General features: G+C 62.5%; 53 protein-coding genes, 1 tRNA gene and 1 other RNA gene (1 of these 55 running past the window's edge). 36 read left to right on the forward strand and 19 right to left on the reverse strand.

Translation table 11 applies throughout. The annotated features are described in order from the left end of the window. Positions 1-930: 930 nt before the first annotated feature. Positions 931-1,278 (forward strand): hypothetical protein, encoded by a 348-nt coding sequence (locus tag EEB12_RS26180; RefSeq protein WP_141488784.1) that lies wholly within the window; start codon positions 931-933, stop codon positions 1,276-1,278. 580 nt (positions 1,279-1,858) lie between these two features. Here the strand turns inward: EEB12_RS26180 and EEB12_RS26190 are convergent. Beyond that, the gene (locus tag EEB12_RS26190) at positions 1,859-2,149 is read right to left on the reverse strand and encodes a hypothetical protein (protein ID WP_084326287.1); all 291 of its coding nucleotides are present in this window, start codon (positions 2,147-2,149) and stop codon (positions 1,859-1,861) included. Between the two features lie 49 nt (positions 2,150-2,198). On the opposite strand from EEB12_RS26190, the gene EEB12_RS26195 reads away from it, so the two are divergent. Next, positions 2,199-2,717 carry a DinB family protein gene (locus tag EEB12_RS26195; protein ID WP_141488785.1) on the forward strand — a complete coding sequence of 173 codons (519 nt, stop codon included), beginning with the start codon at positions 2,199-2,201 and terminating at the stop codon, positions 2,715-2,717. On the opposite strand, the gene EEB12_RS26200 is transcribed toward EEB12_RS26195, so the two are convergent. Both EEB12_RS26200 and EEB12_RS26205 read right to left on the reverse strand, forming a co-directional pair. Next, entirely contained in the window at positions 2,718-4,190 is a 1,473-nt protein-coding gene (locus EEB12_RS26200) for a mannitol dehydrogenase family protein (protein ID WP_084326284.1), read from the reverse strand. Positions 4,191-4,197: 7 nt separating this feature from the next. Then, complete coding sequence (locus tag EEB12_RS26205; RefSeq protein ID WP_141488906.1) at positions 4,198-5,208, reverse strand: NAD(P)-dependent alcohol dehydrogenase; 1,011 nt, start codon at positions 5,206-5,208, stop codon at positions 4,198-4,200. A 139-nt stretch (positions 5,209-5,347) separates the two neighbouring features. On the opposite strand from EEB12_RS26205, the gene EEB12_RS26210 reads away from it, so the two are divergent. The 13 genes from EEB12_RS26210 to EEB12_RS26270 all read left to right on the forward strand — a co-directional run bounded on the left by EEB12_RS26210 (position 5,348) and on the right by EEB12_RS26270 (position 20,235). Further along, a complete protein-coding gene (locus tag EEB12_RS26210) occupies positions 5,348-6,346 on the forward strand; it encodes a sugar-binding transcriptional regulator (protein ID WP_021334180.1) in 999 nt (332 codons plus the stop codon). 63 nt (positions 6,347-6,409) lie between these two features. Next, on the forward strand, positions 6,410-7,762 hold the full coding sequence (locus tag EEB12_RS26215) for an ABC transporter substrate-binding protein (protein WP_019748979.1): 1,353 nt from the start codon (positions 6,410-6,412) through the stop codon (positions 7,760-7,762). After that, positions 7,759-8,709, forward strand: a complete 951-nt coding sequence (locus EEB12_RS26220; RefSeq protein WP_019748978.1) for a carbohydrate ABC transporter permease — start codon at positions 7,759-7,761, stop codon at positions 8,707-8,709. Before EEB12_RS26215 ends, EEB12_RS26220 begins: the two co-directional genes overlap by 4 nt. Next, the gene (locus EEB12_RS26225; protein WP_020969937.1) at positions 8,709-9,575 is read left to right on the forward strand and encodes a carbohydrate ABC transporter permease; all 867 of its coding nucleotides are present in this window, start codon (positions 8,709-8,711) and stop codon (positions 9,573-9,575) included. Before EEB12_RS26220 ends, EEB12_RS26225 begins: the two co-directional genes overlap by 1 nt. 27 nt (positions 9,576-9,602) lie before the next feature. Next, positions 9,603-10,697, forward strand: a complete 1,095-nt coding sequence (locus EEB12_RS26230; RefSeq protein WP_019748976.1) for an ABC transporter ATP-binding protein — start codon at positions 9,603-9,605, stop codon at positions 10,695-10,697. A gap of 95 nt (positions 10,698-10,792) precedes the next feature. Next, positions 10,793-11,710: a carbohydrate kinase family protein gene (locus EEB12_RS26235; protein ID WP_019748975.1), complete on the forward strand. Its 918-nt coding sequence runs from the start codon at positions 10,793-10,795 to the stop codon at positions 11,708-11,710. Between the two features lie 95 nt (positions 11,711-11,805). Continuing rightward, positions 11,806-14,022, forward strand: coding sequence for an MMPL family transporter (locus EEB12_RS26240; protein WP_060939198.1), 2,217 nt, complete (start codon positions 11,806-11,808; stop codon positions 14,020-14,022). 18 nt (positions 14,023-14,040) lie between these two features. Next, entirely contained in the window at positions 14,041-15,243 is a 1,203-nt protein-coding gene (locus EEB12_RS26245; RefSeq protein ID WP_019748973.1) for a sensor histidine kinase, read from the forward strand. Beyond that, positions 15,240-15,914 carry a response regulator gene (locus EEB12_RS26250; RefSeq protein WP_141488786.1) on the forward strand — a complete coding sequence of 225 codons (675 nt, stop codon included), beginning with the start codon at positions 15,240-15,242 and terminating at the stop codon, positions 15,912-15,914. Before EEB12_RS26245 ends, EEB12_RS26250 begins: the two co-directional genes overlap by 4 nt. A gap of 64 nt (positions 15,915-15,978) precedes the next feature. Continuing rightward, the gene (locus EEB12_RS26255) at positions 15,979-17,283 is read left to right on the forward strand and encodes an HNH endonuclease signature motif containing protein (protein ID WP_141488787.1); all 1,305 of its coding nucleotides are present in this window, start codon (positions 15,979-15,981) and stop codon (positions 17,281-17,283) included. 310 nt (positions 17,284-17,593) lie between these two features. After that, on the forward strand, positions 17,594-18,721 hold the full coding sequence (locus tag EEB12_RS26260) for an NDMA-dependent alcohol dehydrogenase (protein WP_019748970.1): 1,128 nt from the start codon (positions 17,594-17,596) through the stop codon (positions 18,719-18,721). A 36-nt stretch (positions 18,722-18,757) separates the two neighbouring features. Beyond that, positions 18,758-19,597 carry a serine hydrolase domain-containing protein gene (locus tag EEB12_RS26265; protein WP_141488788.1) on the forward strand — a complete coding sequence of 280 codons (840 nt, stop codon included), beginning with the start codon at positions 18,758-18,760 and terminating at the stop codon, positions 19,595-19,597. 128 nt (positions 19,598-19,725) lie between these two features. Beyond that, a complete protein-coding gene (locus tag EEB12_RS26270; RefSeq protein ID WP_003941617.1) occupies positions 19,726-20,235 on the forward strand; it encodes a DUF3145 domain-containing protein in 510 nt (169 codons plus the stop codon). Between the two features lie 110 nt (positions 20,236-20,345). On the opposite strand, the gene EEB12_RS26275 is transcribed toward EEB12_RS26270, so the two are convergent. From EEB12_RS26275 to aceE, 6 genes are all read right to left on the reverse strand, one after another. Beyond that, positions 20,346-21,779, reverse strand: a complete 1,434-nt coding sequence (locus EEB12_RS26275) for an acyl-CoA carboxylase subunit beta (protein WP_003941597.1) — start codon at positions 21,777-21,779, stop codon at positions 20,346-20,348. 108 nt (positions 21,780-21,887) lie between these two features. Continuing rightward, on the reverse strand, positions 21,888-23,138 hold the full coding sequence (locus EEB12_RS26280; RefSeq protein ID WP_141488789.1) for a KasA/KasB family beta-ketoacyl-ACP synthase: 1,251 nt from the start codon (positions 23,136-23,138) through the stop codon (positions 21,888-21,890). 7 nt (positions 23,139-23,145) lie between these two features. Further along, positions 23,146-23,421, reverse strand: a complete 276-nt coding sequence (gene acpM, locus EEB12_RS26285) for a meromycolate extension acyl carrier protein AcpM (RefSeq protein WP_003941649.1) — start codon at positions 23,419-23,421, stop codon at positions 23,146-23,148. A gap of 84 nt (positions 23,422-23,505) precedes the next feature. Beyond that, entirely contained in the window at positions 23,506-24,414 is a 909-nt protein-coding gene (locus tag EEB12_RS26290; protein ID WP_020908154.1) for an ACP S-malonyltransferase, read from the reverse strand. A gap of 127 nt (positions 24,415-24,541) precedes the next feature. Next, the gene (locus tag EEB12_RS26295; protein ID WP_019748966.1) at positions 24,542-25,870 is read right to left on the reverse strand and encodes a PucR family transcriptional regulator; all 1,329 of its coding nucleotides are present in this window, start codon (positions 25,868-25,870) and stop codon (positions 24,542-24,544) included. 99 nt (positions 25,871-25,969) lie between these two features. Beyond that, a complete protein-coding gene (aceE, locus tag EEB12_RS26300; protein WP_141488790.1) occupies positions 25,970-28,825 on the reverse strand; it encodes a pyruvate dehydrogenase (acetyl-transferring), homodimeric type in 2,856 nt (951 codons plus the stop codon). 380 nt (positions 28,826-29,205) lie between these two features. Here aceE and EEB12_RS26310 point away from each other — a divergent pair, with 380 nt between their 5' ends. The 6 genes from EEB12_RS26310 (at position 29,206) to EEB12_RS26335 (ending at position 32,229) form a co-directional block, all read left to right on the forward strand. Next, complete coding sequence (locus EEB12_RS26310) at positions 29,206-29,619, forward strand: hypothetical protein (protein ID WP_229756913.1); 414 nt, start codon at positions 29,206-29,208, stop codon at positions 29,617-29,619. Positions 29,620-29,796: 177 nt separating this feature from the next. Further along, complete coding sequence (locus EEB12_RS26315; RefSeq protein WP_003941575.1) at positions 29,797-30,222, forward strand: DUF3052 domain-containing protein; 426 nt, start codon at positions 29,797-29,799, stop codon at positions 30,220-30,222. A 35-nt stretch (positions 30,223-30,257) separates the two neighbouring features. After that, a complete protein-coding gene (locus EEB12_RS26320; RefSeq protein WP_019748962.1) occupies positions 30,258-30,722 on the forward strand; it encodes a peroxiredoxin in 465 nt (154 codons plus the stop codon). 32 nt (positions 30,723-30,754) lie between these two features. Next, a tRNA-Val gene (locus tag EEB12_RS26325) sits at positions 30,755-30,826 on the forward strand. A gap of 93 nt (positions 30,827-30,919) precedes the next feature. Beyond that, on the forward strand, positions 30,920-31,144 hold the full coding sequence (locus tag EEB12_RS26330) for a hypothetical protein (RefSeq protein WP_003941648.1): 225 nt from the start codon (positions 30,920-30,922) through the stop codon (positions 31,142-31,144). 65 nt (positions 31,145-31,209) lie between these two features. After that, a complete protein-coding gene (locus tag EEB12_RS26335; protein ID WP_141488791.1) occupies positions 31,210-32,229 on the forward strand; it encodes a cobalamin biosynthesis protein in 1,020 nt (339 codons plus the stop codon). On the opposite strand, the gene EEB12_RS26340 is transcribed toward EEB12_RS26335, so the two are convergent. From EEB12_RS26340 to EEB12_RS26350, 3 genes are read right to left on the reverse strand one after another with little or no spacing between them, the layout of a single operon-like run. Continuing rightward, entirely contained in the window at positions 32,170-33,108 is a 939-nt protein-coding gene (locus tag EEB12_RS26340; RefSeq protein ID WP_020969922.1) for an SURF1 family protein, read from the reverse strand. The genes EEB12_RS26335 and EEB12_RS26340 overlap by 60 nt on opposite strands. Before the next feature lie 48 nt (positions 33,109-33,156). Beyond that, a complete protein-coding gene (locus EEB12_RS26345) occupies positions 33,157-33,648 on the reverse strand; it encodes a low molecular weight protein-tyrosine-phosphatase (protein ID WP_042952191.1) in 492 nt (163 codons plus the stop codon). Then, positions 33,635-34,330, reverse strand: a complete 696-nt coding sequence (locus EEB12_RS26350) for an HAD hydrolase-like protein (RefSeq protein WP_019748958.1) — start codon at positions 34,328-34,330, stop codon at positions 33,635-33,637. The genes EEB12_RS26345 and EEB12_RS26350 overlap by 14 nt, the downstream gene beginning before the upstream one ends. Positions 34,331-34,386: 56 nt before the next feature. On the opposite strand from EEB12_RS26350, the gene cobC reads away from it, so the two are divergent. The 4 genes from cobC (at position 34,387) to EEB12_RS26370 (ending at position 38,518) form a co-directional block, all read left to right on the forward strand. Then, positions 34,387-35,421, forward strand: coding sequence for an Rv2231c family pyridoxal phosphate-dependent protein CobC (cobC, locus tag EEB12_RS26355; protein ID WP_141488792.1), 1,035 nt, complete (start codon positions 34,387-34,389; stop codon positions 35,419-35,421). Beyond that, the gene (locus EEB12_RS26360; RefSeq protein WP_069146828.1) at positions 35,418-36,551 is read left to right on the forward strand and encodes a Nif3-like dinuclear metal center hexameric protein; all 1,134 of its coding nucleotides are present in this window, start codon (positions 35,418-35,420) and stop codon (positions 36,549-36,551) included. The genes cobC and EEB12_RS26360 overlap by 4 nt, the downstream gene beginning before the upstream one ends. 108 nt (positions 36,552-36,659) lie before the next feature. Then, the gene (locus EEB12_RS26365; RefSeq protein ID WP_019748955.1) at positions 36,660-37,397 is read left to right on the forward strand and encodes a zinc ribbon domain-containing protein; all 738 of its coding nucleotides are present in this window, start codon (positions 36,660-36,662) and stop codon (positions 37,395-37,397) included. Beyond that, entirely contained in the window at positions 37,394-38,518 is a 1,125-nt protein-coding gene (locus tag EEB12_RS26370; RefSeq protein ID WP_141488793.1) for a bifunctional RNase H/acid phosphatase, read from the forward strand. Before EEB12_RS26365 ends, EEB12_RS26370 begins: the two co-directional genes overlap by 4 nt. A gap of 51 nt (positions 38,519-38,569) precedes the next feature. Here EEB12_RS26370 and EEB12_RS26375 read toward each other — a convergent pair whose 3' ends face one another. Then, positions 38,570-39,805 carry an SLC13 family permease gene (locus EEB12_RS26375; RefSeq protein ID WP_080910086.1) on the reverse strand — a complete coding sequence of 412 codons (1,236 nt, stop codon included), beginning with the start codon at positions 39,803-39,805 and terminating at the stop codon, positions 38,570-38,572. Between the two features lie 28 nt (positions 39,806-39,833). Next, entirely contained in the window at positions 39,834-40,361 is a 528-nt protein-coding gene (locus EEB12_RS26380; RefSeq protein ID WP_141488794.1) for a DUF1697 domain-containing protein, read from the reverse strand. 54 nt (positions 40,362-40,415) lie between these two features. Here EEB12_RS26380 and rnpB point away from each other — a divergent pair. The 3 genes from rnpB to EEB12_RS26395 all read left to right on the forward strand — a co-directional run bounded on the left by rnpB (position 40,416) and on the right by EEB12_RS26395 (position 42,854). Beyond that, an RNA gene (rnpB, locus tag EEB12_RS26385) (RNase P RNA component class A) lies at positions 40,416-40,830 on the forward strand. A gap of 320 nt (positions 40,831-41,150) precedes the next feature. Continuing rightward, the gene (locus tag EEB12_RS26390; RefSeq protein ID WP_007735457.1) at positions 41,151-41,336 is read left to right on the forward strand and encodes a hypothetical protein; all 186 of its coding nucleotides are present in this window, start codon (positions 41,151-41,153) and stop codon (positions 41,334-41,336) included. Positions 41,337-41,444: 108 nt separating this feature from the next. Further along, a complete protein-coding gene (locus EEB12_RS26395; protein ID WP_141488907.1) occupies positions 41,445-42,854 on the forward strand; it encodes an RNB domain-containing ribonuclease in 1,410 nt (469 codons plus the stop codon). Between the two features lie 4 nt (positions 42,855-42,858). Here EEB12_RS26395 and pip read toward each other — a convergent pair whose 3' ends face one another. From pip to panB, 3 genes are read right to left on the reverse strand one after another with little or no spacing between them, the layout of a single operon-like run. Further along, positions 42,859-43,842: a prolyl aminopeptidase gene (gene pip / locus EEB12_RS26400; protein ID WP_019748949.1), complete on the reverse strand. Its 984-nt coding sequence runs from the start codon at positions 43,840-43,842 to the stop codon at positions 42,859-42,861. Beyond that, entirely contained in the window at positions 43,842-44,282 is a 441-nt protein-coding gene (locus EEB12_RS26405; protein ID WP_020969914.1) for a hypothetical protein, read from the reverse strand. Before EEB12_RS26405 ends, pip begins: the two co-directional genes overlap by 1 nt. 51 nt (positions 44,283-44,333) lie before the next feature. Continuing rightward, entirely contained in the window at positions 44,334-45,185 is an 852-nt protein-coding gene (panB, locus tag EEB12_RS26410) for a 3-methyl-2-oxobutanoate hydroxymethyltransferase (protein WP_003941624.1), read from the reverse strand. Positions 45,186-45,392: 207 nt separating this feature from the next. Between panB and EEB12_RS26415 the strand changes: the two genes are divergently transcribed. The 3 genes from EEB12_RS26415 to EEB12_RS26425 all read left to right on the forward strand — a co-directional run bounded on the left by EEB12_RS26415 (position 45,393) and on the right by EEB12_RS26425 (position 51,423). After that, positions 45,393-46,964: an alpha/beta hydrolase gene (locus tag EEB12_RS26415; protein WP_030537557.1), complete on the forward strand. Its 1,572-nt coding sequence runs from the start codon at positions 45,393-45,395 to the stop codon at positions 46,962-46,964. A gap of 107 nt (positions 46,965-47,071) precedes the next feature. Next, positions 47,072-48,412 (forward strand): glutamine synthetase family protein, encoded by a 1,341-nt coding sequence (locus EEB12_RS26420; RefSeq protein WP_003941637.1) that lies wholly within the window; start codon positions 47,072-47,074, stop codon positions 48,410-48,412. Beyond that, on the forward strand, positions 48,409-51,423 hold the full coding sequence (locus EEB12_RS26425; protein ID WP_019748946.1) for a bifunctional [glutamine synthetase] adenylyltransferase/[glutamine synthetase]-adenylyl-L-tyrosine phosphorylase: 3,015 nt from the start codon (positions 48,409-48,411) through the stop codon (positions 51,421-51,423). The genes EEB12_RS26420 and EEB12_RS26425 overlap by 4 nt, the downstream gene beginning before the upstream one ends. A 9-nt stretch (positions 51,424-51,432) precedes the next feature. On the opposite strand, the gene EEB12_RS26430 is transcribed toward EEB12_RS26425, so the two are convergent. After that, on the reverse strand, positions 51,433-52,293 hold the full coding sequence (locus EEB12_RS26430; protein ID WP_029255610.1) for a spermidine synthase: 861 nt from the start codon (positions 52,291-52,293) through the stop codon (positions 51,433-51,435). Between the two features lie 166 nt (positions 52,294-52,459). On the opposite strand from EEB12_RS26430, the gene EEB12_RS26435 reads away from it, so the two are divergent. The 4 genes from EEB12_RS26435 (at position 52,460) to EEB12_RS26450 (ending at position 56,213) form a co-directional block, all read left to right on the forward strand. Next, positions 52,460-53,587 carry an NDMA-dependent alcohol dehydrogenase gene (locus EEB12_RS26435; protein WP_020908136.1) on the forward strand — a complete coding sequence of 376 codons (1,128 nt, stop codon included), beginning with the start codon at positions 52,460-52,462 and terminating at the stop codon, positions 53,585-53,587. A gap of 189 nt (positions 53,588-53,776) precedes the next feature. Next, positions 53,777-54,598: an alpha/beta fold hydrolase gene (locus EEB12_RS26440; protein ID WP_019748943.1), complete on the forward strand. Its 822-nt coding sequence runs from the start codon at positions 53,777-53,779 to the stop codon at positions 54,596-54,598. A 43-nt stretch (positions 54,599-54,641) separates the two neighbouring features. Continuing rightward, complete coding sequence (locus EEB12_RS26445) at positions 54,642-55,673, forward strand: cupin domain-containing protein (protein ID WP_019748942.1); 1,032 nt, start codon at positions 54,642-54,644, stop codon at positions 55,671-55,673. 18 nt (positions 55,674-55,691) lie between these two features. Further along, positions 55,692-56,213: a hypothetical protein gene (locus tag EEB12_RS26450; protein WP_133727518.1), complete on the forward strand. Its 522-nt coding sequence runs from the start codon at positions 55,692-55,694 to the stop codon at positions 56,211-56,213. Between the two features lie 47 nt (positions 56,214-56,260). Here EEB12_RS26450 and EEB12_RS26455 read toward each other — a convergent pair whose 3' ends face one another. Continuing rightward, positions 56,261-56,947, reverse strand: coding sequence for a GntR family transcriptional regulator (locus EEB12_RS26455; RefSeq protein ID WP_021344625.1), 687 nt, complete (start codon positions 56,945-56,947; stop codon positions 56,261-56,263). Between the two features lie 128 nt (positions 56,948-57,075). Here EEB12_RS26455 and EEB12_RS26460 point away from each other — a divergent pair, with 128 nt between their 5' ends. Beyond that, a protein-coding gene (locus tag EEB12_RS26460; protein ID WP_084326252.1) for a sulfurtransferase crosses the window boundary here: on the forward strand, positions 57,076-57,671 show its 5' portion. Its footprint extends 325 nt past the window's final position; 596 of the gene's 921 nt are visible here — the first part of the coding sequence; its start codon is at positions 57,076-57,078; the stop codon falls past the right edge of the window.

Here is a 57,671-nt window from a genome sequence, read left to right on the forward strand (position 1 = left end):
GGCGATCGAAGGTGATTTCGACGATCGAACTCAGGGGTCACTGAACAATTGTCTGTACCTGCCGGCGCGAGCCCGGCCCACAGGTGACGACGATGCGTTCCAGTGACCCTCTGAGCGTCGACGCACGCTGGTTTAGCAGATAGCTGGCACGAAACCATCTTCGTCTGGTGTAGGTGCAGGCAGTCGAGCTGACCCCCCGCGGCTCGGCTGCCCCCAACCAGGCGAGGTGGGGCCCGATTGGACGCGTTAGAACTGGCGACTGAAAGTTCCGTACCGATTCGGGGAGGAATGCGACTCGGGATCGTATGCGCAGCTACGAGATCGTGGCCAACGTGAACAGTCGAAATCCGTTCCACTGCTGAGCAATGCGCGCCGCCATTCGTTGACGCGCTGACCGGCAGCCGACTGTCGAAGAACGACGCTACTCGAGGACTGGAAACGGAAGTGGCCCCGCAACTGCGGGGCGCTTCCCTTGTCTGAAAGGCGCTGTCGGACTTGGGTCATCAGCGTCGAGGACTTCGCGCTCGATCACGTTTAGTTGTCTGATCAGGCGTGATGGGAAATATTGGGTACGAAAGCCGTCGAGGGCTGTCTCGCCGTCGTTGTCTGCTGCAGGTCCATTTGCCGTGCTTCGTGAATCGCAGAATCCGCAGCCCGCGAGAGCTCAGTAGTTGCCCTGATCGGACGCAAAACCGGGCAATCGGAACAAAACACTTGTCGAATCGTTACAACTATTGGTAAAGTGTAACGAAGAGCTGCAAGTTAACAGCAACTTCAAGGTCGCACTACCGGAAGCCGATGGGCGCCGGGGGAGATTGGTCTGCTGTCGATGGACGCGACGCCGTTGGGCGGCACAGATAAAGGCTCTGCGAGTTGCTCCCGGTCGCACCCCTGATCAACCTGACAGACCAACGTAACGGAGAACGTACTGTGACAATCAAGAACTCGATCGCGCCTGGTGTCATAGCCGATCATGGAAACAGGCTGTTCGGCAACACTATTCGATCAGCTGAAGGTGAGGAACTCGTCCAGCGGCTGAATGCCATGTTCGAGCGAGCGAACAGCACAGGTCAGGTGGTGAATCAACGAGAACTCTCGACCGTGCTTTCTGCGCGGAGACCCGAGGGTGCGCCGGGCGACCGGTCGATTCCGGCGTCTGACAGGCTGATGCGTGCGACCGAGGGACTCTCGTACGAATCCCTCTCCTTGTTGATTCGTGCGGCCGAGCATTTGCTGCGTTCGGAGGGGGTGCATGTCGACTCGACGCCTTTCACCTGAGGGACGACGAGACCAGTTGAAGTCTCGGCCAGAGTCGCGTCACAGGATCTTTGACGTTGAACTGAAAGCTCTGGGGAATTTCAAGTGACCGGCCGTCGCAGACGAACGAAAATTTGTCACCAACGGAATGGCGTTGATACGTCGCTGTCCGGAATTCCGTTGTGCGAGGGGCGAACCAGACGTCCAGTGTTGCTCAACCGCAGGATCCTGATTCTGCCTTCTCGAATGCTTCCTGGATGCGTTGGCGCCCCTCGGGGTCGATGCCCCTCCAATCTTTGTTCGGGCCAAGCATGTGATTGCGGACTCGGTTCAGTGGTGGCGTGGAGTCGTTCGGCGCGTATCCCAAGTCGTCGGCCAGTTCGAGTATCGACTGGCAGATTTTTTCGACGGAGTCGGGTACTTCAAGCCTTCGGACCCACGTTCCGCCCGTTTCGGTTGTTGTCGTTGCGGTGTCGGGTTGCTGCACTGTCTGCGACCCGCAGCCAGCAAGTATCAAACTGGCAGCGAGCGTGGCCAAGGTGAGCGAAGAGCGCATGTGTGAATCAAACCAGATGCCGGGAGACCAGCAGCGAGATGCAGATCAACATTCACCTCGGGAAGCCGCATGAAGTGAATTGACTATCGCAGTCTGCTGTTGCGGTGTGAACGCTGCCCAGGCGCTGGCGGAACCCACGAGTTCAGGGACATCGTTCCATCCAGGGCTCTGTAGCCGGGCCAACGCCGCCTCGACCGTCCCGAAAACTTCGAGGTACGCATGTGCGTCGTCGCATGTGAAGGCGAGTTCGTGGGGTTCGGCGTCGCCCCCGTCCCCGTCGCACGAAGTAAGCATCAGCACGAATGGAGTCGCAATAGCGATCATGATTCGCTTCATCGGCCGATCGAAGCAGACTGACCCCGCCCTGGCGGACTATTCTCGATCCATGCCGATCACCCCGGATACAAAGAACTGGACCTGGGTCCTCGAACGCCCATGCGGCGAGTGCGGGTTTGATTCGTCCGCTGTGGCGTTCGCGGATGTTCCAGATCTTGTGCGTAGCAATGCCATCTCGTGGGCCGAGGTACTGGAGCGCGAGAATGTGACGGAGCGACCGGACAGCGAAACATGGTCAGCGCTGGAGTATTCTGCCCACGTACGCGACGTGTTCAGGATCTTCAAGGTGAGGTTGGAACAGATGCTCGAATTCGACGATCCGCGATTCGAGAACTGGGATCAAGACGCAACAGCCGAGGCCGAGCGGTACAACGACCAAGATCCGGCAACGGTGGCATCGGAATTGTCCGACGCCGCGGCGGAAGTCGCGAACGCGTTCGAAACCGTGCCAGAGGGTAGCCGCCAACGACGGGGTCTCCGCAGTGACGGATCGGCGTTCACCGTCGAATCGTTGGCGGCCTACTTCATTCACGATCCGATCCATCACCTGCACGACGTCTCGGCGTAGTCAGAGCCCGCGCACCTCCTCGAGGGTTCTTCTGGCTCCGACGGAGTGCAACGAGTCGAGGGTCTTTCGGAAGCTTGCGACAAATCGGCGATCGTCCACGAGATCGCCGAACACTTGGCGGTACCCGATGAAGGCCAACGGGTCGCTCGATTGTTTCTGGGCGAGCGGCACCAGAGCGTCCGACAGCTGATCGACGACGGTGATGGGATCTCCGTTCTCGTCTGTGCCCTCGGCGTAGCGGGCCCAGCTGGCGACAATTGCGGTGGACAGGTTGATCGACCCACCGGTGTCGAGTTGGGTCCGGATGACGGGCAACAGCCACTTGGGAATTCGATCGGACGACTCGGCGCACAGACGCGCAATCGTGTCGCGGACCTGGGGGTTCGAGAATCGTTCGATGAGGGTCTTCTTGTACTGATCGAGGTCGACGCCGGGTACCGGATCAAGGGTCGGCGTCGCTTCCAGATTCATGTAGTCGAGCAGGAACCCTGACAAGAGTTCGTCCTGGCATGCCTCGTGGACCAGGCGGTATCCGGCAAGGTAGCCGAAGTACGCGATGCCTTGATGGCTGGCATTGAGAAGGCGCAGTTTCATCAGTTCGTACGGGCGAACATCCGGCACGAGATTGACGCCGGCATTCTCCAGAGGTGGCCTGCCTGAGGTGAACTCGTCCTCGAGGAACCACGCGGTGAACGGCTCAGCTGCGACCGGCCACTGATCGTCCACGCCAAACGTCTCGGCGATCTCGGTGGTCACCGCGGCTGTCGTGACGGGTGTGATCCGGTCGACCATGGAGTTGGGGAAGGCGCCGTTCTCGTCGATCCACTCCGCAAGTTCGGGATCCTTCAGGGCGGCGAACGCTCCGACTGCCGTCCTGGCGACCGATCCGTTGCCTTCGATGTTGTCGCAACTCATGATCGTGAAGGGGGCGAGGCCCCGGTCGCGACGGAGTGCGAGTGCCGCACAAATCAGACCGAAGGTGGTGCGGGGGAGTGTTCCCGGCTCGAGATCGTGCATCACATCGGGATGGGACGCGTCGAACTCGCCCGTAGTGTGCGAGATGTTGTATCCGCCCTCGGTGATGGTGAGAGATACGATTTTCGTCGATTCGGATGCCATCTTTTCGATCACCGCCTCCGGATCGTCGGGCGCGAACAAGTACTCGACGATCGACCCGATGACCCGGGCCTGGAGGGTTCCGTCAGCATGCTTGAGCGCCAGCGTGTAGAGGCCGTCCTGCGCGCGGAGTGCGTCTTTCATTCGCTTGTCCGACGGCATCACTCCCACTCCGCAGATTCCCCAGTCGAAGGCTTCACCTCGTCGCAGGAGGGTATCGATGTACATGGCCTGGTGTGCACGGTGAAAGCCTCCGACACCGAAATGCACTATGCCGGTAGTGACTTTGCTCCGGTCGTAGTTCGGCACTTCGAGTTCAGCATCGAAGTCGAGCAAGGTCTTCGTATTGAGTTCCATGAAAGTTCTAGTCTCCTTCGGCGACGATGACTACGGCTTTGATGCTGCCGGGAATGCGATCGGCCACCAGGGCCTCTTGCGATCGTTCGAGTGAAAAGCGTGCTGTGACCATCGAATCCAGATCGACGCGCCCGGCAGCGACCAGTGCGGCGGCGATCGGCCACGTGTTGGCGTACCGGAACACTCCGGTGAGCATCAGTTCGCGATTCTGAATGATCGGGACCGGCAACGGTATCTCGTCGGCACCCATTCCGACCAGAACGACGGTCCCAGCGGGCCGAACTGCGTGAATCCCGTCGATCACTGCGGCCGTGGCGCCCGAGGCGTCGATGAACGCATCGACGGCCAGCGAGCGTATGTCGTTTTCACGAGGATCAACGACGGTTGTTGCGCCGAATTTCAGTGCCACATCGCGCCGGGCCGCATCGATGTCCGAGACGATGACTTCCGTCGCGCCGAATGCCTTGGCCACCTGCGTCGTCACGATTCCTACCGGGCCGGCGCCGGCGATCAACACACGAGAGCCGGCAGTGATTCCCGCTTTCTGGGCTGAGGCGATCCCTACGGAGAGTGGCTCGAACAGCGCAGCTGCCTCGTAGGACACGGAATCTGCGATGGGATGGGCGAAGTCGGCACCGATCGTGACGTAGTCGGTCAGCGCACCGTCGATCGGCGGCGTCGCGAAGAATTCCATATGAGGGCAGAGGTTGTATCTGCCTGCCTTGGATTCGGGACTTGTCGGATCGGGCTTCTGAGGCTCGATGGAGACGCGCTGCCCGATGCGTCTTGGGTCGACGCCGTCACCGACTGCGGCGATGCGTCCAGATGCTTCGTGTCCGAGAACGAGCGGTGAGTTGACTACGTAAGGGCCGATGCGACCTTCGTGAAAGTAGTGCGCGTCCGACCCGCACACGCCCACTGCATGGATGCGAACGAGGACTTCACCCGTCTTCGGGGACGGTCGTGGTCTCTCGACCATCTGCATCTTTCCGGTCTCAACGAGGACATTTGCCCGAATTGTCGCAGGTAGATCGACGGATTCTCCGGAAACTGTTGTGTGGGTCACAACGTAGATGTTAGCTTAATGAGCATAAGAACATCTAGTGAGCATCTGCTCACGATCAAGAAACTTTGAACCTGATACACAAGGAGACCGTGTGAACCAGTCGGCTCAGCCCGCAGGACTCAAGTCGTCGAAGTTGCCGGCTTCCGAGGATGTGCGGCTCGCCTTGCGGGCAGCGACCATGTATCACCTCGAAGGCGCTACTCAGGCGGAGATTGCAGCGAAGTTGGGCGTCTCGCGGCCTACGGCCGGGCGGCTGTTGGCCAGGGCGCGGACGCAAGGTTTGGTCAGGGTCGAGATTATGGTGCCGCCGGAGCTCGAAGGTTCGGTGAACACGGAGTTGGAATCGAAACTGGAGAAGCACTTCGGGTTGGCCGAAGTTTTGATTGTGCCCGAAGCAAATTCGGACTCGGACGATCCGGACTTCGACGCGCTCGGCCGACGAGCAGCGGAAGTTCTGGTTCGTCGTCTGCAGCCGTCGAGCGTTCTCGGGTTTACCTGGGGTCCGGAAACCGTTGCGGTAGCAGGATCTTTGCCAGACAAGGCGGCGAAGTGCTCGGCTGTGGTACAACTTGACGGCTCCATGACGGTGACCGACTACCAAACCGGTGTCGACTTCACCATCGGCCGATGTGCACAACAGTTGCAGGCCAATCCTATTCGCCTCAATGCTCCGCTATATGCCGACCCGGCGACTGTGGAGTCGATGCGAAACGACTCGGTCATCTCGAAGGCGCTGCAAGCCGGAACTGATTCCGACATCATGGTTTTCGGAGTTGGTGCCGTCTCGACTGCCACGACCTTGTTTGCCGGTAGCTTCGTCGACTCGACCATGCTGGACGAGTTGGAAAGTCGAGGCGCTGTCGGTGAAATCGGCGGCCGTTTCTACACGATCGACGGCAATCCAGTGGAGGGGCCACTGCCTGAGCGAACGGTCTCCGTATCGCTCGACGCAGTGAAATCCTGCGATCAGACGATTCTGATTTCGGGGGGAACACACAAACGCCAGGCCGTTCTGGGCGCATTGCGCGGAGGTTTGGCAAACGTACTCGTCACCGACGTCGAGTGCGCCCAGTGGCTGCTCGAAGGCTAGCGATCTCACGAGTTTCGCTGTCCGAGCGCGCGACTGACACGCAAGTGTGAAGGAAGGTAATCCGTGAAAACAGGAAGACGAGTGTGGGGCGCTGCCGCGGCGGCGCTCTGCCTCCTGGTGTCGGGATGTGCGGGCGCTGGTGCGCTCGGTGGTTCCGGCGAACGAACAGTCACCATCGCGATGGTGTCGAACTCGCAGATGCAGGACGCCATCAAACTGGCGCCGGCTTTCGAAGCCGAGAACCCTGGCATCGACCTCAAATTCGTCAGCCTTTCCGAGAACCAGGCGCGTGCCAAGATCACAGCGTCGACGGCAACCGGCGGCGGTGAGTTCGACGTCGTGATGATCAGCAACTACGAGACACCTCAGTGGGCCGCCAACGGTTGGCTCACGAACCTGTCCGAGTATGCAGACAAGACGCCCGGTTATGACGAGGACGACTTCATACCGTCGATCAAGACTTCTCTGTCATACGAGGACAGTATGTACGCGGTCCCGTTCTACGGGGAGTCGTCGTTCCTGATGTACCGCAAGGATCTGTTCGATCAGGCGGGGATAACAGTTCCCGAAGACCCGACGTGGCAAGAAGTTGCAGGTTGGGCAGCGCAGTTCGACAACCCGGATGCCAAGATGGCGGGAATCTGTTTGCGTGGAAAGCCTGGCTGGGGTGAGGTACTCGCGCCGCTGAACACCGTGATCAACACCTTCGGTGGACGCTGGTACGACGAGAATTGGAATGCGCAGCTGACCAGTCCGCAGGTCGAGGATGCGGTTCAGTTCTACGTGGACACGGTCAAGGAGCACGGTCAGCCGGGCCCTGCCACAAGCGGATTCGGTGAATGTGCAACACAATTCGCGCAAGGCAACACGGCGATGTGGTACGACGCGACGTCGGCTGTGTCGGTTCTCGAGGACCCTGCGTCGTCGAAGGTAGTCGGCAACATCGGATATGCGAAGGCCCCGAAGGTCGAGAAGTCCGATCCTGGTTGGCTCTACACCTGGGCGCTCGGAATCCCGGAGTCGGCAAAGAACAAAGATGACGCCTGGAAGTTCATTTCCTGGATGACGAACAAGGACTACATCCAGAAGGTCGGAACCGAACTCGGCTGGTCGAGAGTTCCTCCGGGAAGTCGCCTATCGACCTACGAGATTCCGGAATATCAAGAGGCCGCACAGGCATTCGGTCCGATCACCCTCGAATCGATCAACAATGCAGATCCGAAGAACCCGACAGTGCAACCGGTTCCGTACACCGGCGTCCAGTTCCTCACCATCCCCGAGTTTCAGGACCTGGGCACTCGCGTCAGCCAGCAGATCAGTGCTGCCATCGCGGGTCAGAAGAGCGTGAAAGAAGCACTCGAACAATCCCAGCAGTATGCCGAGGTGGTCGGCAAGACCTATCAGGAGAACCGATGACTACGGTTGCCGAGCCCAGAACTACGGTGGACGACGCGCCACCGGTCCGTGTCGAAAAGAAGATCTCCCGCGCCGAGGGTTGGCGTCGTAGAGGTCCCCTGTTGCCGGCGTTGATCTTCTCGATCGTCGTCACCCAGATTCCGTTCCTGTTCACCCTCTACTACTCGACGCAGTCGTGGAACCTTGTCCGGCCGGGATCGCGGCACTTCAACGGGTTCGACAACTACATCGAGGTTTTCAAGGACAGTCAGTTTCGGGAAGTCGCGGTCAACACGGTCATCATGATCGTGGGTACGGTCATCGTTTCGGTGATCCTCGGACTCGCGTTGGCACTCCTACTCGACAGAGCCTTCCTCGGTCGCGGGATCGTGCGGACACTGCTGATCACGCCATTTCTCATCACCCCCGTCGCTGGCGCATTGCTCTGGAAGACAACAATGTTCGACCCGGTGTTCGGTATCGTGAACTTTGTCCTCCAGCCGTTCGGTGTCGGCCAGGTCGACTGGGTCAGCAAGTTTCCGCTCGCCGCCGTCATGATCAATCTGATCTGGCAGTGGACGCCTTTCATGATGCTGCTCATTCTGGCCGGCTTGCAGTCCATGCCCCGAGACATCCTCGAAGCCGCACGGGTGGACGGAGCCAAGCCGTTTGCGATGTTCCGCGAACTGACACTGCCGCACCTGCGCCGCTTCATCGAACTCGGTGCAGTTCTGGGTGCGATCTACCTCGTGAACACCTTTGACGCGGTGTACATGATGACGTCGGGCGGGCCCGGCGTGGCCAGTTCGAATCTGCCGTTCTACATCTACCAGCGCGCGTTCCTCGGCTTCGACGTAGGTCAAGCTGCGGCGATGGGTGTCGTGACAGTGATCGCGACCATCATCGTCTCGACACTCGCGCTCCGATTGATCTTCAAGAGCTTCACCGGCAACGAGGAGGCGGCGTGATGACTGCCGTAGAGACGACAAGCGCGACGACCGACAAACCCGTCGTCAAGAAAAAGAAGAGCAGTAAGTTCAGTCCGTGGTCGGTCGTGGCGTGGATCGCCGCTCTCGGATTCTTCTTCCCGGTCTTCTGGATGGTCCTGACCGCGTTCAAGACCGAGGCAGACGCCTACACGGACCCGCCGAAGCTGTTCTTCACTCCCACCCTCGAACAGTTCCGTGCCGTCCTCGATTCCGGTCTGGGTACAACGCTGGCGAACTCGGCATTTGCCACAGGAATGTCGACGATTCTTGTTCTGCTACTGGGTGTTCCGGCCGCGTTTGCATTGTCTCTTCGCCCGGTGAAGAAGACGCAGGATGTGCTGTTCTTCTTCATCAGTACCAAGATGCTCCCAGTCGTCGCCGCAATCGTGCCGCTGTACGTGATCGTCAACGACATCGGATTGCTCGACAACATCTGGGCGCTGGTCATCTTGTACACATCGATGAATCTGCCGATCGCAGTGTGGATGATGCGTTCGTTCTTTCTCGAAGTCCCCGGCGAGCTTCTCGAAGCCGCCAGCATGGACGGCGCGAGTTTGTGGACCTCGGTTCGAGAGGTGATCCTCCCGCTGATCTCGCCCGGAATTGCTGCGACTGCGCTGATCTGCGTGATCTTCTCGTGGAACGAATTCTTCTTCGCAGTCAACCTGACAGCTGTTCAAGCGCAGACGATTCCGGTCTTCCTGGTCGGGTTCATCACCGGCGAGGGCCTGTACTGGGCTCGGCTCTCCGCGGCAGCGACCATGGCGGCATTGCCCGTCATCCTGGCCGGTTGGTTCGCCCAGAACAAACTGGTGCGCGGCCTGTCCTTCGGTGCAATCAAATAATTCTCCTCACCCTCTCAGGAGTTCGTCATGGCTGAAATCTCGTACCAGAAAGCGTCTTGCATCTACGAAGGTGCCGGGACCCTCGCTGTAGATTCACTCGATCTTGACATCAAGGACGGGGAGTTCATCGTGCTCGTCGGTCCGTCAGGTTCCGGAAAGTCCACGGCCCTGCGCATGTTGGCAGGGCTCGAGGACATCGATTCCGGTGCGATCACCATCAACGGCAAGGACATGACCGATGTCCCGTCGAAGGATCGCGACATCGCAATGGTCTTCCAGAATTACGCGCTGTACCCCAATAAAACCGTCGGCGAAAACATGGGGTTCGCGTTGAAGATGCGCGGTGTGCCCGTCGAGGAGCGTAAGAAGAAAGTTGCCGAAGCGGCCAAACTGCTTGACCTGACGGAATACCTCGACCGCAAACCGGCCAAGCTTTCCGGTGGTCAACGGCAGCGAGTTGCCATGGGCCGAGCAATCGTTCGTGAACCGCAAGTGTTCTGCATGGACGAGCCGCTCTCCAACCTCGACGCAAAGCTACGCGTCCAGACCCGCACGCAGATCGCGGCGTTGCAGCGTCGTCTCGGAACCACCACCGTCTACGTCACGCACGATCAGGTGGAAGCGATGACGATGGGTGATCGCGTGGCAGTGCTCAAGGGCGGCAAGTTGCAACAATTCGCTTCTCCGACCGAACTTTACGATCGGCCGGCCAATGCGTTTGTTGCCGGCTTCATCGGATCTCCCGGTATGAACTTGGTAACGGCGCCGGTCAGTTCGGGTGGGGTGCGTTTCGGCGACGTCGAGGTTCCGCTGGACCGCGAGCAGATGGCGGCAATCGCCGCGGCCGGTCTGGCTTCGGTCACAGTAGGAATTCGGCCCGAGCAATTCCAGGTGGTTGCTGCCGGAGACGGAATCGCAGCTCAGATCGACCTGGTAGAGGAACTGGGCAACGAGTCGTACATCTACGCACACGTGCCTGGAACCGAAGCCGACCCGATCTCGCTCGTTGCACGCACCGGCGGGCGATCGAAGCTGCAGTACGGCCAGACGCTGGGCTTCGAGCGGGTGGACGGTCCTGTTCACCTCTTCGACCCGACTACGGGTGAGCGCGTGGGTAGCTGAATCCCACCACAATCGTGACCTGCTCGGCACCCGAACTCGTTCGTGCCGAGCAGGTCACATCCATCTTCGACTGGTGAGAAGGTTAGGGTCTACCGATGAGTGATACACGCGAACGATCCGTCGTGGTGTGTGGTGAGGGACTGGTTGATCTGGTTCCGGTGGGGGAGAACTTCTCACCCAAGTTGGGCGGTGGACCGTTCAACGTTGCGATCGCGGTGGGTCGACTCGGATCCGACGTGGGATTCGTCTCTCGCTTGTCCACCGACGCGTTCGGAGATCGGATGATCGACTCGCTGGCCGCGTCGAATGTCGACACGACCGGAGTCGAACGTGGGCCCGAGCCGACAACTCTGGCCGTCGTGAACCTTGCGGCGGACGGAGGTGCGCGGTATTCCTTCTACCTCGAGGGAACGGCGGATCGACAGTTCGCGCTGCCGAAACTTCCCTCTGCCCGGGCATTCTCGTTCGGAACGCTGTCGCTGGTGCTCGAGCCCGGGGCCTCCGCTTACGAAGCCATGCTGCACGAAGCACACGCCCGCGGTCGACTCACCATGGTGGACCCCAACATTCGTCCGGCGGTGATCTCGGACCCGGAAGCATATCGACGACGATTTCGTTCGTGGTTGCCCGCCATCGATATTCTCAAAGTGAGCGACGACGACGCGAAGTGGTTGGGTTCGGTTGACGGCGCCGAGTGGCTCGACGAAGGCGTCGGCGCCGTACTGCTCACCCGTGGCGGTGACGGGTTGCGGTTGATCACCAAGGAACTCGATGTTTCGGTGCCGGCGCCCGCAGTTGACGTCGCGGACACGATCGGTGCCGGAGATACCGTTCACGGAGCCCTGCTGGCCTACCTTGATCGTCACGATGCACTCGACGTCGCCGTTGTGCGCGGGTTCTCCGAGGCAGACTGGTCGGCCGCGTTGACCTTTGCCGCACGCGCGGCAGCCGTCACCGTGTCACGACCAGGGGCGGATCCGCCGTGGTCAAGGGAGTTGGGCCTGCCCGTCTAGCACTGGGGACCACCGCCCTACTGCGAGCGCAGTACGTCGAACTGCCTACCTGTGCACGATGTGCGACGGGGTCGTGTATCGGCACAGTGATACGCATGTCGATATTCCTGTACAAACTCTCACGACTCGCGTTTCGCCGCCGCTGGGCAATGGTGGGCTTCTGGGTCGTCCTGCTGGTGGCGGGCGGAGTAGGCGCAGCAACGCTGTCCGGTCCGACCGTCAATACATTGTCGATCCCGGGCACAGAATCGCAAGCGGCACAGGACCTTCTGGCTGAACGGTTCCCGGAATCGTCCACCGGCGGAGCCAGTGCTCGCATAGTCTTCGAATCTCCGGCGGGCACGACGCTCGCCGATCCGGCCATTCGACAATCCGTCAGTGAATTGGTCTCTGCGCTCGGGAAGGACCCCGAGGTTGCAGCGGTATCGGATCCGTATGCATCCGGCGGAGTGTCGCCGACTGGGACGATCGGATACATGCAGGTCTCCTATACCGCCGACTCGATGGACTTGCCGGACAGTTCGAAAGAACTGCTCGAGTCCGCCGTCCACGACGCCTCGGATTCAGGGCTGGCAGTCGATGTTGCCGGCAACGTGCTGATGGAAAGCAGCGCCGAATCCATGGGAGAGGTGATCGGAGTCGCGATCGCCGCGGTGGTGCTGACCGTCACCTTCGGTTCCTTGGTTGCGGCGGGGCTTCCTTTGATCAGCGCGCTCATCGGCATCGGCATCGCGATCTGCACGATCACCATCGCAACTGGTTTCATCGAATTGGGTTCGAGCACAACCGTCCTGGCAATGATGCTGGGGCTCGCCGTGGCGATCGACTATTCGCTGTTCATCGTCTCGCGCTACCGCTCCGAACTACGTGACGGACATGATCCGGAAATTGCTGCGGGCCGCGCAGCGGGGACTGCGGGTTCGGCCGTAGTGTTCGCGGGGTTGACCGTCCTCATCGCACTGGCCGGACTGTTCGTCGTGAACATCCCGTTCCTGACAAGCATGGGTCTGGCTGCAGCATTCGCAGTTGCTGTTGCAGTGGTGATTTCACTGACGCTGCTGCCCGCCACACTCGGATTTGCAGGGTCGCGCGTCCTGAGTCGGTCTGATCGTAGACTGCTTGCGTCCGGCGGTGAACTGACACACCGGAAACAGTCGGAGGGGGCGGGCTCGCGATGGGCCAAGTTCGTGATCCGGCGTCGAGTTCCGGTTTTGCTCGCGTCAGTCCTCGGGTTGGGATTGCTGGCGATCCCCACCTTCGGAATCAACCTGAGTTTGGCGAGCCCACCAGTGCCCGACACAACTGCCGCCAGGGCTACCGACCGACTATCCGAGGGGTTCGGTGCCGGGTTCAGCGGTCCGCTCATGGTGGTCGTCGACGTTGCCGACGCCACCGATCCGGCAGTGGCATTGAGCGGCGCCCAGGAAAAGCTCGGTGCTCTGCCTGACATAGCGGCAGTGACGCCGCCAGCACTCAATCAGGCCGGCGATACAGCAGTCATCACGGTGGTTCCCTCGAGTGGCCCGGAAACCGAGGCAACAAAGGCGCTCGTCGCAGATATACGTGAGGTCGCCGGATCACTGACCGACGAGACCGGGGCCACGATGTCGGTCACCGGTCAGACAGCGTTGACGATCGACGTCTCGGATCGCCTGGCTGATGCCCTCGTTCCCTACCTCGCATTGGTCGTCGGCCTCGCCTTCATTCTTTTGATGCTGGTGTTCCGCTCGATCTTGGTACCGCTCAAGGCAACTCTCGGATTTCTGCTCTCGATCGGTGCGACGTTCGGTGTGCTGGTCGCGATCTTCCAGTGGGGTTGGTTCGCCGGCATTCTCGGAATCGAAGGCCAAACCGGATCAGTTGTGGCGATGTTGCCCATCTTCATGATCGGCATCGTCTTCGGGTTGGCGATGGACTACCAGGTGTTCCTCGTGACCAGAATGCGTGAAGCGTTCGTCCACGGTGACGGACCGGACGAAGCAGTCGTGAAGGGCTTCGACCAGGGCGCCCGAGTCGTCACGGCCGCGGCGCTGATCATGATCGCCGTTTTCGCGGGCTTCATCTTCGGCGGCGACGCCTTCATCATGCAGATCGGACTCGGACTCTCGTTCGCGGTTCTGTTCGACGCCTTCGTGATTCGTATGACCGTCGTACCGGCCGTCATGTCCCTGTTGGGCTCGAAGGCATGGTGGTTCCCCTCATGGCTGGACCGGTTGGTCCCGAACGTCGATGTCGAGGGGGAGCAGTTGACTGCGCTGCTCGCAGATTCGAAGGAATCCAGTGAACCCACGAGCGACAAGTTGTCGGTATGACCCGGATACGGTAGATCGATGACTTCGACATCGACGTGGGGTCGATGGTGTGCGGAACACCCGCGCACCATCGACCTGGCACTGACGATCCTCGTGCTCCTTGCCACGTGGACGGCGCACCGCATCGCGCTCGATGGCAATGACACCCGCGAAGTAACAGTTGTGGGAGTCCTTGTAACAGCGATCGCAGCGGCAACCATCGTATTCCGGAGGCGCTACCCGTTCTCGGCGCTGGCGGTGGCAGTACTTCTCGGCGTATTGATGATTGCACTGTCAGCGCCGCCGAATGCCGGCACAGGTTCCGCGGCGATGGTGTGCCTCTACTACGTTGCCAGCACGAGTGACCGCCGGAGGACCTTCTTCGCAGCGGCGAGCACAGTCAGCTCGCTGATGCTCGTCACAATCTTCCTGGGAGTGGGGAACAATCTCCTGCAGGAGGCACTGGGGTTGTTGGCCTGGTTGCTGATGGCAAGTTTCGCCGGCGCCGAGGTCCGTTCTCGCCGAGCCTATCTGGAGTCCGTCGAGGCGCGCGCGGTGCAAGCGGAAAGAATGCGCGAGGACGAGGCCCGACACCGCGTCGTCGAAGAAAGGATGCGGATTGCGCGAGACCTGCACGACGTTGTCGCGCACCACATTGCCTTGGTCAACCTGCAAGTCGGGGTCGCGTCGCACTTGATCGGGAAAGACCCCGAGAAGGCGACGACTGCACTACGCGGAGTGGAGGAAACGTCCAAGGCGGCACTCGATGAAATTCGGGCCACGGTCGGAGTTCTCCGTGACGCTCAGGACGGTGATCGCTCGATGAAACCGGCACCGGGGCTTTCGGATCTACCGGCACTGGTGGATCAATTCGTCAGTGCGGGAATGGAAATCGAAGTGCGCGCAGTGGGTTCGCTGCGCCCTCTCGGGCCAGCAGTAGACCTCACGGCGTACCGAATTATCCAGGAAGCACTCGTGAATGCGAGCAAGCATGCGTTGCCAGGGGCCGTCACCGTGTCGTTGTCGTACGAAGCCGAGGTTCTGGTGCTGTCGGTCGAAAACTCCGGAACGGCAGTGCCTTCGACGTCACCGCCCGGGTACGGACTGCTGGGAATGAAGGAGAGGGCACAGGCAATGGGAGGCGAGGTCTCAGCAGGATTCCGCGCGGACGGGGGATTTCGTGTGGACGCCCAACTGCCGCTGGTCTCGGTCTCCAGCGGTTCGGAGCGTGAGGAGTCGTGAGTATTCGGGTGGTAGTGGCAGACGATCAGGCGCTCTTCCGTCAAACGCTTGCGCTGCTGATCGGTTCGGAAGACGACATGGAGGTGGTCGCCGAGGCGGCAGACGGAGAGCAGGCATTCCAGGCGGCGCTCGAGCACCGACCCGACGTTGTTCTGATGGACATTCGCATGCCGGGCACCAGCGGAGTCGAAGCGACCGCCATGATCGCCGATCATCCGGATTTGTCCGACGTACACGTACTGATCCTGACGACCTTCGAAGTGGATGAACATGTGGCACAGGCGATCCGGGCGGGAGCGAGCGGCTTCATCGGCAAAGGAATCCGAGCTGAGGATCTACTTGATGCTGTTCGGACGGTCGCAGGTGGGAACTCTTTGTTGTCGCCGATTGCGACCAGTGCGTTGATTTCTCGATTCCTTTCCACTCCTACGCGGGCCGACTCGACTTCTGGGATTTTCGGTCAATTGACACCACGCGAACTCGAAGTGGTCACCCTCGTTGCCCTCGGGATGTCCAACGACGAAATCGCCGCGGAATTGGTGATCAGCGCGGTCACGGCAAAAACCCATGTGAATCGGGCGATGACGAAACTGGATGTCCGCGACCGCGCGCAACTGGTGGTTCTCGCCTATCAATGCGGTGTGGTGATTCCGGGACGCTCGGTGGATTGACTCGAGAAACTCTTGACTCGAACTGATGTTCGAGTATTGTTGGGGGTGGGGATCGGGGGATTCAATGAGCGTTCTGTTGTCGGATGTGGTGTCGGGTTCTGCGGTGGGGTTGCGTGGACGTCTGTGGCGGTTGTCTGCTGCGGAGTTACGTACCGCTGCTATCGGGGCGAGTGCGGAGATTCTTCGTCTCGAGGCTGTTCGGGTGGCGGTGGTGGACGAGTTGTCGATGCGCCGGGATGATCAGGTGATTGCCAGCCGTGGGGTGGGTTGCTGGTTGGCGGCGAACACGATGCTGCAGGTTCGGGATGGGAAGAAGATCGCCGCGTTGGGTGCTGCGCTGCGGCCGTTTCCGGCGGTGGCGGCCCGGTTCGATGACGGGGATTGCTCGTTCGAGCACGCGGTGTTGATCGTGGCGTTCTGCGAGTCACCACCGAAGGGGATGCCGGAGGAAGCGCTCCCTCGCTGTGTCGATTTGTTGCTGGCTGCCGCTTCCGGTGTCGAGGCCACGACCACGAAGGTGCGGAATGTGATCGCGACTTTGGAGCGAGTGTTCGAATCGGATGAGATTCCGCCCGCCGAGGATGTGGATCGGAACGAGTTGCGGATCGCGTCGACGTTGAATGGTCGGGTGGTGGTGCGCGGTGATTTCGATGCTCTCACCGGTGAAATGTTGTTGTCGGCGTTGTCGAATCTGACGATGCCCACCCCCGCTGCGGATGGAACCCGGGATTCTCGGTCTGCGGCGAAGCGGACGGCGGATGGGTTCACCGAACTGATTCGGCGGTATCTGGATTGCGCGAAGACCGGTGTCGATGGTGGGCAGCGTCCGCATGTGAACGTGCACATCAACGGCCGCGACCTCGCGGAGCACCGGGACTGCGCCGCAACACCCGCTGCTTCTGGTGACGGAGTGGCTGTGTCGGATCTTGATGTCGGGCACATGCCGTGGCTCGGGCCACTCTCGGTCTCGCAGACCAGACTCCTTGGGTGCGATTGTTTCCTGTCCACGGTGCTGCTCGACGACCACGGGGCGCCGCTCGATGCGAAACCCGGAAAGCGATTAGTGTCCGCGGAGCAGCGAGTGGCGTTGATTGCGAGGGACAAGGGGTGCGCGTTCCCCGGGTGCACATGTGTTCCCGCGTGGACCGATGCACACCACATCCGGCACTGGGCCAACGGCGGCCCGACCGTGATGAGCAACCTTGTCCTGCTGTGCCGTTCGCATCACCGGCTGATGAACCGGAAATCCGGGTTCGTCGGGAAGTGGGAGATTCGGATCGGCGCCGACAACAAACCGTGGTTCATCCCGCCGCCCTCGATCGACCCGCAGCAGCACCCGCGGCCGGCGAACACCACATTCAAAACCTGAGGGGGCAAACCTCGCATGCACCAGAACATGGCCAGGCCTGTTTCAGACCCGCTGCTCTGTGTCCGACCGATTGGTGGGAGGTGGAGTCGAATGGGTGCGTGCTTTCGGGGCGGCTCTACTTTCGGGTGCCCGTGTGGCCTGTCCCACTCAGTGGGTCATTCTTTCGTCGTTGCCACGCAAGTTGTGCCAGGTCATTTGGACGTCTGACCTGCAGTGCAAAATCTTTCGTTAGAACACGTTCCAATTTCGCGGATTTGTGGCTATGGTCACAGAGATAGATGCGGGTGTGCGAATGAAAGGGTGAAGTGACGTGAAGACCAAGGGTGCAATCCTGTGGGGCCTCAATGAGAAGTGGTCCGTCGAGGAGATCGAGATCGGCGAGCCGGTAGCCGGCGAAGTTCAAATTCGCATGGAAGCGGCCGGAATGTGCCACTCCGATCACCACATCGTCACCGGCGCGACTCCGATGCCGTCGTTCCCGGTCATGGGCGGGCACGAGGGTTCGGGCGTCATCACCAAGCTCGGCCCGGAGGTCAAGGGACTGGAGGTCGGCGACCACGTCGTTCTGTCCTTCATTCCGGCTTGTGGAACCTGTCCGGCGTGTTCGGCCGGACATCAGAATCTTTGTGACCTCGGGATGGGTCTCCTCAGCGGCCAAGCCATCAGCGACGGCACGTACCGGATCCAGGCTCGCGGCGAAAACGTGATCCCGATGTGCCTGCTAGGGACGTTCTCGCCCTACATGGTCGTGAACCAGTCGTCAGTGGTGAAGATCGACAAGGACATTCCGTTCGAGGTTGCCGCACTCGTCGGTTGCGGCGTCCCGACCGGTTGGGGATCGGCAACCCACATCGCCGATGTGAAGCCCGGCGAAGACGTTGTGATCATGGGCGTCGGCGGCGTCGGTATCAGTGCGCTACAGGGTGCGGTTGCATCGGGCGCTCGGTACATCTTTGCCATCGACCCCGTGCCGTGGAAGCGTGAGCAGGCTCTGAAGTTCGGCGCAACGCACGCTTTCGAAAGCGCTGCCGCTGCCATTCAGCCGATCATCGACGCCACGTACGGACGCATGGCGCAGAAGACGATCATCACCGTCGGCGAAATGAAGGGTGAGTACGTCGAAGAAGCCATGATTCTGACGGCAAAGGCTGGTCGTTGTGTTGTCACTGCAATGGGGCACCTGACGGACATGGATGTGAAGCTGAACCTGTTCCTGATGTCGATGCTTCAGAAGGACCTTCAGGGCAACATTTTCGGCGGTGGCAACGCTCGCCAGGACGTGCCTAACCTCCTCGCGATGTACAAGGCAGGCAAGCTGAACCTCGACGACATGGTCACTCGGACCTACACGCTCGAAGGCGTGAACGACGGGTACCAGGACATGTTGGATGGCAAGAACATCCGCGGCGTCATCCGCTACACCGAAGCTGACTGGTGATCGAAAGCGCAACTCTTGTGCCAGTAGTCTGATCGGGTGCCCAGTACTCACAGTCTCGACGTAATCCAGCAGTGGCCGGTCGACAATGCGGCAGCGGTCGTCCTCTCCGGGAAGAATCCGGGTGAGGGCGACCGCATTCGTGGTTTCAGCGGCGACCAGTCCCATGTTTTCCCCCTGGCTTCGGTGACAAAACTGTTGTGCGCCTACGCGATTCTCGTGGCGGTGGAGGAAGGGGCGGTCGAGTTGGATGGGCCGGCCGGGCCTGAGGGGTCGACCGTTCGTCATCTCCTCGCACACGCTTCCGGGTTGGCATTCGCCGAACGTGTTGTTCAGGCGCCGGTGGCGTCGAAGCGGATCTACTCGAGTGCGGGATTCGAGGTGCTTGCCGAGTTGGTTTCCCGGGAGACCGAGATCGAGTTTGCCGACTATCTTGCCGAGGCGGTGTTCGCGCCGTTGGAGATGACCAGCGCGGCTCTTGTCGGTCCTGCCGGTCACGGTGCACAGGCATCGGCAGACGACTTGGCCAAGTTCGCGGCTGAACTGCTCTCGCCGACCCTGATCTCGACGCAGACGTTCGCAGAGGCGACAACCGTGCAGTTCCCGGGGCTCAACGGAATTCTTCCGGGTTACGGCTCTCAGCGCCCCAACGACTGGGGACTCGGATTCGAAATTCGCGGCGACAAGCGTCCGCATTGGACAGGTCTCGAGAACTCGGCCGCAACTTTCGGTCATTTCGGCCAGTCCGGGACGTTCCTGTGGGTCGATCCCACGATCGATACTGCGTGCGTCGTGCTTACCGATCGCGACTTCGGTGATTGGGCCAAGCCTTTGTGGACTGAATTGTCAGATGGCGTAGTCGGTGAAGTTTCGCGATAGAGCACAAATTTCTCTCCTTCCACTGGCGCAACACGGGTAACACAAGGCACACTGTTCAATCGAGCGTGCTGCACGAACTCGACAGAGGTCGTTGGGGAAGACGTCCCTCGTCGAAGCAGGAGGCTCGAGTGCGCGAAATGAATCAATTCGCGGACGTGACGACTGGTGTGGTTTACATCCACTCGTCGCCCGCGGCGCTGTGCCCGCACGTGGATTGGGCTTTGTCCGCCACGTTGGACAGCCCTGCCAAGCTCAGATGGACCTCACAGCCTGCCTACGACGGGCTTCTGCGTGCGACGACGGATTGGACAGGTCCCGTCGGAACCTGTGCCCGCCTGGTCGATTCGTTACGGGCGTGGCCGATGTTGCGGTTCGAGGTCACGGAGGACCCGAGCCATGGCGTCGACGGCGAACGGTACAGCCATGTGCCCGGTCTGGGCTTGTGGCGCGGATCCACCAGTGCGAACGGTGATGTCGTCGTTGGGGAGATGAAACTGCGGTCCATCATGAATTCCGGTGGAGACATCGCCGCGGAGATCGATCGGGCGATAGGCGCACCGTGGGACGAGGAACTCGAACCCTTCCGGAGTTCAGGCGAAGGTGCCGAAGTGACATGGCTGCGAAGGCGTGTCAGCTGACCGAGGTCCATCCTGAACCCTGAGTGCTCTCGCGGATTGAACGACAAAGACTTGAATGACAAAGGTGGGCCCCGCCGTATCGGCGAGGCCCACCTTGCTGTCCAGGGTTGTCAGAGCGGAATGTTCTTGTGGCGCGCACGGACAGATGGTGCAGACGCGAGCGCAGCGGTGACGATGCTGCGAGTCTTCGCCGGGTCGATTTCCTCGTCGACGACGCCGATTTCGACAGCGCGGTCGACGCCGCCTGCGATCGCCTCGTGTTCGGCAGCGAGACGGTCGTGCAATGCTTCACGCTCGTCGTCCGGTGCCGCAGCGAGAGCCCGCTTGTGCAGGATGCCGACAGCAGCCTTCGCGCCCATCACGGCCACTTCGGAGTTGGGCCAAGCGAAAACGGCCGTGGCTCCCAGTGCTCGCGAGTTCATTGCGATGTATGCGCCGCCGTAGATCTTTCGAGTGACGACGGTGACGCGGGGGACAGTCGCCTCGGCGAAGGCGTGAAGTAACTTCGCGCCGCGCCGAACCACGCCCTCCCACTCCATCGACACGCCAGGCAGATACCCGGGAACATCGACGACGACTACGAGCGGCACGCCGAATGCGTTGCACAGTCGCACGAATCGAGCGGCCTTCTCTGCACTTTCGGAGTTCAGGCACCCCCCGAGTCGCAATGGGTTGTTCGCGATGACGCCAACCGTGCGTCCGGCCATCCGGCCGAAACCAGTGACGATGCTCCGCGCGTAATTGCCTTGCAGTTCTTCGAAGCTCGACTCGCCTTCGACGTTGTCGAGCATTTCGTGAACGATGGGACGAACGTCGTATGCACGTTTTGCGGACGCAGGCATCATGGCGCGCAGATCGCTGTCGCCGAGTTCCGCTGCCCGCTGATCGAATTCGCCCTGCTCGCACATCATCGAGACCAGGCGTCGTGCGCGGTGCAATGCGTCGGCCTCGTCGTGTGCGGCGATGTGCGCGACACCCGACTTCTTGGTGTGTGTGTCCGGACCGCCGAGTGACACCATGTCGACCTGTTCACCGGTGACACTGCGAACTACGTCTGGGCCAGTGACGAACACTCGGCCTTCCGGCGCCATGATCACGACATCGGTGAGGGCTGGACCGTACGCGGCTCCACCAGCGGCAAAGCCGAGCACGACGGAAATTTGAGGTATGAGACCCGACGCACGGACCATGGCCTCGAAGACCAGTCCGACTGCGTGGAGTGCTTCGACGCCTTCAGCCAGACGCGCGCCACCGGAGTGCCAGAGACCCACGATGGGGGACTCTTCCTCGATGGCGGTATCGATGGCTTTGACGAGGTGTTTGCAACCGTCGACGCCCATTGCGCCGCCCATGACGGTGGCATCGGAGCAGTATGCGATGGTGCGGACGCCGTCGATGTTTCCGGACGCAGCGAGCACGCCGGACTTGTCACGGGCGTGGAGCGGCACTGTTGTGCCGGGGTCGAACAGATTTTCCAGGCGCGCAAGAGGATCGCGCGGGTCTGTCGATGATTCGGACTTTGTCACGGGGGCCAGGATGGTCATCGCGTCCTCCTTCAGTACGAGCCTTGGGTGGAACGAAAGGTCGGTGTTGTCCGCGGGTGACGTTGTGTTGCAACGACACCCGCGGACAGGTGCAAACCGCGGTTCGGGCTAGGCCCGACCGAAGGCGAGCGCGACATTGTGCCCACCGAAACCGAACGAGTTGTTCAGTGCGAAATCGAAAGAGCCGGTTCGGGGTTCACCCTTGACGACATCGAGATCGATTTCTGGATCCTGGCTGTCAACATTGAGCGTGGGCGGGATGATCCCGTCACGCACTGCCAGAACCGTGAGGACTGATTCGAGGGCGCCGACAGCGCCGATCGAGTGTCCCAGCGCGGATTTCGGGCCGTACACCGCAGCGTGATTGCCGACCGCTGCGTTGATTGCCTTTGCCTCTGCGATGTCACCGATCGGCGTCGCAGTGGCGTGGGCGTTGATGTGCTTGATGTCGGACTTCGTCAGTCCGGCCATCTCGATTGCTCGGGTCATGGCTCGCGCCGCGCCCAGGCCTTCCGGATGCGGTGCCACGATGTGGTACCCGTCCGAAGTGATTCCGGAACCGAGCAGGCGGGCATGAATGGTGGCCCCGCGTGCCTTTGCGTGTTCCTCGGTTTCGAGGATCATCAGTGCGCCGGCTTCGCCGAAGACGAATCCGTCACGGTCCTTGTCGAAAGGACGTGAAGCTGCGGTCGGATTGTCGTTGTTGGTGCTCATTGCACGCATCATGGCGAAGCTCGCGATCGGAACCGCGTCGATGAAGCTCTCGACTCCACCAGCCACAACCATGTCCGCGTCACCCATGACAAGTATGCGGTGAGCGTGAGCAATTGCCTCGGATCCCGACGAACATGCCGAGACCGGGGTGATGACGCCACCTCGGGCCCCGAGTTCGAGCCCGACCGTTGCGGCCGGTCCGTTGGGCATGACCATCTGCACCGAGAACGGGGACACCTTGCGGTATCCGCCGCCACGGAGTTTGTCGACGGCGTCGATGAGCGTGTCGCCGCCGCCGAGTCCGGTGCCGATGACAACCGCGAGGCGGTCCTGATCGACTTCGGGGCTGCCGGCGTTGCTCCAGACCGTGCGACTCAACGTGAGGGCAAGGCGTTCCACCCAGCTCATCCGTCGAATTTCGACGCGGGACAAGCCCTCGTCTGGTGAAACCTTCAGGTGCCCGCCGATGCGAATGGGAAGGTCGAACTCGTCGATGAACGGGTCATCGAGGATTCCGATGCCGCTTTCGCCGGCGAGTAGCGCCTTCCACGTGCCATCCACATCACCAGCCACCGAGGTCGACGTCGCGAGGCTCGTGACGACGATGTCGGGGAATTTCCCTTTGCGGGTAGAAGCGGAAGTCACGGTCGGCTCACTCTGCGTTCTTGGCTTCGGCGCCTTCGGCTTCGAGCTTCTGGATGTACGCGACGATGTCGCCGACGGTGCGCAGGCCTGCGAGATCCTCGTCGGGGACCTTCACGCCGTACTTGTCTTCGGTCTGAACAGCGATCTCGACCATGGACAGGGAGTCGATATCGAGGTCGTCCACGAAGGACTTGTCAACGGTGACCTCGGAAGGCTCGATACCGGTGACCTCCTCCACGATCTGGCCGAGTTCCGCGATGATTTCTTCCTGAGTGTGGGCCACTGGTGTGGCTCCCTTCTTGATCGATTGAGGTGGGGTGAAACGTCCGGCCGCCGTTCGGGCTGATCGGCCGGGTGGGCGTCCGAGCTAGGTCAGCTCGGACAGTGCGGAGATATCCTCCGGGTTCTTGAGGGCCACCGTCGGTGTGCCACGCATTTCGCGCTTGGCAATTCCGACGAGGGTTCCGGCCGGCGGGAGTTCCACGATCGCGCTGACTTCTGCTGTCCGCAACGACGCGGAGCAGAGGTCCCAACGAACGGGGCGGGTTACCTGCGCGGCAAGTTTGGTGAGGGCGTCGGCGCCCGAGGAGACGGGTGCGCCATCCGAGTTGGAAAGCAGCGTGCGCGTCGGATCGGACGGGGTGATCTTGGCGGCAGCAGCTGCGACGGCGTCCTGTGCAGGTGCCATGAAGCGGGTGTGGAAAGCGCCGGCGACGGGCAGTGCGCGTACTCGGGCCTTTTCGGGTGCGTTTGCTGCGAGTTCTTCGAGCGCGGTGAGCAGTCCGGCAGCCACGATCTGGCCGGCCGCATTGCGGTTGGCCGCTTCCAACCCGAGTTCTTCGAGTCGTGCGAGCACTTCGGCTTCGTCGCCACCGAGAACGGCTGACATGCCGGTGGGCTCGAGCGCGCAAGCCTTGGCCATCTCGGCGCCGCGGAGGGCGGCAAGCGCGACCGCGTCGTCAGCGGAAATAACACCGGCGACCGCAGCAGCGGCAAGTTCACCCACTGAATGGCCGGCAGCGATGACGTCGGCGCCGAGGAGCCCACGTGATTCGATTTCCTCGTACGCCAGCAGAGCAGCGGCAACGACGAGGGGCTGGGTTACCGAGGTGTCGGTGATTTCTTCTGCAGTCGCGGTCGTGCCGAGTCGGACGAGGTCAAGGCCAGCCGCCTTCGACCACACTTCGAGGCGGTCTTGCGCTCCGGGCAGTGCCAGCCATGGGCTGAGCATGCCGGGTGTCTGAGAGCCCTGTCCCGGGGCGAGCAACGAAATCACTTATTAAGAGAACACCGCCGCGAGTGACCTGCGAGATGTCGGTCGCGATGAACTCTGGCGAAGTGTTTTGTAGGGTTCCCACAAAATCCCACGTCGCGCCCGGCCATCGAAATTGGACGCTCGGGGGTTACAGGTTTGTTTGTCCGGATGTTAAAGATGTGACTGAAGTAACCGAATTGTTCGATTTGAGATCGATTTGTGTCAATCGGCCCACGGTAGCGGCGATCCGTAGTACGTATGCGTCGCGTGGATTCGTAGGATCCCGGCCGGTAACTTCCGCGATTCGCTTCAAGCGGTACCGAACGGTATTTGGATGAACAAACAGAAGACGTGCACAAGTCTCAACCGCACCTCCACAGTCGAGATAACTGTCTAAAGTATCGGTCAAGACTGTGCCGGATTCCGCTAAAGGTGCGACCAGGAAATCGCGAAGAGCCTTTACGGCAGCGTCGTCTCCCAGTAGTGCCCGTTCCGGGAGCAGTTCAGTCGCGAAAACGGGACGAGGTGCGCCGCGCCACCCGGCGACGGCCTTGATTCCCGCGAGAGCTTCGGACGCACTGAAGTGTGCTGCGCTCAACGAGGGCGTTGTCGGGCCGATCACCACCGGCTCGTCGGCGAAACTCATGAGCAGGTCTTGAAGGAATTGGCTGCCTTCCGTCTTACTGCTCAGCTCGCCGCTGACGATCATCACCAGTCGCGGACCCTGCACCACGGCGAGAACAGCGCGCCCGTGCGCGGCGGCAGTCGCGTGGACGGTGCCGGCAACCGAGACCCGCTCGTCCGGCGGGGGAGACCCGACGATGACGGTGGCCGGAGCGGTGGCGTCCCAGTTCAAGGTGGCTGCGCGGGAGAGCATGTCCGAGCCGGTGTCTCCCTGCACGACGGCGTCGACGACGAGCGCTTCCAGTCGCGTGTCCAGGGCACCCCGCGACTCGGCGGCGCTTGCGTACACCGTCGCTGCTGCGAAACCGAGTTCACGCCCGTAGCGCAGGACGGCTTCCGTCAGCGCGATCAGCTGCTGATCGTTGCGGGCGAGAGCGGGCAGCCATTTCTCGAAGAATTCCATCGCCACCCGGACCATGTCGACGGTCTGGCGCAGCGTGAGCTGTCGAGCAAGATCCTGAGGGATGACCGGAAACGACTCGTATCCGAAGCTGATCTCCGAGTCGAGTTGCCGCAGCCATTCCAGGAAATTCACCACCGACGTCTGCACCAAGAGTTGAACGTCGGCACGTTGCGACGCGTCGAGACTGTCGAAGAACGGAAGCTGCTCCTCCATCACGGTCACGGCCTCGGTGGAGAGCCGACCGGAGAACTGTTTGACGCGGCGGAGCAAGGCTTCTGGAAGTGGATCGCGAACCTGACGACGGCGGGCGAGTACAGCCTGCAACCCGGACGACTGTGGTCGAGTGCGGCGTACGCCCTCTTCGGGTTTCTCGGGATCAGGTTCGGGCATGAGAAAAACCTACGCCCATCGCCGCAGCGGATGTCGAGATGACACCCGCGGCGATGGGCGTAGGTCTGTTTTCGATCGCTGGGACTGTTGCCCTACGACTTAGGCGCTACCGGTGTCCCCGGTCTGCTCGGGAGCAGCATTCACGTCGTCGATGCGGTATCGGCTCGCTGCTTCGACGGCCTTCGACCGCTCGATCGATCCTTCCTTCGCCAAACCGATCAGCACGGCAACGACGACGGACTCGGCATCGACGTTGAAGTAGCGACGCGCTGCAGTGCGTGTGTCGGAGAACCCGAACCCGTCCGTGCCGAGCGTGGTGTAGTCGCCGGGAACCCACTGACGGATCTGATCCGAGACCGCCCGCATCCAGTCCGAAGCCGCGACGACAGGGCCTTGGGCCGAGGACAACGCCGTGGTGACGAACGGAACCGGAGCATCCTCGGACGGATTGAGCAGCGCCTGACGTTCGCATTCGACGCCTTCGCGGCGCAGCTCACCCCAGGACGTGACCGACCAGACGTCGGCCGAGACGCCCCATTCGTCGGCGAGCAGCTTCTGCGCACGCAGACCCTCAGGCATCGCGACACCGGAGACGAGGATCTGTGCCTTCGGGCCGGCTGCTTCGGACGTCTTGTAGAGGTAGATGCCCTTGAGCAAGCCCTCGACGTCGAGACCTTCGGGCTCGGCCGGCTGAACGTACGGCTCGTTGTAGATGGTCAGGTAGTAGAAGATGTTCTCGCCACCGAAACCGTCGACGCCCTCGGTGCCGCCGTACATGCGGCGCAAGCCGTCCTTGACGATGTGCGCCAACTCGTACGAGAACGCGGCGTCGTACGTGACAGCGGCCGGGTTGGTCGATGCCAGGAGCAGCGAGTGTCCGTCGGCGTGCTGGAGACCTTCACCGGTCAGAGTGGTACGACCGGCGGTCGCGCCGAGAACGAATCCGCGAGCCATCTGGTCGGCGGCCGCCCACAGGCCGTCGCCGGTGCGCTGGAAACCGAACATCGAGTAGAAGATGTACAGCGGAATCATCGGTTCACCGTGGGTGGCGTAGGACGTGCCGACTGCGGTGAACGATGCCGTCGAACCGGCCTCGTTGATGCCCTCGTGCAGGATCTGGCCGATCGGGCTCTCCTTGTAGGCGAGCATGAGTTCGGCGTCGACGGAGGTGTAGAGCTGTCCGTTGCGGTTGTAGATCTTCAGCGACGGGAACCACGAGTCCATACCGAACGTACGGGCCTCGTCCGGAATGATCGGCACGATCCGCTTGCCGATCTCCTTGTCGCGCAACAGTTCCTTGAGGATGCGCACGATCGCCATGGTGGTGGCGACTTCCTGCTTGCCCGAGCCCTTGCGGATGACGTCGTACGTCTTGTCCTCGGGGAGCTTGAGCGGAGCAGCGTCGGTGTTGCGGGAAGGCAGGAACCCTCCGAGTGCTTTGCGACGGTCGAGCATGTACTTGATCTCGGGAGCGTCCGCGCCCGGGTGGTAGTACGGAGGCAGGTACGGATCCTTCTCGAGCTCGGCATCCGAGATCGGGATGTGCTGCATGTCGCGGAACGCCTTGAGATCGTCCAGCGTCAGCTTCTTCATCTGGTGTGTGGCGTTGCGGCCCTCGAAGTGCTTGCCGAGGGTGTAGCCCTTGATGGTGTGCGCCAGGATGACCGTCGGCTGGCCCTTGTGCGCCATGGCCGCTGCGTAGGCGGCGTGGACCTTGCGGTAGTCGTGGCCACCGCGCTTGAGGTTCCAGATTTCCTGGTCTGTGAGGTCCTTGACCAGTTCCTTGGTGCGGGGGTCACGTCCGAAGAAGTGATCGCGTACGAACGCGCCGTCGTTGGCCTTGTAGGTCTGGTAGTCACCGTCCGGCGTCACGTTCATCAGGTTGACGAGTGCGCCGTCGCGATCGGCGTGCAGCAGCGCATCCCACTCGCGGCCCCAGACGACCTTGATGACGTTCCAGCCGGCACCGCGGAAGAACGATTCCAGTTCCTGGATGATCTTTCCGTTGCCGCGGACCGGGCCGTCGAGGCGCTGGAGGTTGCAGTTCACGACGAACGTGAGGTTGTCGAGGCCTTCGGTTGCCGCGACGTGAGCGAGGCCGCGTGATTCGGGCTCGTCCATTTCGCCGTCGCCGAGGAATGCCCACACGTGCTGATCGGTGGTGTCCTTGATGCCGCGGTCGTTGAGGTAGTGGTTGAACCGGGCCTGGTAGATGGCGTTCATCGGGCCGAGACCCATCGAGACCGTCGGGAACTCCCAGAAGTCGGGAAGCAGCCGCGGGTGCGGGTAGGACGGCAGTGCGCCGCCGAAGTCGGCGTGGGACTTCTCCTGGCGGAATCCGTCGAGCTGTTCCGCGGGGATGCGGCCCTCGAGGAAGGCGCGGGCGTAGATGCCGGGGGAGGCGTGACCCTGGATGAAGATGTGGTCGCCACCGCCCGGGTGGTCCTTGCCGCGGAAGAAGTGGTTGAAGCCGACTTCGTACAACGCTGCCGAGGATGCGTAGGTGGAGATGTGACCGCCGACGCCGACGCCCGGTCGCTGGGCGCGGTGGACCATGATCGCGGCGTTCCAACGGATCCAGGCGCGATAGCGGCGCTCGACCTCTTCGTCGCCGGGGAACCACGGCTCGTTTTCGGTCGGAATCGTGTTGACGTAGTCGGTCGAGGTGAGCGCGGGGAGTGCGACGTGCTTCTCACCGGCGCGTTCGAGCATGCGGAGCATGAGGTAGCGGGCACGCGTGGGTCCGGATCGATCCAGAAGTCCGTCGAATGATTCGAGCCATTCGGTGGTCTCGTCCGGATCGATGTCCGGCAGGTACGACGCAACACCTTCGCGAATGACGCGAACGCGACCGTCGGTTCCCCCCGGCGTGTTCGACGCGGGCGAACCCGACTCGCCGGCGGCGCCGGAATCGGCGTTCTGCCCGGACGCGGGACCCTGGATCAGGTCAGACAACGTGTGCTCCTCATTGGTTTGGGGACGCGTGGTGGGGCGTCCTTACATAGGTGATCGAGGCCTTGTTAGGTCCGACGCACTTCCATCGTGAATATGGCGCGTACCTCATCTTTCACCATCCCGGTCGGTCCGGCACACCTCGCCTCTGGTTACTCTCGGGTAGCGTTTTTCGGCGTGACGCAGGGGTGTGATGGTTCCCCGTAGTCACAGGCTTGGGGGATCGATCGGAACGTATGAAGGGGTGGGAAAAAATAAACAAAGAAATCAATTACGGCAGGGTCGGGGCGTGGGTCTCGGTCGGATCGATCGCAGTGGGACTGTCGGTGATCGTGGGATGTTCGGCGGCGGTGACCGGATCGGCAGTACCCAATGAAGCGCACGTGGCTGCATACCAATCCGAGGTGAGTGTTTCGATGGCCGCCGCGTCCTCGTCGAAAGCGGCGGCAGATGCGGCAGAGGCAGCTTTCGCGATCTGTGAGGAAGCGGTCTCTCGATCGAAAAACGACGTGGTCGCGTTCAATGCCTACGTCGACGCCGGAAATCATGGTGAGACCGACCTGAGAGCCGAAGCAAGCGCTGCTGCTTCGTCGGCCAGGGACACCGCCTCGTGGTTCGACTCGGTCGCGAGTGAACTTCCGGCGCAACTTTCCGGACTGTTCGACGAATTGGCCGCGAACCTACGTTCATCTGCAGTCGTGATCGAGAGTGATCATTCGGCGGATGAAATCAATTCGATCAGCGATACGAGCAATTCGATTCGCAAGTCGATCTTCGATGAATGTGGATCCCTGTGACCTGCGGTAATCCGCAGGCGTAAGGTTCGCCGTGTGTCAGAAGACGATCTTTGGTGAAAGTTTTCGGCGTGGTCGGCTTGCGCTAACGCCTCAGACCATGTTCGCTTTCCCTAATTGATCGTCAAACGGTAGGTGTGCGGGGTCGCCACACACCATCAACAAAAGGAGGACCCCACCGTGGTCGCCGCGGCGGATGCCCAGAACTACGCTCAGAAACTCGGGATTACCACTGACATGGTGGTGCAGGAACTGGGCTGGGATGAGGATACCGACGACGGCATTCGTGCCGCGGTTGAGGAAACCATCGGCGGGGAAATGCTCGACGAGGATTCCGACGAGGTCATCGACGTCGTGCTGCTGTGGTGGCGCGACGAGGACGGTGACCTGGTGGACGCCTTGATGGATGCCATCGGGCCCCTCGCCGACGAAGGCTTCGTGTGGGTTCTCACTCCCAAGACCGGTCTCGACGGACATGTCGAGCCCAGCGAGATCGCCGAATCGGCGCCGACTGCCGGCTTGACGCAGACATCGGCAGCCAACCTCGGTGACTGGTCGGGAAGTCGACTGGTTCAGCCGAAGGCTCGTCCGGCCAACAAGCGCTGACCCGGCCCTTTCCGCACTTTCCCAAGGAATTGCACATGCCTCTCGAAGTTGGTGCCCAGGCACCGGATTTCACCTTGAAGGACCAGAACAACCAGGAAGTCTCGCTAGCAGATTTCCGCGGTAAGAAGAACGTTCTGCTGGTTTTCTATCCGTTGGCCTTCACCGGGACTTGTCAGGGGGAACTCTGCAAGGTCCGTGACGAGCTTCCGAAGTTCGAGAACGACGACACTGCCATTCTCGCGATTTCTGTCGGTGCTTCGCCGACTCACAAGATCTGGTCAGCTGAGCAGGGATACACATTTCCCTTGCTGTCGGACTTCTGGCCGCACGGTGAAGTCGCTCAGAAGTACGAGGTGTTCAACGACAAGTTGGGCTTCGCGAATCGTGGCACCTTTGTCATCGACAAAGACGGAGTCATTCGTTTTGCCGAGATGAACGGCCCCGGAGAAGCCCGTGACCACGGACTTTGGGCAAACGCGCTTGCCGCGCTAGAGTCTTAGAGCACTCCCGGTGAGGGTCTCACCGGGAGTTCGGGCGTGTAGCTCAGTGGTAGAGCTCTGGTTTTACACACCAGCGGTCGGGGGTTCGAAACCCTCCGCGCCCACCGAAGAATTCAAACCCCGATCTGCATGTCGACGCAGATCGGGGTTTTTTCATTTTCGGCAACGAATTGTCCGCAATACGCCATTCTGGACGCATGTCCAGTTCTGTGATCGAAGTAGCCGTCGACCCGACGCGCGTGCATCCCACCCGTCCGCACATACACATCGCCGAGATGCCCAGTCTCAGTGTTGCGTTGTTCCCGGGGCAGACGATCCGGGTTCGTTCCCAAAGCGACGCACTGGCGACCGGGATTGCCCGAGTCTGGGAAATCAACCGAATGCACCGCTTGATCTACCTGACGATCGACTGGGACGGATAGAGCTCAGCTCGGGCAGACACGTGACGGTTGGCCAGAGAACGAGCGTCGCTGCTACAACTACGCTCGTGCAGATTTCGGTTCGTTCGTCCCAATCTCGATTCAATGCGCGAGCTGCCGGGCTTCTCCTCGGCTTCGTTGCGGATCGGGCATTCGCCGATCCGGGGCGGTTCCATCCGGTCGCCGGCTTCGGAACCGCAGCTATCGCGCTGCAGAAGATGTCCTACCGGGACTCGCGCGCGGCCGGAACACTTCATGTTGCCGTGCTCTTGGCCGGCACCGCAGGACTTGGCCTCACAGCCGAAGCAGCGTCGCGCCGGGCCGGTTGGGTGGCCGTCACGGGTACGACGGCGATAGCTACCTGGGCCGTGCTCGGCGGGACGTCGCTTGCACGCACCGGCATCGACATGGCCGCTCGATTGGAGGCGTCACAGGTCGACGGCGACCTGACGAAAGCGCGTGAGCTACTTCCTTCACTCTGTGGACGCGATCCCTCAGTGCTGGGCGAGGAGGGCCTCACGCGTGCAGCGCTGGAGTCGGTTGCCGAGAACACCTCGGATGCAACCGTCGGCGCAGTGTTCTGGGGTGCAATTGGGGGCGTGCCAGGTCTGTTCGTCTACCGCGCTGCCAACACACTCGACGCGATGATCGGGTACCGCTCCGAGAAGTACCTCAGATTCGGGTGGGCTGCGGCGAGGTTCGACGACCTGGTCAACATCGTCCCCGCTCGGCTGACAGGTGCGCTGACGGCTGCGTGTGCACCGGTGGTGGGCGGCTCGGTTCAGGAATCACTGGCAGCGTGGAAACGCGACGCAGCGGCTCATCCAAGCCCCAATGCGGGTGTCGCGGAAGCGTCGGCGGCAGGGGCGTTGGGCATTTCGTTGGGTGGTCGGACCGAATACGCGCACGGGGTGGAGATGCGTCCCGTCCTCGGCCGCGGGCCTGTGCCGACGCCGAACGATCTGCGCCGCGCGGCGAGGCTTTCGTCGGCGGTGCAGATCAGTGCAGCTGTGGTGTCAGCGGGTATTTCAGCGGGTATTGCCGTATCGATCGGCAAGTTTGGCTTCCTGCGCCGTGAGCGGCACTGATTCCGGCTCCGGCTTCTTGCGACGGCTGAAGGTACGAGCCGGTTCGGCGGGGGGTGCGGCAGGCGCGGACACTGCCGCTTCCGGGGTCGTCTCGGCAGCGGCGTCGTCGGCTGCGAAACCGTCCACAGCTGCTTGAGCTGCCTTTTCCTTGCGACGTTCGCGCCACTCGGCGCGAATGAAGTAAGCCAGTCCGAGCGGCGCCATGATGCCGAACGCCAGCCATTGGAACCCGTACGAGAGGTAGGGGCCCGCGTCGAGTTGGGGGAGCGGGATCGTGCCGAGACCGCCGGGCTGGTCGGGTTCGAGTTGGATGTACGCGTCGATCAGGTCCGTTCCGATGAACTCGCCGATCGGCTGTGCGTCGATGGAGTAGACCTGCTTCGCGCCGTCCTCGAACATCGGAACTCGGCCGGGAGCAGTGCCTTCCGACAGGCGCACACGGCCGTTGAGAGTGACCGGATCGGTCGGCGGCGCAGCGATGGGCGGTGCCTCGGCGCCGTTGATCGGCCGAACGTATCCGCGATTGACGAGGATCGTGCGGCCGTCGTCCAGGCGGAAAGGCGTCAGGATCTCGTACGACGGCGCGCCCTCGATGGACTGCAGGCGGACGAGGATATCGGCGTCGGGCAGATAGGTACCTGCCGCGGTGATGTTTCGCCATTCGTCGTCCGGTGCGATCGTCGAATCGGCGATGACATCACCGATCGGCACGGTCTCCGCGTTGATCGAGTTCGAGATCAGATCATTGCGGTGCTCGGTCTTCGTGTTCTTGCCGAGCTGCCACGGAGCGAGCACGGTGAAGCACAGGTAGGCGAAGAGCCCGACCACAGCTGCCAGTACCAACCAACCGGGCCGCAACAGGAATTTCAGTCTTCGCACACGTCCACGGTATCCGTTGCCCGAACGGGAGTGAATTTTGCTCCGGGTTCAGGCTCGCTCGCGGATCCAGTCGAGTATGTCGGGAATGGCCGCTTCGATCTGGTCTCGAACCAGTTCGAAGTCCTCCTGATCCCCGTAGTACGGGTCCGGAACCGATTCTCCGTCCGCCTCGGGGTCGAACGATCGCAGTAGGCGCCGACGCTCGGTGGGCACGCCGAGATGAGCAAGCTCACGTTCGTGCCCGGTGTCGAGGGCGACGACAAGATCGGCGGCGAGATGATCTGCATTGACCTGCGCGGCGCTGTGGCCCGTCGGATATCCGGCCGCTCGGAGCACGACGTTGGTCCGCTCGTCGGCCTCGCTACCGGTGTGAAACCCCTCGGTACCGGCGCTGCTGACACGCACCCGGTCGGCAAGGCCTTCACGGCCCAGATGCGCGAGCAAGATCTTTTCGGCCATTGGTGACCGGCAGATATTGCCGGTGCACACAAACGTCACGTGGAGTGGTTCAGTCACACGGAGTGGTTCAGAGGCGGCCATCGAGAAGTCCTCCCAGTTCGGATGCCGACGATACGGAGCGAAACGCTTGCCGCGCTTCCTCGGCGGAACCGTAGCCCCATTCGACGACGACGGTGGGGATGCCGTACTTCGCGGCGCCGAGCACGTCGTGATCACGATCGCCGATCATGAGCACGTCGGGGGTTCCGCCGTCGGCGGCGAGGACGGGAGTGATCCCGAGTGAGGTCAGCGAGTGCGCGATCACATCGGGTTTCGCCCGACGAGTTCCGTCGTCACTTGCGCCGCCGATGAACTCGAAGTGCTCGGCCAGGCCGAAATGCTCGAGGATGCGAATGGCGAATCGCTCCGACTTCGAGGTGGCGACGGCCAGTCGGGTGCCGCTCGCGCGAGCCTTACCCAGGACGACGTCCATACCCTCGTACACCGAGTTCTCCTGCCACCCGGTCGCGTCGTAACGCTCGATGTACGCGGCGATCGCCCGATCCACGTCCGCCGGGGCCATACCGAGTGACCTGAAGGTATCGACCATCGGCGGGCCGATCACCGATGCCAACATCGCTTCCGTCGGCTCCGGATGGCCGACAGTTGCCAACGCATGTCGGAAGCCGCCGTGAATGCCGGGAGCGGAATCGGTGATGGTTCCGTCCAGATCGAACAGAACTACAGGAAAACGGTCGAGGGGTGGTGTCGTCACGGCACTCATTGTCCCGGACGGCAGGGGTGATGTCCGCGCACGGTGCTCGACCGTAGGCTGACCGGGTGAGTACCGGAACGGTTGACCTGGAGAGCTTGCGACATCACGGCGATGTCGAAGCGGAGCCCGGGTTACTCGATTTTGCCGTCAACGTTCAAGGCTCCGGCCCACCGAAGTGGTTGCGGGATCGGCTGGCCGCAGGACTGTCCACGCTCGGTTCGTACCCGTCGGCTGCAGCGGAACTGAAAGCCCGCGAAACCGTCGCGCAGCGGCACGGGCGACGGCCCGAAGAGGTGTTGTTGCTCTCGGGCGGTGCCGAGGGATTCGCGATGCTGCCGCGCCTGGGCTCTCGGTCGGCAGCGCTGATCCATCCGTCCTTCACCGAGCCGGAACTGGCGCTGCGAGAGGCCGGTGTACCGGTGACGCAGGTGATTCTGGAGCCGCCTTTCGCGCTTCGGGCCGCGCAGGTACCAGAATCCGCGGACCTTGTCGTTCTGGGCAATCCGACCAATCCGACGTCCGTGCTTCACCCCAAGGCCGATGTGTTGGAGTTGCGTCGGCCGGGCCGGATCCTGGTGGTGGACGAGGCATTCGGCGACGCGATCCCCGGCGAAGCGGAGAGCATCGCAGGTGTCGAGTCGGCGGATGTACTGGTGCTTCGGAGCCTGACCAAGACGTGGGCACTGGCGGGATTGCGGTGTGGGTACGCGATCGGCTCTCCGGATCTTCTCGCTCGACTGGCTCACGGCCGAGCCCACTGGCCATTGGGCAGTCTGCAGATCGAGGCCATCACGGCCTGCTGCGAACCGTTCGCGGTCGAGCAGTCGAGGATCAAAGCCGAATCGATTGCCACAGACCGCCAAGACATGTCCCGGCGACTGACCGAGATCGGGATTGCCGTGCACGAACCCGCTGCTGGGCCGTTCGTGCTCATCGACGTCCGCGACGGCGCCTCGATGCGAGAGCACCTGCGTGCCCGCGGTATCGCCGTCCGCCGGTGCGACACCTTTCCCGGACTCGGGCCCGATCAGTTGCGCGTTGCCGTCCGTCCAGCCGAGCAGGTCTCGGTACTGATCGAAGCGATGAAGGAGATCTTGTGAGCGGCCCAACTCTTGCGGACGTCATAGCTGTGCTGGAATCCGCTTATCCGCCCGCCCTGGCGGAATCGTGGGATTCGGTCGGTCTGGTCTGCGGCGATCCTGCGGACGCGGTGACGAGAGTGGTTTTCGCGGTGGATCCGACCGAGGCAGTGGTCGACGACGCCATCGCCTCCGGTGCCGACCTTCTGGTCGTTCACCACCCACTTCTGCTGCGTGGGGTGGACACCGTCGGTGCTCACACACCCAAAGGTGCGTTGGTCCACAAGCTCATCAAGGCGGGGTGCGCACTGTTCTCGGCGCACACCAATGCGGACTCCGCCGACCCCGGAGTGTCCGACGCGTTGGCGCAGGCTCTGGGCCTGACCGTGCTGCGCCCGATCGAACCCAAGCCGACGCAGCCGCTCGACAAGTGGGTCGTCATGGTTCCGGTGGAGAATGCATCGGCCGTGCAGGATGCACTTTTCGAGGCCGGGGCTGGGCGGATCGGCGACTACAGCCAGTGCAGTTGGACGGTCACCGGTACGGGTCAGTTCTTGCCAGCCGACGGTGCGAATCCGACGATCGGGACTGTCGGCGCTGTGGAGCAGGTTCGCGAGGATCGTGTGGAAGTGATTGCCCCACGCGGAAAGCGAAGTGCGGTGTTGGGCGCATTGCGTGCCGCCCACCCGTACGAGGAACCAGCCTTCGATGTCTTCGAACTCGCAGCGTTCCCCAGTTCGCTCGGTCTGGGGCGGGTGGGTGAGCTCGAGCACCCCGAAACATTGCGAGAGTTCACGGCGAGAGTGGCGCGCTCACTGCCCTCGACCGAGTGGGGTGTTCGCGCTGCCGGAGATCCGGACGCGACCGTTCGTACCGTGGCGGTGTGCGGCGGTTCCGGCGACTCGTATCTGGACGTGGTGGCGGCGCTGGGCGCCGACGTCTACGTCACTGCGGACCTGCGGCATCATCCCGCGGACGAGCATCTTCGTGCCGGTGGCCCGGCACTGGTCGACGTCGCCCATTGGGCTAGTGAATACCCGTGGTGTGCGCAGGCGAAATCGGTGCTCGACGCCGCGTTTGCCGACAATCCGGGGTGGGAAAGCCGGGTTTCGACAATTCGCACCGATCCGTGGTGTTTGAGTGCGCATTAGTGCAGCGCTCTGCAAGGTACGGTTGCACGAACAATTCAAGAGCAGTTCTTCGAGAGCCGTCCTTCGCGAGCACTGCCGACATCGGACTTACAGCAGGAGTTATACAGCGTGAACGTCGAACCACAGGTGCAATCCAAGCTTCTCGACCTCGCCGGGGTGGATGCTGAGCTCACTCGGATCACCCACCGACGCGGAGCGCTTCCCGAGCAGCAGGAAGTCGAACGTCTCGAGGCCGAGCGAATCAGCCGTAAAGATGCGTCCGTAGCCGTCGAAATCCAGATCGACGACATCGATCGCGACATCCGCAAGCTCGAAGGCGAGGTCGACGCGGTTCGTCAGCGCGAGGATCGTGACCGCACTCTGTTGCAGAGTGGGTCGGTCGGGGCGAAGCAGCTCACCGAACTCGAACACGAACTCGGCAGCCTGGTCAGGCGTCAGGGGCTCCTCGAGGACGAGTTGCTCGAAGTGATGGAGCAGCGTGAGGCGTTGCAGGCCGATCACGATCACGCCGGTGCCCAGCTGTCCCAGGCCGAAGAAGAGCTGATCGACGCCAAGCGTCGCCGTGACGACGCCGTCGCCGATCTGGACAAGGCGCAAGAGCGTTGCGCCGCCGATCGTGAACGACTTGTCGGTGAATTCCCCGCCGATTTCCTTGCTGTCTACGAGAAGCAGCGCACCCTGGGCGGACCGGGCGCGGCGCTTCTGCAGGCACGCCGATGTGGCGCTTGCCGGATCGAGATCGACCGCGGCGAGATCTCCCGAATCGCCGCGACACCGGCCGACGTCGTCGTTCGTTGCCCAGAGTGCAATGCAATCATGGTGCGTACCAAGGAGTCCGGTCTGTGACTCCCACGCAGGTCATCGTCGAGGCCGACGGTGGATCACGCGGCAACCCTGGCCCGGCCGGCTACGGCGCCGTGGTCTTCGACTCCACCCGCTCGGTGTTGGCCGAACGCAAGGAGAGCATCGGAATAGCGACCAACAACGTCGCCGAGTACCGCGGGCTGATCGCAGGGTTGACCGCTGCCGGTGAACTCGGAGCGTCGACGGTCGACGTCCGTATGGACTCCAAGCTGGTCGTCGAGCAGATGTCCGGGCGCTGGAAGGTCAAGCACCCGGACATGATTCCGCTGCAGCGACGCGCAGCCGAGTTGGCGACGCAGTTCTCGCGAGTGACCTACACGTGGATTCCGCGCGGCGAGAATTCTCATGCCGATCGTCTTGCCAACGAGGCGATGGACGCTGCTGCCGGCATCGAAACCGCAGCCCCCGCACCAGCTGCACCCGCCGCGCCGTCAGAAGAGACGTCGGAACCGCAGATCGCCGGCTCTCCGGGATGGATCGCCACCACCGGCAAGCCGACACGAATGTTGTTGCTACGTCACGGACAGACAGCGATGTCGGTCGATCGCCGCTACTCCGGACGCGGCAATCCTGAGCTCACGGAATTGGGCCGCGCGCAGGCCGCCGGCGCGGCTGCACGCTTCGGGAACCGCGGCGGTATCGACGCCATCGTCTGCTCACCCCTCGGCAGAACCCGTGAGACGGCAGAGGCATCGGCCCGCGTGCTCGGTCTTCCCGTCGTCGAGCACAAAGGTTTGATCGAAACCGATTTCGGCGACTGGGACGGACTCACCTTCCGCGAGGCAGCCGAGCGCGATCCGGACCTGCATCGCGAATGGCTCTCGGACACTTCGGTGCGCCCACCCGGCGGCGAGAGTTTCGACGAGGTACGAGAACGAGTCGTCGCCGCGCGCGACGACCTGATCTCGACCTACGGCGGCGCGACGCTGTTGGTCGTTTCTCACGTCACCCCGATCAAGACGTTGGTGCAGCTGGCCCTCGATGCCGGGCCGTCGTTGCTGTACCGGTTGCATCTGGATCTGGCGTCGCTGAGTATCACCGAGTTTTATCCAGACGGGGGAGCCTCGGTCCGGCTGGTCAACGACACGTCACATCTTCGCTGAAAATGCCCCGACTGCTGATCAGCCGGTGATCAGCCGGTGATCAGCCGGTGATCAGATCACCAACCACAGGGCACTCACGGCAGCGAGCAGCGTCAGTGGCGTCGTGATGACCCCGAGCAGAGTGAATGTCGCCAGCGTGGGCGGTGCGCCCGCGCTGGTGGCAACTCGTCGCCAGAGCATTGTCGCGAGAGAGCCCACGTAGGTGAGGTTGGGGCCGAGGTTGACGCCGATCAACATCGCGAGCACCAGGCCTGGAGGTGCTCCCGTCCCGAGTGCTGCGATCATCAGCAAGGTTGCCGGCAGGTTATTGACGAGGTTGGACGCGAGCGCAGCGACCACGGCGACGAATAGCAGTGATCCGTAGCTGGTGTCGCCTGGCAGGATCTGCGCAATCCATTCTCCCACCGGCCCGTTCGCGACTCCGGCGACGATGATCCCGAGAACCAGGACGAACGCGCAGAACCAGAGGTCGGCAGCGTAGAGCATCTTGGAGGCGGTCGTACGGTGCCGAGCCAGAGCGATCGCTCCCAGAACACTCGCACCCACCACAGCGATCCAGGCGGGTTCGATCCCGAAGAAACCCGAAACCGCGAAACCGACCAGCGTCAGTCCGATCACCGCCAGCGGCAGACTCGGCGCAGGCGAGGAAGTTTTACTTGCCGGTGGCTCTGTGTTTTCCGAGCGGACGAGTTCGGAACGGAAGAACAGTCGGAAGATCAGATATTCGACAGCGATCGTCACGACCCACGGCAACGCCATCAACGCGGTGAAGTGCAAGAACGTCAAACCTGTTGCAGCAAAAGCGATGAGGTTGGTCAGGTTCGACACAGGCAGGAGCGTCGACGCCGAGTTCGACAGGTGCGCACTGGCATACGAATGGGGCCGCGGACTTGCTCCGATGGATCGTGCGGCCGCGATCACTGCGGGTGTCAGAAGTACGACGGTGGCGTCGAGGCTCAGGACCGCCGTGGTCAGGGCAGCCGCGCCGAATACGTAAATCAGCAACCGGTGCGGATCGGCGAGGGATTTTTGCTGCAGGATCTGGCTGACCCAGCGAAAGACGCCGAGAGCGTCCGCGGCATGAGCGAGAACCAGCACGGCAACCAGGAAGACGACGGTGGGTGCCATGCTCGTCAGTTCTTCGCGGGCTTCGTCGAGAGTGACGACACCGGTCAGGAGAACGACGACAGCTGCCGGCCCGGCGATGACGATCTCGGGAAGCCCACGTGGACGCACTATCGCGAAGACGAGGACGACGGCGACTAGCAGGATCGGTAGAAGAGTCACGCGCTGGTGCTCCGTGTCGGGGCAAGCGTCATTTGAGCAGTTTGTAGAGCGTGTTCAGGTTTCGGGTTGTGGTGAACGCCTTGAACTTCGGTTTTCCGGTGTTCCTGCCGAACGCGCTCTTGACGGTCTGCCCCTTCTCGACCTCCCAGTACAGGACTCCGTCGCCGGCCACCACGCGTTCGACCGAGGCATCGAGTTGCGCTGCCGCAGCACTCAATTCCTCGAGGATTTCCGGCTCGGAGGCAACCATCGCGTAAGCATGCCAACCCTCGCGTTCTCGGTCGAACGGGTAGTTGTCCACCATCGCTTGCAGCGTCGGAATGTCGAGGACGAATACCCAAGCCTCGTAGCCGAACTCGCGGGCGAGGGCAGATTCGATCTGTTTCTTCAGCGACGAGATGTCGGTGCTCGGACTGTCGAACAGAACGTTGCCCGAGGCCAGGACGGTTTTCACGCCTTGGAATCCGAGGTCGCCGAAGACTCTCGCGAGGTCCGCCATCTTGATGTTGATGCCGCCCACGTTGATACCGCGTAGCAGGGCCACGTACCGAGTCATAAGGTGACCATAGTGCCGGCCACCGACAGGCGCCCGGTAGCATACGGGGGCGGACGAGTTGGCCGGGCGGCCGCGGCTTCTGGAACCAGCGTGTACCACGCACAGGCCTGGGGCCGAGGAAAGTCCGGACTCCACAGAGCAGGGCGGTTGTTAACGGCAACCCGAGGCAACTCGCGGGACAGTGCCACAGAAAACAGACCGCCTGCCTTTCGAGGCAGGTAAGGGTGAAACGGTGCGGTAAGAGCGCACCAGCACCTCGGGTGACCGGGGTGGCTAGGTAAACCCCGCCCGGAGCAAGGTTGAAGGTCGCATCGCTCGCGGTGCGGCTGCGCAGGTGTTCGAGGGCTGCTCGCCCGAGCCTGCGGGTGAACCGCTCGAGGCACCCGGCGACGGTGTGCCCAGATGGATGGTCGCCACTCGGCACTTCGGTGCCGCAGGACAGGATCCGGCTTACACGCCGACTCGTCCGCCCGCGATCTGCACAGTGAGAAAAAGAAGACCCCCACCGGATCGGTGGGGGTCTTCTTTTGTTCGAAAAGCTGTCAGACAGGCTTGATGACCAGCAGCGTAGCCCAGTACGTTGCCGCGTCATGGCCCATGAGCGGGAGGAGGTAATCGTAAAGAATTGCGGACATGCGCACTCCATTTTCTGTTCGTAGCTTGTGTTGGGCATTCAAGCAGAACTCACCGTTCGAATGTCCGGTTCTCACCTGCCAGGCCAAGTAGAAAGAATATCAGTCTCACAGCGATCTACAAGCTTCTATCTCACTCTGATGTCACACTGTGGATATGACTGATGAAGATCGACTCTGGTACTTCGACGTGTCCGACGGTTCCGTCACGCAGGGAAAGGGCGCGTCCTCGTTGACGAGGATGGGGCCGTACCCTGATCGGGACTCTGCCGAGCATGCATTGAAGATCGCTGCCGAACGCAACAAAGCCGCCGATCGGGCAGACGAAGACTGGAACAACTGAGCCTTGAAATAACTGAGCCTTGAAATAACTGGGACTCGAACAACTGGGACCGGTACAGCAGCTACACCGGCCCGAACCGATCATGGAGGATGCGTGCCCGCAAGTCGAATGATGGTGCAGGGAATCGACTTCGGAGTGGTTCGGGCGGAGTTCGACTTGCCGGGAGCATTCTCGGCCGCGGCGCAGGCCGAGGCCGAGAATGCCGTGGATCGTTTCGGTGCCGGGCGTGTCGACGAAACAGGTATCGCCTTCGTGACCATCGACCCTCCCGGATCGATGGACCTCGACCAGGCAGTGCACATCGAGAAGACCTCGACCGGGTACGTCGTGCACTACGCGATCGCCGACGTCGCGGCGGTGGTGACGCCGGGCGGTGCGCTCGACGTCGAAACCCGCAAGCGTGGCCAAACCTTCTATCTCCCGGACGGTTCCGTTCCGCTGCATCCTCGGGCGTTGTCGGAGGGATCGGCGAGTCTGCTGCCGGACGTGGTTCGCCCCGCCGCACTGTGGCGTATCGAGTTGGACGCCCAGGCCGAGCCCACGTCATGGCAGGTGAGACGCGCTCTGGTGAAATCGGTGGCGCGTCTGGATTATTCGACCGTGCAACGTGACGCCGACGCGGGCACCTTGCATCCGTCGATCGCCGCACTACCGGAGTTCGGACGATTGCGCAGTGCCTCGGCGGTTGCCAGGGGCGCCATCGAGCTGAAACTGCCCGAGCAGTCAGTGGTTCGGGATCAGCCAGAGGACGAGTCCTCGGCTCGCTGGCGGATCGAGCTCGAGCCACGCACCGAAGCGGACGACTGGAACGCAGAAGTGTCGCTGCTGACCGGGATGTGTGCCGGCCGCATGATGATCGACGCAGGTATCGGGCTGCTTCGCACGCTGCCGCCGGCCGAGGCGTCCGCGGTTCGCACCCTGCGGAGAACTGCAGTGGCGCTGGGTATCACGTGGCCGGAGGGTCGAAGCGTCGGGCAGATTCTTGCCGGACTCGATTCCAACGAGCCGTCGACGATGGCGCTGATGTCGGTTGCGCCGTCGTTGCTGCGCGGCGCAGACTACGCGGCCTTCGACGGCCAGCTACCGGAGTTGACGGTGCATGCGGGGATCGGAGCGCCCTACGCTCATGTGACGGCTCCACTGCGCCGGCTGTCCGATCGCTTCAGCACCGAGGTGTGTCTGGCGATCACAGCTGGTACGCCGGTACCGGAATGGGTGCGCACCGCCCTTCCCGAGTTGCCCGACATCATGAGTGGGTCCGACTCACTGGCGAACAAGGTCGACCGCGCGTGCATCGATCTCACCGAGTCCACGCTGCTCGACGGCCGGGTCGGCGAGGTCTTCGACGCGGTGGTGATGCGCGCCAAGGACGGAAAGCGCTCGGCGGAAGTGTTTGTCCCGTCGGTCGCAGTGATTGCGAAATGTGTCGGAACGCCCGATGACGGTGAGCGCGCAAAGGTGCGACTCACCGCCGTCGACACTGTCAAACGGACGGTGGAATTCACGTTCCCGGCGTAGGGCGCTACCGGTACGAATCGGTGGCTTCCACCAAGTGATGTGCGATGCCGGGCTCCATCGCGGAGTGTCCCGCGTCGTCGACGATCACGAGCTTGGATTCGGGCCACGCCTTGTGCAGCGCCCAGGCGCTGGTGGCGGGGCAGACGACGTCGTAGCGGCCCTGGACGATCGTCCCCGGAATGCCGTGCAGTGCGGAGCTTTTGCGTAGGAGCTGGCCCTCGTCGAAGAATCCGCCGTTGACGAAGTAGTGGTTCTCGATACGCGCGAAGGCCAAGGCGAACCTGGTCTCGGAGTTCTGTTCGATCTTGTCCGCCTGGGGGTACAGGTAGCTCGTCGATCCTTCCCAAGCCGACCAGGCGATCGCTGCCCGGGCCGCGACGTCGGGGTCTTCGGAATGGAGCAGTTGGTGATAGACCGCGACGAGGTCTTCGCCGCGCTGCGCCTCGGGTACCGGTTCGAGGAATTTGTCCCAGCGCTCCGGGAAGATGTTTCCCGCGCCGCCGTTGTAGTACCAGTCGATCTCGCTACGACGCAGGAGAAAGATCCCGCGCAGAACCAGTTCCGTGACGCGCGTGGGAAACGTTTCGGCGTAGGCGATGGAAAGCGTGGAACCCCAGGACCCCCCGAATACCATCCACTTGTCGATCGAGAGATGTTCGCGCAGGGCTTCGATGTCGGCCAGCAGCTTGTCCGTGGTGTTCACCGACAGGTCGGCGCCGTCGGCAACGTGCGGGGTGGATCGCCCGCAGCCGCGCTGGTCGAGTAGAACGATGCGATATGCGGCCGGATCGAAGAACTGGCGTACCGCCGGTTGTGCACCGCCACCGGGGCCACCGTGCAGGAACACCACAGGCTTGCCGTCCGGATTTCCGCTGACTTCCCAGTACATGCTCTGGCCGTCACCGACGTCGAGGAAGCCGGTGACAAAGGGTTCGATCGGGGGATAGAGACTCCGCAGAGCCGACGGCGGTGCTGACGTTTCGCTCATCAGAAGCCCACCAGCCCGGAGGCGAGATCGGGAATCTCGAGTGCGGAAATCGCGCCGCCCCGGACGTCCGGGCACGCGGCCGAGGTTGCCGCGTCGATGCTTTCGCGGTTCTGGGCGAGATCGAGCAGGTTGATGCCGTTCTGCGTCGCCCACGTGATGACGATCGTGTTCAGTCCGCCCTTGCCGAGCGTCGGGGTGACGGTCCGCCAGTTCTGCAGCTGCCCTTCCATATCCGAACACAACTGCTGGACCTGAGCGTCGGTGAACGTCGAACCGGACGCGGAGGTTGTTGCCGGCGCCGTCTTGGTGGAACTCGCGGGCGTAGTGCTGCTGGGCGCGGGAGAGTTGGTGGACCCTCCCGCGCATCCGCTCAGCACCGTGACGAGAGCTGCCGCGCCGACTACAGCTGCGGCAGTAGAACTTCGACGGTTACCGATCATTGAACGCACCCCTGGCTGGTTGAGAGACAGGCGGCGTTCGCCGGTCTCGGATCAGAAACTGTGTTCTGCGGCCGGGAAAGCGCCAGTGCGAACTTCTGATGCATAGGCGGCGGCTGCGGAACGCAGTTCGTCACCGACGTTACCGAAACGCTTGACGAACTTGGCTGTCTTACCGCTCGTGTAACCCGCCATGTCCTGCCAGACGAGTACCTGAGCGTCGCATTCGGAACCGGCCCCGATGCCGACGGTGGGGATGGTGAGTTTGCGGCTGACCTGGCCCGCAATCTCGGCCGGAACCATTTCCATGACGACGGAGAACGCCCCGGCTTCCTGGACTGCAATGGCGTCCGCCACAAGTTGCTCGGCCGCGTCGCCGCGACCCTGGACGCGGAATCCGCCGAGCGAGTTCACGCTCTGCGGGGTGAATCCGACGTGAGCCATGACGGGGATGCCGGCCGAGGTGATAGCCGCGATCTGCTTGCTCATCCGCTCGCCGCCCTCGAGTTTGACGGCGTGCGCGAGGCCTTCCTTCATGAACCGTGTCGCAGTCGCAAGGGCCTGCTCGGCGGAACCCTCGTAGGTGCCGAAGGGGAGGTCGGCGACGACGAGTGCGTGCGGGGCGCCGCGAACCACGCCACGCACGAGCGGGAGCAGTTCGTCGACGGTGATCGGCACGGTGGTGTCGTAGCCGTAGACGACGTTGGCGGCAGAGTCGCCGACGAGCAGCACCGGGATGCCTGCGTCTTCGAAGATGCGTGCCGTGGAGTAGTCGTAAGCGGTGAGCATCGACCAGCGTTCGCCGTTCTGCTTCATCTCGGCGAGGTGGTGAATGCGCGTCTTACGCTTCGGTGCATCAGTAGAGCTTGCAGTGGGTACAGAACCATAGAGAGGTGTTTCGGACATCGTTGTCCCTTTCTGGCCTCGAGGCCCTGAGCGTTGATCGCCTTCGGGTCCCCGGGTGTGGGTGATGACGTGTTCAGTCTGCCACCGGACATCGCCGACACGAATAGTTGACGGGGTGCAATGGGTCACATCACCGCGTGCCTGTCAGTTAGGCGCCGAACCGAGGCGAACCGCTGGCTACCGAGGTTTCCTGGCACCATCAATGGCATGTCGAAGTTCGTTCGCCTCTCCGGTGCCCTCGCCGGAAGCGCAGCAGTGCTCGTGTTGGTTGTCGGTTGCACCAGTTCGGAAGGCACGCCCGAATCAGTGGAACCTGCTGGTTCTGCCGCGTCCGCGGTGCCGTCCGGCCTCGAGAAATTCTACGAGCAGACGCTCGACTGGGGTTCGTGCGACCAATTTGTCGAAGAAGGAACTGCGCCGCTGGGGCGTGGGGTCGACTGCGCCGAGGTGAGCGTTCCCGTCGACTACGCGAATCCGAACGGCGACACCGCGAAGGTGGTGATCTCGCGTTCGAAGGCAACCGGCGACCGCATCGGCTCACTGTTGCTGAACCCCGGCGGGCCGGGTGGGTCCGGGCTGTCGATGGCGACATCGGGTTCGGGCACCGAACTGCAGGAACGTTTCGACATGATCGGCTTCGATCCGCGGGGGATCGGGGCATCGACCCCGCAGGTTCGGTGTTTGACGCCGGAGGAGACCGACGCGGAGCGTGCGGAGGTCAACGTCGACATGACGCCGGAGGGCATCGCTCTCGCCGAGGCGGACAGCAAGGACTACGCCGCCAAGTGCGCTGAGCGGACCGGTACGGAGTTCCTCGCTCATGTCGGTACCTACGAGGTGGTGCGAGATATGGACGTCATTCGGGGCGTTCTCGGCGATCCGAAGATGAACTACCTCGGGTTCTCGTACGGGACCCGGCTCGGATCCACGTACGCGGAAACCTTTCCGCAGAACGTCCGAGCGATGGTTCTCGACGGCGCGCTCGACCCCGAGCAGGATCCGGTCGACGAAGTGGTCTTGCAGGGGCAGGGCTTCCAAGGCGCGTTCGACGCCTTTGTCGCCGACTGTGTCTCGCGAACGGATTGCCCGCTGGGTGATGATCCGGCGCAGGCGCAGGCACGCTTTCAGGCACTCGTCGATCCGTTGATCGAGAAGCCGGCACAGACCACCGATCCGCGCGGGCTGAGTTATTCAGACGCGATCACGGGCGTGCAGCAGGCTCTGTATTCGCCACAGTTGTGGACGCCGCTGCGTGGGGGTCTGTCGAGTCTGGCCGACGGACGCGGCGACTCGCTGCTCAATCTCGCCGACATGTACGAAGGCCGTGAGGATGACGGCAGCTACTCCAACATCAACGACGCGTTCAACGCCATTCGCTGCGTGGACGATCCGGCAACCACCGACCGCGCCGAGGCCGGCGAATCCGACACTCGGTACCGCGAGGCGGCGCCGTTCCTCGACGACGGCCGCGGGACGGGTCAAGCGCCGCTCGACCTGTGCGCGTTCTGGCCCGTTCCGGCTACCGGCAGCCCCCACGCGCTCGACCCCCAGGCGCTCGCCGATGCCGGCCTGCCTCAGTTGGTCGTCGTCTCCACGACGCAGGATCCGGCAACGCCGTATCAAGCCGGAGTGGATCTCGCCAAGCAGTTGGGCGCTGCCCTGATCACGTTCGACGGAACCCAACACACGGTGGTTCTGGACGGAAACTCCTGCGTCGACGATGCCGTCGTCGACTACTTCGTTTACTTGAAGGCACCGGAAGAGGGTCTGACATGTTAACCAGCGCGACGCCGTACGCTGCGCCTATTCGATGGTGACCAATCACTCTGTTAACCGGGACCACTGATGTAACACAGATTTAACGTGGCTTGCTTAGTCTCGCGTGCATGGATCGCCAAAAAGAATTCGTGCTTCGTACCCTGGAAGAGCGCGACATTCGGTTTGTCCGCTTGTGGTTCACCGATGTTCTCGGGTACCTCAAATCGGTGGCGATCGCCCCCGCCGAACTCGAAGGCGCCTTCGAGGAGGGAATCGGATTCGACGGTTCCGCCATCGAGGGATTCTCTCGAGTCTCCGAAGCCGACACCGTCGCTCGGCCCGACGCCTCGACATTCCAGATCCTGCCGTGGGCCCACAAGGACGGTGCGCAACATTCCGCGCGCATGTTCTGCGACATCACGATGCCCGACGGTTCGCCGTCGTGGGCCGATCCGCGCCACGTACTGCGTCGCCAGTTGAGCAAGGCCAGCGACTTGGGCTTCAGCTGCTACGTCCACCCGGAAATCGAGTTCTTCCTTCTGGAGAACGGCCCGATCGACGGCACTCCGCCGATCCCGGCCGACTCGGGCGGATACTTCGACCAGGCCGTGCACGATTCGGCTCCGAATTTCCGCCGCCACGCCATCGACGCACTCGAGTCGATGGGCATCTCGGTCGAGTTCAGCCACCACGAGGCCGCGCCGGGTCAGCAGGAGATCGATCTGCGCTACGCCGACGCGCTCTCGATGGCCGACAACGTCATGACGTTCCGATACGTCGTGAAGGAGGTCGCGATCGGTGAAGGCGTCCGGGCGAGCTTCATGCCCAAGCCGTTCAGTGATCAGGCCGGCTCCGCGATGCACACCCACATGAGCCTGTTCGAGGGCGACACGAACGCCTTCCACAATCCTGACGATCCGATGCAGCTCTCCGAGACCGGCAAGGCGTTCATCGCCGGCATCCTCGAGCACGCCAACGAGATCAGTGCGGTCACGAACCAGTGGGTCAACTCGTACAAGCGACTCGTCCACGGGGGAGAGGCACCCACTGCTGCGTCGTGGGGCCCGTCCAACCGATCGGCTCTCATTCGCGTCCCGATGTACACGCCCAACAAGGCGTCCTCGCGCCGCGTCGAGATCCGAAGCCCAGACTCGGCCTGCAACCCGTACCTGACTTTCGCGGTCCTGCTTGCTGCCGGTCTTCGCGGCATCGAGAAGGGCTACACCTTGCCGCCCGAGGCAGAAGACGACGTGTGGTCGTTGACCTCCGCCGAGCGCCGCGCCATGGGCTACAAGGAACTGCCGAGCAACTTGGACAGCGCTCTGCGCGAGATGGAGAAGTCGGAACTGGTGGCCGAAGCACTCGGCGAACACGTCTTCGATTTCTTCCTGCGCAACAAGCGTCGTGAGTGGGAGGAATACCGCAGCCACGTGACGCCGTTCGAGCTCAAGACCTACCTCGGTCTGTGACGGTGAAACCGCCCGCTGCGAGATCAGCAGTTCCAGGACCGGGTCGACTCGGGCTGGTCGAGCCCACCGCTGCCGACGAGTTGCGTCAGCTCGGTTGGGTCGACGCCGAGAGCATCGAACTCTTGTGGTCGCTTTCGCGTGCCGCGAATGCCGACCTCGCTCTGCGCACCCTTGTGCGGATCAAGGACGGGCTCGACGACGGGTGGCGCGAACTCGATCAGGCATTGCGCAAGGACAAAAGCCTGCGAGGCCGCTTGTTCGCACTCGTGGGTGCGTCGTCGGCCTTCGGCGATCACCTGGCCGCGGATCCGATCGGCTGGAAACTGCTCGACGGAACCGCTCTGCCGACCAAGGACGAGGCCACCGCAGCATTGCTCGAGGCCGTGGGCGCCACCCTCGACGAGGGCGCTACCGAAGGCTCACTGACCTACCGCGCAACCCTGACCGGGCCGGAAGCTGTTGTTGCTCTGCGCAAGAGCTACAAGGACCAGCTGATGCTGCTGGCTGCGGCTGATCTTGCGGCGACCGTCGAGAACGAACCAGTAGTGCCGTATCAGACTGTGGGTCACCAGCTTTCCGATCTCGCGGACGCTGCCCTGACCGCCGCACTGGCGGTGGCTATCGCAACGGTGTGCCCCGAGGGAAGTTGTCCGATCCGGCTCGCCGTGATCGCCATGGGCAAATGTGGTGCGCGCGAGCTGAACTACGTCTCCGACGTGGACGTCGTGTTCGTCGCCGAACCGGCCGATGCGACGGCCAGCCGCGTTGCCGGCGAGATGATGCGTATCGGTACTTCCGCATTCTTCGAGGTCGATGCTGCGCTGCGCCCCGAAGGCAAGCGCGGAGAACTGGTTCGCTCCCTCGAATCCCACATCACGTACTACAAGCGCTGGGCCAAGACCTGGGAGTTCCAGGCACTGCTCAAGGCTCGTCCGATGACCGGCGACATGGAGCTCGGTCGCCAGTACTCCGAGGCGATGAGCCCGATGGTGTGGATCGCCTCCGAGCGCGAGGACTTCGTCCCCGAAGTCCAGGCCATGCGTCGACGCGTCGAGGAAATGGTTCCCCCCGAACTGCGTGAGCGTGAACTCAAACTCGGCCGCGGAAGTTTGCGCGACGTCGAATTTGCCGTCCAACTCCTGCAATTGGTGCACGGGCGCGCCGACAGTTCGTTGCATGTCCAGAGCACGGTCGATGCACTGACCGCATTGGCGGCGGGTGGATACGTCGGCCGCGACGACGCCGCCAACCTGACTGCGTCGTACGAATTCCTGCGCCTGCTCGAGCACCGTCTGCAGTTGCAGAAGCTCAAGCGCACACACACCCTGCCGCCGCCGGACGACGAGGAAGCGCTGCGTTGGCTGGCCCGCGCCGCGCACATGCGGCCAGACGGTCGGCTGGATTCCCTGGGAGTCCTGCGCGCCGAGATCAAGCGGAATTCGCATCGGATTCGCCGCCTGCACGCCAAGTTGTTCTACCGCCCGCTTCTCGAATCGGTGGCGCGGATGGACAAGGAAGCGCTGGTCCTGGGACCAGAAGCCGCGGTTCGGCAGTTGGCCGCTCTGGGTTACACGGCACCCGAGCATGCTCTCGGGCATCTGACTGCACTGACGAGTGGCGCTTCACGCAAGGGTCGCATTCAAGCGCTCCTGTTGCCGACTCTGCTCGAATCACTCGCGGACACACCGGATCCCGATGCAGGTCTGCTCGCTTACCGCAGGCTCTCGGACGCGCTCGTCGACCAGACGTGGTTCCTGCGCCTGCTCCGCGACGAGGCTGCGGTGGCCGAGCGTCTGATGACCGTGCTGGGCTCGTCGGCGTACCTACCCGACCTGCTCATCAAGGCTCCCGACGTGATTCGCTTGTTCGCGGATTCGCCGAGTGGACCGCGCCTTGTCGAGCCGAAGCCCGAGGACGTCGCTCGCGGAATCCTCACCGCCTCCGGCCGACACAGTGATCCCAATCGTGCTGTTGCCGCGGCCCGCTCGCTGCGGCGACACGAACTTGCGCGCATCGCTTCGGCCGACATCCTCGGCATGCTCGATGTTCCCGCCGTCTGCAAGGCGCTGTCCTCGGTGTGGGCCGCGGTGCTCAATGCATCGCTCTCCGCGGTGATCAAGGCCAGCGTCACTGAACTCGGGACCGAGGCGCCGGCCAGTTTCTCCGTCATCGGCATGGGCCGACTCGGCGGCGGCGAACTCGGCTATGGATCCGATGCGGACGTGCTGTTCGTGTGCGAACCCCGCGAGGGCGTCGACGAGACCGTTGCGGTCAAGTGGGCCAACAGCATTGCCGACAAGGTGCGCAAGCTTCTCGGGGCACCGAGCACGGATCCTCCGCTCGAAGTCGACACCGGATTGCGTCCGGAAGGCCGCAACGGACCGATGGTTCGCACGCTCGAGTCGTACGACGCGTACTACGCGAAGTGGGCTCAGGCGTGGGAGATTCAAGCGCTGCTTCGTGCGCACCCGGTTGCCGGTGATCCTGAACTGGGACTGCGGTTCCTGCACATGATCGACAAGACGCGCTACCCCGAAGGCGGCGTCAGTGACGCGGCGGTGCGCGAGATCCGGCGCATCAAGGCGCGCGTCGATTCCGAAAGGCTTCCTCGCGGAGCCGATCCGGCGACGCACACCAAACTGGGTCGCGGTGGCTTGGCCGACATCGAGTGGACTGTGCAATTGCTGCAGCTGCGCCACGCGGACAAGATCGAGTCGCTGCACAACACATCGACGCTCGAGACTCTCGACGCCATCGGCGCCGCGGAACTGCTCAGCGAAGGTGACGTCGAACTGCTGCGTGACGCCTGGATCACCGCGACGAAGGCACGCAACTGCCTCGTTCTGGTGCGAGGCAAGCCGACCGATCAGCTTCCCGGCCCGGGCCGTGTTCTCGCGGCGGTGGCGCAGGTCGCTGGATACGGCGACGACGCAGGGGAGTTCCTCGACAACTACCTGCGCATCACACGACGGGCAAAAGCTGTGGTGGAGAGGGTCTTCGGCGGGGAGTAGCGTTTTCGCTCAGTCCTGCCGAACCGGCGCGTTCGCGGCGAACTTGCGGACTTCGGCGTCCTGCCACACGTGGGCGGGCACGCCGCCGCCGAGTAGCTCGCGCGCGAGCGCGGGTTGCCCGCCGATCGGTACGTCGCTGCCCGCGATGATCATGTTGCCGTAGCGACGGCCCTTGAGCATCGCGGGATCGGCGATGATCGCCATGTGTTCGAACTGCGCACCGATCGTTGCGGCTTCACTGCGCGCGCCCTGAAGATCCGGGGTGTCGCCGCAGTTGACGATGTAGATACCGCCCGGTGCCAGCACGCGTCGTACGTGGGTGGTGAATTGCGCTGTTGTCAGCGGAGTCGGAGTTGTGTTGCCGGCAAAGACATCTCGAATCACGACGTCTCGGGTGGACTCGGTGAGAGTTTCGGTGACGGCGCGGGCTTCACCGACACGAATGCGCAGCAGCGGTGCGCGCGGTAGGTCGAACCAATCGCGCACCAGTTCGGCCAGGGCGCCGTCGATTTCGACAACCACCTGACGCGCGTCGGGGTAAGTGGCGGCGAAGTACCTGGCCATGGAGCAGGCTCCGCCGCCGAGATGCAGAACCCGCAGACGCTCGGTCTTGTCACGTTCGGAATCGACCAGATGCGCGATCCACCGCATGTACTCGAAATCGAGCACCGTCGGATCTGCGACGTTCACGTGGGAACTGGGCACTCCGTTGATCTGGATGATCCAGCTGTCGTCGGAGTACTGGTCGCGGACAAGTTCGCACGTCCCGGTATCGATCGGAAAAGTACCGGCGACGGGACCGGACTCGCCTCGCTCGGGAGTACCGCTGCGAGTTCTTGTCTTGCGAGTTCCCTTGGCCACTGTGTTGATACTAGCCGTGCGCGTTTCCGGTAGCGCCGAGTACCAAAAAGGCGCACGGACCGGCGGTATTCTCGAGTAGTTTCAGGCACACTCGTAGGTGGAGTGTGATCGGCGACACAAATGCCGGCGCGTTCTTTCGTCGTCCGTGCATCACGAAGAATTTCGAGGAGTGCAGGTGAAGGTCAAGGCAGCGGTAGTCAAGGCGCCAGGTCAGGCATGGGAGATCGAAGAGGTCGAGCTGGGGGACCCCGTCTCGGGTGAGGTACAGGTCCGACTCGCCGCATCGGGGCTGTGCCATTCGGACGAACATTTGCGTACGGGCGCCAGCCCGCTGCCCTTCTACCCGGCCTTGGGCGGGCACGAAGGCGCCGGAGTGGTGACGAAGGTCGGCCCGGGTGTCGCGAGCGTCGAAGAAGGCGACCACGTGGTTCTCGCCTTCATCCCGGCGTGCGGACGTTGTCCGTCTTGCGCGAAGGGTTTGCAGAACATCTGCGACGAGGGAGCCGGCCTGTTGACCGGGCAGGCGATCTCGGACAAGACGTACCGCGTCACCCTCAACGACGAGCCGGTCATCCAGATGTGCCTGCTCGGAACATTTTCGCCGTACGTGACCGTCAACGAGGCGTCGGTGATCAAGATCGAGAAGGACATCCCGCTCGACAAGGCGGCCTTGCTCGGCTGCGGTGTTGCCACCGGTTGGGGATCGGCCACCGCGATCGGTGGAGCCAAGGTCGGCGACACGGTGGTGGTCGTCGGCGTCGGCGGCGTCGGAATCAACTCGGTGCAGGGTGCGGCGTCAGCCGGAGCACGATTTGTGATCGCGATCGATCCCGTCGAGTTCAAGCGTGACAAGGCAAAGGAATTCGGCGCCACACACACGTTTGCCTCCCTCGAGGAAGCGCTACCGGTGATCGGCGAGATCACCTGGGGCAAGATGGCCGACGTCACCGTGATCACCGTGGGCGAGATTCACGGCGACATCATTCAGCCCGCGCTCAGCGCGACGGGCAAGGGCGGGCAGGTCGTAGTCGTCGGAATGGGGCACTACGCGGATTCGCAGGTGACGCTCAGCCTCTTCGAGCTGACCCTTCTACAGAAGCGTTTGCAGGGAGCCATCTTCGGCGGGGTAGGACCACGGTCCCAGATTCCCAAGTTGCTCGATCACTACCGAAGCGGCGCACTCAAACTCGACGAGTTGGTGACCAAGACCTACAAGCTCGAGGAGATCAACGAGGGTTACGCCGACATGCTCGAGGGAAAGAACCTGCGCGGAATGATCGTCTACACGGAGGACGATTACTGATCGTTCCCCCTCTGACTGAAGGGTCCGGCCCGACACCACACTTCGTGGTGTCGGGCCGGAGTCTTCTGCCCCCATGCAGATTTCTGTCGATCGATGAGTCGACTGCCCCGATAGTGGGCACTCGCAGAGTGAGGAAACCGGGCACCGTGTCCAGACCTCAGTCCACGACTCGACAGAGAAGAGCAGAACATGCCCTACATCACCACTTCCGACGGAACCGAGATCTACTACACCGAGCACGGCGTCGGCCGGCCGATCGTCCTCAGCCACGGGTGGCCGCTGAGTTCCGACGCGTGGCAGGTCGAGATGAAGCTGTTCGCCGACGCCGGATACCGGACCATCGCGCACGATCGTCGAGGGCACGGTCGCTCGTCGAAGACGTACACCGGCAACGACATGGATACATATGCCAAGGACCTGGCTGAGCTGATCGACACGCTCGACCTGAAAGACCTGATCGTGGTGGGCCATTCGACCGGCGGCGGGGAAGTGGTCCGCTACGCGGCGCAGCACGGCAAGGGGCGCGTGGACAAGGTGATCACCGCCGGCGCCGTTCCGCCGATCATGGTCAAGTCGGACGGCAACCCCGAAGGCACACCGATCGAGGTGTTCGACGGCATTCGTGAGGGAGTTTTGCGAGATCGATCGCAGTTCTACAAGGATCTCAGCGAGAGCTTCTACGGCGCGAACCGCGAAGGGGCCGACGTCTCGCAAGGGGCGAAGGACGACTTCTGGCGACAGGGGATGTTGGTCAACCTCGCCGCGGCCTACGACTGCGTCAAGGCATTCTCGGAGACGGATCAGACCTCCGATCTCGAAGCCATCGACGTTCCGTTCCTCATCGCTCAGGGCGACGACGATCAGATCGTGCCGATCGGCGCAGCGGCGGAGAAGGCGATCAAGCTGGTGAAGAAGGGCACGCTGAAGGTGTATCCGGGCGCACCGCACGGAATTTACGGCTCGTATCAGCAGACCCTGGACCGGGACATCCTTGCCTTCATCGAGGACTGACGTCAGCGATTCGGAAGGATAAGAGTCGAAAGGATCAAAGGCCATGTCCACACACGTTGCCTCGCTGCGCGATGGTCCCAGTGTCTTCGAGAACGAACTCGGATCGATCTCGCAACTCGACACGAGTTCGTTGCCGATCCTGTCCGGTCTGTCGATCAAACGAATTGTTCTCGGCCCCGGCGCGATCCGCGAACCACAATGGAACGTCAATGCGAACCAGATCGCCTACGTCACCAGCGGAACCGTGCTCGTCTCGATGTTGGGCAATGCCGACGAATTCGCCAGTTTCGTGGTGCGAACGGGGCAGATGTATCACGTCGAATCCGGCGCGATTTATCACATCGAGAATGTCGGAGGGGAGGAGGCGGAGATCATCGCTGCTTTGCGAACGTCTCTCCCGCAGCACTTTTCGTTGCAGAGTAGCGTCAGCGCAATGTCGAACGCGGTGCTCGGCAATACCTACGACCTCGCCGCGTCAGCCTTCGACGTCTTCGGTAGGGCCGATGCGTGCCAGATAGTTCGGCGGGACGGCGCCGCCGTCGTTCCCGATACCGCCGGCTTTCCCAACGCGCATCTCTTCGATCTCGACGGCCAGATCGCGCCTCTCGCATACCCGTACGGACAGGCGAAAGTGGCGCGCAAGCAGTATTGGGCGGCGCTGGAGGATCTTTCGATGTACTCGTTGACTATTGGCGAGAGTGGGATGCGTGAGCCACACTGGCATCCCGTCACTGCCGAAATGGGATACGTGCATCGTGGTCACGGGCGGATGACGGTCCTCGATCCGGACGGTTCGCTCGACACCTACCTACTAGAGCCCGGTCAGGTGTATTTCGTTCCGCGTGCCTACCCCCATCACATCGAGGTTTTAGGTGACAAGGACATCAACTTCCTCATCTTCTTCGACCAGCCGACGCCGGGCGACATAGGCTACCGTGCAACGGCTTCCGCGTTCTCGCGCGGCGTTCTCTCGGCCTCGTTCGGTGTTCCGGAACGCGATCTGCCGCAATTTCCTTTCACGCCGGTCGATCCGCTCATTGTCTCGCGCAACAATCCGATCGACCGCCAGCACTGACCGGCAAGGACGCCCATCATGACCGACTCGCTGATCGTGACCGATCACGGTATGACGCTCGACTTCACGTACGAGGATGCTCTGCGCTATCACGGGCCGCAGGCGCCGGGAGGGGTGGCGCATGCCTACAAAGTCCTCGAGCGCGCACTCGGTGTGCTCGGCGGGGAAGGCTCTGTCGAGCGTCGCGAGTTGGTCGTCACCACTGCACACGGCGGACCAGGAGTGCGCGACGCGTTCGAGTTGGTCACGCGCGCAGTGACCGAAGGGCGGTACACCGTCGACAGTTCCCTGGCCCGGCCTGAACGAGGAAATACGCTCGCACTGTATGTCTTTCGGGTCGGCTATCGTGGCGCGAGCGCCACGCTGACTGTTCGGGAGGGATTTGTCGTCGACGAGTTGATCACTCTCTCCCGCAAGACTGACCGGACAGCCGAAGACGAGTCACGGCTGACAGTGCTCAAGCAGGAGATGGCGGACCGAGTGATGTCGAGCCCGGCCGAGAGCGTGTACGACGTCGAGATCGGCACGCTCCCCGCCTGACTGACGGCGGGTAGGCGTCAGTGTGCATAACTCGGGGCTGTCTGAAGTCAGCGGCTGGCGAACATCCTTATCCGCTGGTCGCGACTGCGCTCGAGATGGTTGCGCATGTGGCCACGCGCGGACGATTCGTCCCTGGCGCGGATGGCGTTCAGGATCTCTTGATGTTCCGAATTGAGCAGGTCCGGTTCGCCGTAGTTCGACGGCGGGCCGCTGTCGTAGATTCGCAATTGGGTGGTGAGGCGGATCAGCAGTGCCGTGATCGTGGAATTGTGGGCGGCCTGCCAGAGGGCCTCGTGAAACTTGAAGTTCCCGGAACGCGCCTCGGTGCCTTCGGTTGCAGTGCAGCAGAACTCGTGTAATCCGTCCAGGCGAGCAAGGTCGAGATCGCTGTGGCGTAGTGCCGCGGCGCCTGCCGCTTCCGATTCGAGGGCTACCCGCGCCGCGTAGATCTCGATGACGTCCTCGGGTGTGCCGGAACGGACACGAAAACCGCGAGCGGCTCGTTCGAGTAGTCCGTCGTGTGCGAGCCAGTTGAGTGCTTCCCGGATCGGGGTGCGGGATGCGCCGTACGATTCGCACAATTGAGTCTCGTGCAGCGGAGCGCCCTGGGGGAACTTGCCGGCCAGGATGTCGGCTCGCAGGCGCAGGTACTGCCGCGAGGTCTGATCGGACCGGCCGAGCGCAGCCTCCGGCACCAGCAGATCGGTGGTGCTCGTATCGGCGTCGAGATCCATGTGTCCCCATTCCTGTGCATGCAAGTAGAGCGCGTTCGATTATGCCATCGACGACGAGTGAGTACTTGCGTATACGCTAGTACTCATTTAGGTTCGTGCTTGTTCGTTTCCGAGGGAGAGGGTCCGAAGTGGCTGGAGAGACCGCGTCGCCGCTGGTGAGTGCCGTTGAACTCGACGCGATGCTGCGTGAGGGAGGCGTCGCCGTGCTCGACGCGACGGTTCATTTTCCTCCCGCGCGATTTGACGGCGACTACCGCCCGGAATCCGGGTACGGCGGCTGGGTCTCCTCGCACATCCCGGGTTCGCGACATGTCGACCTCATGGACGTCTTCTCCGAAAGGGAAGCGGCGCTGCATTTCACACGCCCGTCAACGGAGCAGTTGGTTTCCGATCTCCAATCCAGTGGTATCGAGCCGGGCGCGACAATCGTGATCTACGACCAGGGATCGACCACCTGGGCATCACGGCTCTGGTGGGTGTTTCGCAACGCCGGCATCGAAGCAAGAGTTCTCGACGGTGGCCTCGCCGAATGGACTCGACGCGGCTTCGCGCTCGCGAGCGGCGACGACGAAACCCACACGTCGGCGTCGACGCGTTGGAGCGTGACGGATCTGGGTCTGTGGGTCGATTTACCTCGCGTTGCGTCGCTGTCCAGCGGAGGCGAAGCCGGAACGCTGGTGTGCGCTCTCGCGCCTGAGCAGTACGAGGGAACCGAGAAGACGCG

Source organism: Rhodococcus sp. WS1 (assembly GCF_003797745.1).
In the GTDB taxonomy this organism is placed as follows: Bacteria; Actinomycetota; Actinomycetes; order Mycobacteriales; family Mycobacteriaceae; genus Rhodococcus_F; species Rhodococcus_F erythropolis.

Excerpts from the sequence above, each read along its gene's own strand:
- EEB12_RS26255 (WP_141488787.1), top strand. The coding sequence starts at position 15,979 with ATGAGCGTTCTGTTGTCGGATGTGGTGTCGGGTTCTGCGGTGGGGTTG.
- EEB12_RS26245 (WP_019748973.1), top strand. The coding sequence starts at position 14,041 with ATGACTTCGACATCGACGTGGGGTCGATGGTGTGCGGAACACCCGCGC.
- EEB12_RS26200 (WP_084326284.1), bottom strand. The coding sequence starts at position 4,190 with ATGGAACTCAATACGAAGACCTTGCTCGACTTCGATGCTGAACTCGAA.
- EEB12_RS26275 (WP_003941597.1), bottom strand. The coding sequence starts at position 21,779 with ATGACCATCCTGGCCCCCGTGACAAAGTCCGAATCATCGACAGACCCG.
- EEB12_RS26330 (WP_003941648.1), top strand. The coding sequence starts at position 30,920 with ATGTCCAGTTCTGTGATCGAAGTAGCCGTCGACCCGACGCGCGTGCAT.
- EEB12_RS26420 (WP_003941637.1), top strand. The coding sequence starts at position 47,072 with ATGGATCGCCAAAAAGAATTCGTGCTTCGTACCCTGGAAGAGCGCGAC.
- EEB12_RS26455 (WP_021344625.1), bottom strand. The coding sequence starts at position 56,947 with ATGGATCTCGACGCCGATACGAGCACCACCGATCTGCTGGTGCCGGAG.
- EEB12_RS26190 (WP_084326287.1), bottom strand. The coding sequence starts at position 2,149 with ATGAAGCGAATCATGATCGCTATTGCGACTCCATTCGTGCTGATGCTT.
- EEB12_RS26230 (WP_019748976.1), top strand. The coding sequence starts at position 9,603 with ATGGCTGAAATCTCGTACCAGAAAGCGTCTTGCATCTACGAAGGTGCC.
- EEB12_RS26195 (WP_141488785.1), top strand. The coding sequence starts at position 2,199 with ATGCCGATCACCCCGGATACAAAGAACTGGACCTGGGTCCTCGAACGC.
- EEB12_RS26350 (WP_019748958.1), bottom strand. The coding sequence starts at position 34,330 with ATGAGTGCCGTGACGACACCACCCCTCGACCGTTTTCCTGTAGTTCTG.
- EEB12_RS26345 (WP_042952191.1), bottom strand. The coding sequence starts at position 33,648 with ATGGCCGCCTCTGAACCACTCCGTGTGACTGAACCACTCCACGTGACG.
- EEB12_RS26320 (WP_019748962.1), top strand. The coding sequence starts at position 30,258 with ATGCCTCTCGAAGTTGGTGCCCAGGCACCGGATTTCACCTTGAAGGAC.
- EEB12_RS26235 (WP_019748975.1), top strand. The coding sequence starts at position 10,793 with ATGAGTGATACACGCGAACGATCCGTCGTGGTGTGTGGTGAGGGACTG.
- EEB12_RS26415 (WP_030537557.1), top strand. The coding sequence starts at position 45,393 with ATGTCGAAGTTCGTTCGCCTCTCCGGTGCCCTCGCCGGAAGCGCAGCA.
- EEB12_RS26440 (WP_019748943.1), top strand. The coding sequence starts at position 53,777 with ATGCCCTACATCACCACTTCCGACGGAACCGAGATCTACTACACCGAG.
- EEB12_RS26405 (WP_020969914.1), bottom strand. The coding sequence starts at position 44,282 with ATGATCGGTAACCGTCGAAGTTCTACTGCCGCAGCTGTAGTCGGCGCG.
- EEB12_RS26450 (WP_133727518.1), top strand. The coding sequence starts at position 55,692 with ATGACCGACTCGCTGATCGTGACCGATCACGGTATGACGCTCGACTTC.
- EEB12_RS26220 (WP_019748978.1), top strand. The coding sequence starts at position 7,759 with ATGACTACGGTTGCCGAGCCCAGAACTACGGTGGACGACGCGCCACCG.
- panB (WP_003941624.1), bottom strand. The coding sequence starts at position 45,185 with ATGTCCGAAACACCTCTCTATGGTTCTGTACCCACTGCAAGCTCTACT.
- EEB12_RS26225 (WP_020969937.1), top strand. The coding sequence starts at position 8,709 with ATGACTGCCGTAGAGACGACAAGCGCGACGACCGACAAACCCGTCGTC.
- EEB12_RS26390 (WP_007735457.1), top strand. The coding sequence starts at position 41,151 with ATGACTGATGAAGATCGACTCTGGTACTTCGACGTGTCCGACGGTTCC.
- EEB12_RS26395 (WP_141488907.1), top strand. The coding sequence starts at position 41,445 with ATGATGGTGCAGGGAATCGACTTCGGAGTGGTTCGGGCGGAGTTCGAC.
- pip (WP_019748949.1), bottom strand. The coding sequence starts at position 43,842 with ATGAGCGAAACGTCAGCACCGCCGTCGGCTCTGCGGAGTCTCTATCCC.
- EEB12_RS26295 (WP_019748966.1), bottom strand. The coding sequence starts at position 25,870 with ATGCCCGAACCTGATCCCGAGAAACCCGAAGAGGGCGTACGCCGCACT.
- EEB12_RS26240 (WP_060939198.1), top strand. The coding sequence starts at position 11,806 with ATGTCGATATTCCTGTACAAACTCTCACGACTCGCGTTTCGCCGCCGC.
- EEB12_RS26445 (WP_019748942.1), top strand. The coding sequence starts at position 54,642 with ATGTCCACACACGTTGCCTCGCTGCGCGATGGTCCCAGTGTCTTCGAG.
- EEB12_RS26380 (WP_141488794.1), bottom strand. The coding sequence starts at position 40,361 with ATGACTCGGTACGTGGCCCTGCTACGCGGTATCAACGTGGGCGGCATC.